Annotated in this window: 48 protein-coding genes, 1 tRNA gene and 12 pseudogenes (1 of these 61 running past the window's edge); 30 read left to right on the forward strand and 31 right to left on the reverse strand. The window is 34.1% G+C overall.

The window, feature by feature from the left end:
* Positions 1-22 precede the first annotated feature (22 nt).
* A pseudogene (locus wVul_RS08590) lies at positions 23-1,003 on the reverse strand (IS4-like element ISWpi18 family transposase); the annotation flags it as partial.
* A gap of 84 nt (positions 1,004-1,087) precedes the next feature.
* On the reverse strand, positions 1,088-1,300 hold the full coding sequence (locus wVul_RS03395) for an ATP-binding protein (RefSeq protein ID WP_047759184.1): 213 nt from the start codon (positions 1,298-1,300) through the stop codon (positions 1,088-1,090).
* 136 nt (positions 1,301-1,436) lie between these two features.
* Here wVul_RS03395 and wVul_RS09440 point away from each other — a divergent pair.
* The 3 pseudogenes from wVul_RS09440 to wVul_RS03405 all read left to right on the forward strand — a co-directional run.
* Positions 1,437-1,623: pseudogene (locus wVul_RS09440) on the forward strand (IS256 family transposase); the annotation flags it as partial.
* Between the two features lie 164 nt (positions 1,624-1,787).
* A pseudogene (locus tag wVul_RS03400) lies at positions 1,788-2,124 on the forward strand (IS630 family transposase).
* A 596-nt stretch (positions 2,125-2,720) separates the two neighbouring features.
* Positions 2,721-3,709, forward strand: a pseudogene (locus wVul_RS03405) (IS110 family RNA-guided transposase).
* Positions 3,710-3,983: 274 nt separating this feature from the next.
* On the opposite strand, the gene mutS reads toward wVul_RS03405, so the two are convergent.
* Positions 3,984-6,428, reverse strand: coding sequence for a DNA mismatch repair protein MutS (gene mutS, locus wVul_RS03410; RefSeq protein ID WP_410543408.1), 2,445 nt, complete (start codon positions 6,426-6,428; stop codon positions 3,984-3,986).
* A gap of 114 nt (positions 6,429-6,542) precedes the next feature.
* Here mutS and wVul_RS03415 point away from each other — a divergent pair, with 114 nt between their 5' ends.
* A complete protein-coding gene (locus tag wVul_RS03415; RefSeq protein WP_047759185.1) occupies positions 6,543-9,179 on the forward strand; it encodes an ankyrin repeat domain-containing protein in 2,637 nt (878 codons plus the stop codon).
* A gap of 58 nt (positions 9,180-9,237) precedes the next feature.
* Here wVul_RS03415 and wVul_RS08605 read toward each other — a convergent pair.
* Positions 9,238-9,819: pseudogene (locus tag wVul_RS08605) on the reverse strand (transposase family protein); the annotation flags it as partial.
* A 178-nt stretch (positions 9,820-9,997) separates the two neighbouring features.
* Between wVul_RS08605 and wVul_RS03420 the strand changes: the two are divergent.
* The 3 genes from wVul_RS03420 to wVul_RS03425 are packed head-to-tail and all read left to right on the forward strand — an operon-like array spanning position 9,998 to position 11,022.
* A complete protein-coding gene (locus wVul_RS03420; RefSeq protein WP_153295516.1) occupies positions 9,998-10,321 on the forward strand; it encodes a recombinase family protein in 324 nt (107 codons plus the stop codon).
* Positions 10,278-10,451: a hypothetical protein gene (locus wVul_RS10255; RefSeq protein WP_349967601.1), complete on the forward strand. Its 174-nt coding sequence runs from the start codon at positions 10,278-10,280 to the stop codon at positions 10,449-10,451. The genes wVul_RS03420 and wVul_RS10255 overlap by 44 nt, the downstream gene beginning before the upstream one ends.
* Positions 10,372-11,022, forward strand: coding sequence for a hypothetical protein (locus wVul_RS03425; protein ID WP_047759187.1), 651 nt, complete (start codon positions 10,372-10,374; stop codon positions 11,020-11,022). Before wVul_RS10255 ends, wVul_RS03425 begins: the two co-directional genes overlap by 80 nt.
* A 67-nt stretch (positions 11,023-11,089) precedes the next feature.
* On the opposite strand, the gene fabD is transcribed toward wVul_RS03425, so the two are convergent.
* Positions 11,090-12,055, reverse strand: a complete 966-nt coding sequence (gene fabD / locus wVul_RS03430) for an ACP S-malonyltransferase (RefSeq protein WP_047759188.1) — start codon at positions 12,053-12,055, stop codon at positions 11,090-11,092.
* 125 nt (positions 12,056-12,180) lie between these two features.
* Here fabD and rpmE point away from each other — a divergent pair, with 125 nt between their 5' ends.
* The 5 genes from rpmE to wVul_RS03455 all read left to right on the forward strand — a co-directional run bounded on the left by rpmE (position 12,181) and on the right by wVul_RS03455 (position 17,424).
* Positions 12,181-12,393 (forward strand): 50S ribosomal protein L31, encoded by a 213-nt coding sequence (rpmE, locus tag wVul_RS03435; RefSeq protein WP_047759189.1) that lies wholly within the window; start codon positions 12,181-12,183, stop codon positions 12,391-12,393.
* A gap of 21 nt (positions 12,394-12,414) precedes the next feature.
* The gene (locus tag wVul_RS03440; RefSeq protein WP_047759190.1) at positions 12,415-13,200 is read left to right on the forward strand and encodes an NAD kinase; all 786 of its coding nucleotides are present in this window, start codon (positions 12,415-12,417) and stop codon (positions 13,198-13,200) included.
* An 83-nt stretch (positions 13,201-13,283) separates the two neighbouring features.
* Complete coding sequence (locus wVul_RS09445) at positions 13,284-15,362, forward strand: hypothetical protein (protein ID WP_179943850.1); 2,079 nt, start codon at positions 13,284-13,286, stop codon at positions 15,360-15,362.
* Positions 15,363-15,443: 81 nt separating this feature from the next.
* On the forward strand, positions 15,444-16,460 hold the full coding sequence (locus tag wVul_RS03450; protein WP_047759191.1) for a Fe(3+) ABC transporter substrate-binding protein: 1,017 nt from the start codon (positions 15,444-15,446) through the stop codon (positions 16,458-16,460).
* A gap of 82 nt (positions 16,461-16,542) precedes the next feature.
* Entirely contained in the window at positions 16,543-17,424 is an 882-nt protein-coding gene (locus tag wVul_RS03455; RefSeq protein WP_047759192.1) for an aspartate carbamoyltransferase catalytic subunit, read from the forward strand.
* A 340-nt stretch (positions 17,425-17,764) separates the two neighbouring features.
* Here the strand turns inward: wVul_RS03455 and wVul_RS03460 are convergent, their stop codons facing one another.
* Positions 17,765-18,049 carry a hypothetical protein gene (locus wVul_RS03460; protein WP_047759193.1) on the reverse strand — a complete coding sequence of 95 codons (285 nt, stop codon included), beginning with the start codon at positions 18,047-18,049 and terminating at the stop codon, positions 17,765-17,767.
* Between the two features lie 232 nt (positions 18,050-18,281).
* Here wVul_RS03460 and wVul_RS03465 point away from each other — a divergent pair, with 232 nt between their 5' ends.
* The 4 genes from wVul_RS03465 (at position 18,282) to wVul_RS03480 (ending at position 24,043) form a co-directional block, all read left to right on the forward strand.
* A complete protein-coding gene (locus wVul_RS03465; RefSeq protein WP_047759194.1) occupies positions 18,282-19,259 on the forward strand; it encodes an ankyrin repeat domain-containing protein in 978 nt (325 codons plus the stop codon).
* Entirely contained in the window at positions 19,243-21,027 is a 1,785-nt protein-coding gene (locus wVul_RS03470) for a pentapeptide repeat-containing protein (protein ID WP_047759195.1), read from the forward strand. Before wVul_RS03465 ends, wVul_RS03470 begins: the two co-directional genes overlap by 17 nt.
* A gap of 41 nt (positions 21,028-21,068) precedes the next feature.
* On the forward strand, positions 21,069-21,674 hold the full coding sequence (gene gmk / locus wVul_RS03475) for a guanylate kinase (RefSeq protein WP_047759196.1): 606 nt from the start codon (positions 21,069-21,071) through the stop codon (positions 21,672-21,674).
* Between the two features lie 284 nt (positions 21,675-21,958).
* Positions 21,959-24,043 (forward strand): ankyrin repeat domain-containing protein, encoded by a 2,085-nt coding sequence (locus tag wVul_RS03480; RefSeq protein WP_047759197.1) that lies wholly within the window; start codon positions 21,959-21,961, stop codon positions 24,041-24,043.
* On the opposite strand, the gene sdhA is transcribed toward wVul_RS03480, so the two are convergent.
* The 3 genes and pseudogenes from sdhA to wVul_RS10040 form a co-directional block, all read right to left on the reverse strand.
* Positions 24,015-25,820 carry a succinate dehydrogenase flavoprotein subunit gene (gene sdhA / locus wVul_RS03485; protein ID WP_047759198.1) on the reverse strand — a complete coding sequence of 602 codons (1,806 nt, stop codon included), beginning with the start codon at positions 25,818-25,820 and terminating at the stop codon, positions 24,015-24,017. The genes wVul_RS03480 and sdhA overlap by 29 nt on opposite strands.
* 200 nt (positions 25,821-26,020) lie before the next feature.
* Positions 26,021-26,332, reverse strand: coding sequence for a hypothetical protein (locus tag wVul_RS03490; RefSeq protein ID WP_238580401.1), 312 nt, complete (start codon positions 26,330-26,332; stop codon positions 26,021-26,023).
* Positions 26,333-26,335: 3 nt separating this feature from the next.
* Positions 26,336-26,431, reverse strand: a pseudogene (locus wVul_RS10040) (zinc-ribbon domain-containing protein); the annotation flags it as partial.
* Between the two features lie 38 nt (positions 26,432-26,469).
* On the opposite strand from wVul_RS10040, the gene dapD reads away from it, so the two are divergent.
* Positions 26,470-27,372 (forward strand): 2,3,4,5-tetrahydropyridine-2,6-dicarboxylate N-succinyltransferase, encoded by a 903-nt coding sequence (dapD, locus tag wVul_RS03495; RefSeq protein ID WP_238580391.1) that lies wholly within the window; start codon positions 26,470-26,472, stop codon positions 27,370-27,372.
* On the opposite strand, the gene wVul_RS03500 is transcribed toward dapD, so the two are convergent.
* Both wVul_RS03500 and wVul_RS03505 read right to left on the reverse strand, forming a co-directional pair.
* Positions 27,313-27,594: a DUF2610 domain-containing protein gene (locus tag wVul_RS03500; RefSeq protein WP_047759200.1), complete on the reverse strand. Its 282-nt coding sequence runs from the start codon at positions 27,592-27,594 to the stop codon at positions 27,313-27,315. The two genes, dapD and wVul_RS03500, sit on opposite strands and share 60 nt — an antisense overlap.
* Positions 27,595-27,966 (reverse strand): hypothetical protein, encoded by a 372-nt coding sequence (locus wVul_RS03505; protein WP_047759201.1) that lies wholly within the window; start codon positions 27,964-27,966, stop codon positions 27,595-27,597.
* A gap of 101 nt (positions 27,967-28,067) precedes the next feature.
* On the opposite strand from wVul_RS03505, the gene wVul_RS03510 reads away from it, so the two are divergent.
* Entirely contained in the window at positions 28,068-29,081 is a 1,014-nt protein-coding gene (locus wVul_RS03510; protein ID WP_047759202.1) for a class I SAM-dependent methyltransferase, read from the forward strand.
* A 96-nt stretch (positions 29,082-29,177) separates the two neighbouring features.
* On the opposite strand, the pseudogene wVul_RS10470 reads toward wVul_RS03510, so the two are convergent.
* Positions 29,178-30,060, reverse strand: a pseudogene (locus tag wVul_RS10470) (transposase family protein).
* A 60-nt stretch (positions 30,061-30,120) separates the two neighbouring features.
* Between wVul_RS10470 and wVul_RS03515 the strand changes: the two are divergent.
* The gene (locus wVul_RS03515) at positions 30,121-30,366 is read left to right on the forward strand and encodes a hypothetical protein (protein WP_047759203.1); all 246 of its coding nucleotides are present in this window, start codon (positions 30,121-30,123) and stop codon (positions 30,364-30,366) included.
* 591 nt (positions 30,367-30,957) lie between these two features.
* Positions 30,958-31,802: pseudogene (locus wVul_RS10475) on the forward strand (transposase).
* 181 nt (positions 31,803-31,983) lie between these two features.
* On the opposite strand, the gene wVul_RS03525 reads toward wVul_RS10475, so the two are convergent.
* Positions 31,984-32,670: a TerC family protein gene (locus tag wVul_RS03525; protein ID WP_047759324.1), complete on the reverse strand. Its 687-nt coding sequence runs from the start codon at positions 32,668-32,670 to the stop codon at positions 31,984-31,986.
* A 129-nt stretch (positions 32,671-32,799) separates the two neighbouring features.
* Here wVul_RS03525 and wVul_RS03530 point away from each other — a divergent pair, with 129 nt between their 5' ends.
* Positions 32,800-34,176, forward strand: a complete 1,377-nt coding sequence (locus wVul_RS03530; RefSeq protein WP_047759205.1) for a malonyl-CoA decarboxylase — start codon at positions 32,800-32,802, stop codon at positions 34,174-34,176.
* A gap of 500 nt (positions 34,177-34,676) precedes the next feature.
* Here the strand turns inward: wVul_RS03530 and wVul_RS03535 are convergent.
* Together wVul_RS03535 and wVul_RS10480 are read right to left on the reverse strand one after the other, a co-directional pair.
* Positions 34,677-35,879, reverse strand: a pseudogene (locus tag wVul_RS03535) (IS256 family transposase).
* A gap of 34 nt (positions 35,880-35,913) precedes the next feature.
* Positions 35,914-36,787: pseudogene (locus tag wVul_RS10480) on the reverse strand (transposase family protein).
* A gap of 60 nt (positions 36,788-36,847) precedes the next feature.
* On the opposite strand from wVul_RS10480, the gene wVul_RS03540 reads away from it, so the two are divergent.
* Both wVul_RS03540 and wVul_RS10485 read left to right on the forward strand, forming a co-directional pair.
* Complete coding sequence (locus tag wVul_RS03540; RefSeq protein WP_047759203.1) at positions 36,848-37,093, forward strand: hypothetical protein; 246 nt, start codon at positions 36,848-36,850, stop codon at positions 37,091-37,093.
* A gap of 591 nt (positions 37,094-37,684) precedes the next feature.
* Positions 37,685-38,529 (forward strand): annotated as a pseudogene (locus wVul_RS10485) (transposase).
* Between the two features lie 95 nt (positions 38,530-38,624).
* On the opposite strand, the gene pnp reads toward wVul_RS10485, so the two are convergent.
* From pnp to truB, 3 genes are read right to left on the reverse strand one after another with little or no spacing between them, the layout of a single operon-like run.
* The gene (pnp, locus tag wVul_RS03550; protein ID WP_047759206.1) at positions 38,625-40,901 is read right to left on the reverse strand and encodes a polyribonucleotide nucleotidyltransferase; all 2,277 of its coding nucleotides are present in this window, start codon (positions 40,899-40,901) and stop codon (positions 38,625-38,627) included.
* Positions 40,902-40,915: 14 nt separating this feature from the next.
* Complete coding sequence (rpsO, locus tag wVul_RS03555; protein WP_047759207.1) at positions 40,916-41,188, reverse strand: 30S ribosomal protein S15; 273 nt, start codon at positions 41,186-41,188, stop codon at positions 40,916-40,918.
* Between the two features lie 7 nt (positions 41,189-41,195).
* Positions 41,196-42,191 (reverse strand): tRNA pseudouridine(55) synthase TruB, encoded by a 996-nt coding sequence (gene truB, locus wVul_RS03560; RefSeq protein ID WP_047759208.1) that lies wholly within the window; start codon positions 42,189-42,191, stop codon positions 41,196-41,198.
* Between the two features lie 132 nt (positions 42,192-42,323).
* Here truB and wVul_RS03565 point away from each other — a divergent pair, with 132 nt between their 5' ends.
* Positions 42,324-42,716: a collagen-like protein gene (locus tag wVul_RS03565; RefSeq protein ID WP_047759209.1), complete on the forward strand. Its 393-nt coding sequence runs from the start codon at positions 42,324-42,326 to the stop codon at positions 42,714-42,716.
* A 67-nt stretch (positions 42,717-42,783) separates the two neighbouring features.
* Here the strand turns inward: wVul_RS03565 and ribD are convergent, their stop codons facing one another.
* Positions 42,784-44,022: a bifunctional diaminohydroxyphosphoribosylaminopyrimidine deaminase/5-amino-6-(5-phosphoribosylamino)uracil reductase RibD gene (ribD, locus tag wVul_RS03570; RefSeq protein WP_047759210.1), complete on the reverse strand. Its 1,239-nt coding sequence runs from the start codon at positions 44,020-44,022 to the stop codon at positions 42,784-42,786.
* Positions 44,022-45,206 (reverse strand): deoxyguanosinetriphosphate triphosphohydrolase, encoded by a 1,185-nt coding sequence (locus tag wVul_RS03575; RefSeq protein ID WP_047759211.1) that lies wholly within the window; start codon positions 45,204-45,206, stop codon positions 44,022-44,024. The genes ribD and wVul_RS03575 overlap by 1 nt, the downstream gene beginning before the upstream one ends.
* 47 nt (positions 45,207-45,253) lie before the next feature.
* Here wVul_RS03575 and wVul_RS03580 point away from each other — a divergent pair, with 47 nt between their 5' ends.
* Together wVul_RS03580 and wVul_RS03585 are read left to right on the forward strand one after the other, a co-directional pair.
* Positions 45,254-45,700 (forward strand): HesB/IscA family protein, encoded by a 447-nt coding sequence (locus tag wVul_RS03580; RefSeq protein WP_047759212.1) that lies wholly within the window; start codon positions 45,254-45,256, stop codon positions 45,698-45,700.
* Positions 45,701-45,726: 26 nt separating this feature from the next.
* On the forward strand, positions 45,727-46,401 hold the full coding sequence (locus wVul_RS03585) for an ABC transporter ATP-binding protein (RefSeq protein WP_047759213.1): 675 nt from the start codon (positions 45,727-45,729) through the stop codon (positions 46,399-46,401).
* Between the two features lie 28 nt (positions 46,402-46,429).
* Here the strand turns inward: wVul_RS03585 and wVul_RS03590 are convergent, their stop codons facing one another.
* Together wVul_RS03590 and wVul_RS03595 are read right to left on the reverse strand one after the other, a co-directional pair.
* On the reverse strand, positions 46,430-46,654 hold the full coding sequence (locus wVul_RS03590; protein ID WP_047759214.1) for a Type IV secretion system protein VirB7: 225 nt from the start codon (positions 46,652-46,654) through the stop codon (positions 46,430-46,432).
* Positions 46,647-47,345 (reverse strand): alpha/beta hydrolase, encoded by a 699-nt coding sequence (locus wVul_RS03595; RefSeq protein ID WP_047759215.1) that lies wholly within the window; start codon positions 47,343-47,345, stop codon positions 46,647-46,649. The genes wVul_RS03590 and wVul_RS03595 overlap by 8 nt, the downstream gene beginning before the upstream one ends.
* Positions 47,346-47,480: 135 nt before the next feature.
* Here wVul_RS03595 and wVul_RS03600 point away from each other — a divergent pair.
* From wVul_RS03600 to wVul_RS03610, 3 genes and pseudogenes are all read left to right on the forward strand, one after another.
* Positions 47,481-48,667, forward strand: a pseudogene (locus wVul_RS03600) (cysteine desulfurase family protein).
* A gap of 332 nt (positions 48,668-48,999) precedes the next feature.
* Positions 49,000-49,722 (forward strand): Bax inhibitor-1/YccA family protein, encoded by a 723-nt coding sequence (locus wVul_RS03605; RefSeq protein ID WP_047759216.1) that lies wholly within the window; start codon positions 49,000-49,002, stop codon positions 49,720-49,722.
* Positions 49,723-50,259: a cytochrome c oxidase assembly protein gene (locus wVul_RS03610; protein WP_047759217.1), complete on the forward strand. Its 537-nt coding sequence runs from the start codon at positions 49,723-49,725 to the stop codon at positions 50,257-50,259. It abuts the gene before it with no gap.
* Positions 50,260-50,304: 45 nt separating this feature from the next.
* Here wVul_RS03610 and wVul_RS03615 read toward each other — a convergent pair whose 3' ends face one another.
* The gene (locus tag wVul_RS03615; RefSeq protein ID WP_047759218.1) at positions 50,305-51,003 is read right to left on the reverse strand and encodes an ankyrin repeat domain-containing protein; all 699 of its coding nucleotides are present in this window, start codon (positions 51,001-51,003) and stop codon (positions 50,305-50,307) included.
* A gap of 118 nt (positions 51,004-51,121) precedes the next feature.
* On the opposite strand from wVul_RS03615, the gene wVul_RS03620 reads away from it, so the two are divergent.
* The gene (locus wVul_RS03620; RefSeq protein WP_047759219.1) at positions 51,122-52,099 is read left to right on the forward strand and encodes a quinone oxidoreductase family protein; all 978 of its coding nucleotides are present in this window, start codon (positions 51,122-51,124) and stop codon (positions 52,097-52,099) included.
* A 245-nt stretch (positions 52,100-52,344) separates the two neighbouring features.
* Here the strand turns inward: wVul_RS03620 and wVul_RS08620 are convergent, their stop codons facing one another.
* The 8 genes from wVul_RS08620 to ispH all read right to left on the reverse strand — a co-directional run.
* Positions 52,345-52,515, reverse strand: coding sequence for a hypothetical protein (locus wVul_RS08620; protein WP_153295520.1), 171 nt, complete (start codon positions 52,513-52,515; stop codon positions 52,345-52,347).
* Entirely contained in the window at positions 52,508-53,389 is an 882-nt protein-coding gene (gene dapA / locus wVul_RS03625) for a 4-hydroxy-tetrahydrodipicolinate synthase (protein ID WP_047759220.1), read from the reverse strand. The genes wVul_RS08620 and dapA overlap by 8 nt, the downstream gene beginning before the upstream one ends.
* Before the next feature lie 9 nt (positions 53,390-53,398).
* Complete coding sequence (gene ssb, locus wVul_RS03630) at positions 53,399-53,872, reverse strand: single-stranded DNA-binding protein (RefSeq protein ID WP_047759221.1); 474 nt, start codon at positions 53,870-53,872, stop codon at positions 53,399-53,401.
* 67 nt (positions 53,873-53,939) lie between these two features.
* Positions 53,940-54,013, reverse strand: a tRNA-Arg gene (locus wVul_RS03635).
* Between the two features lie 167 nt (positions 54,014-54,180).
* Positions 54,181-54,969: a hypothetical protein gene (locus wVul_RS03640; protein WP_047759222.1), complete on the reverse strand. Its 789-nt coding sequence runs from the start codon at positions 54,967-54,969 to the stop codon at positions 54,181-54,183.
* A 4-nt stretch (positions 54,970-54,973) separates the two neighbouring features.
* Positions 54,974-55,582 carry a hypothetical protein gene (locus wVul_RS03645; RefSeq protein WP_047759223.1) on the reverse strand — a complete coding sequence of 203 codons (609 nt, stop codon included), beginning with the start codon at positions 55,580-55,582 and terminating at the stop codon, positions 54,974-54,976.
* A 4-nt stretch (positions 55,583-55,586) separates the two neighbouring features.
* Positions 55,587-57,026, reverse strand: a complete 1,440-nt coding sequence (locus wVul_RS03650; RefSeq protein WP_179943852.1) for a hypothetical protein — start codon at positions 57,024-57,026, stop codon at positions 55,587-55,589.
* A gap of 335 nt (positions 57,027-57,361) precedes the next feature.
* On the reverse strand, positions 57,362-57,671 hold the 3' end of the coding sequence (ispH, locus tag wVul_RS03655; protein ID WP_047759225.1) for a 4-hydroxy-3-methylbut-2-enyl diphosphate reductase. 617 nt of this gene lie beyond the right edge of the window; the window shows 310 of its 927 coding nt (coding positions 618-927); its start codon lies beyond the right edge, outside the window; the stop codon is at positions 57,362-57,364.

Raw genomic sequence — 57,671 nt, forward strand, 5'->3', positions numbered from 1 at the left:
TGGAAAATCTTTCAGATTACTGGATGAAGATAGTTGACCAAAAATCCTGCTTGATAGTTTCAATACTTTTTCCTGTGAAATTCTCTAAATTTAATCTTCCCTTCAGCCTAGAAAAAAATGTTTCTACTCCCCAGCGCAAGTAATATAATCTCTCAAACTCTTCGACTGTAAAACTTTGCTCATCTAACAGAGATGTTACTAACACTTCAACTTCTCCAGAAGAAAGTATTATTTTGACTAACCTGAATTTCATCTCATCAGGTAATCCTAGCTTTCGTAGCTGTCTTGCTACTTTAATAGGTGCTACCACCATACTAGATGGGCTTTCCGGCTTAAACATAGCGTTTATTTCATTGAAAGACGAACTTGGACAGCGAATTATATAATTGATTTTCCTTCCTGTAAGCTCAGCAAGAAATCGATAAGATACGTATCCTCTATCACAGATTAACAAATCGTCTGATTTTATGGATTCAAGCATACCGATCGCTAAATCAACCTCATAGCTGTCACCTCTACTTAGCACAGATTTTATTGCAATATTATTTAGCACATCGTAGCAAACTTCAAAGGTTGCACTTGTATAGTCTTCAAATCTCTGGATTCCATTCCATACTGCTCTTGAGCCAAACTCGCCTATTATTTTGTCGCTCTTTGGCAGAATCAGTATTGAAGCATCAAATGCAAGTACTCTGAAGCCATGGTGGGTTTTAAATTCCTGATCTTGGTAGTATAGGGAAACTATATCATCATTTAACTCTGAAAACGCAGTATGCTTTAGCTTCTTTCTTGCTTGAGTAAATGCACTTGCCGTAATTGTGTAATCTTTTCTTGTATGCAGAACAAACTCATTAAGCATTACTTGTAATGACTTTACACTCTTTCTAAAAATCAGGAGAAATACATTAATGAAGGGCAGCTTTCTTTTTCGTGAGAAGTCTTTTGAGGATGCTCTGTGTGCGTTTATAAAGTTTAAACTCATCAATTTATTTTTTATAAACATGATTATTCTTTTTTTTACTCATGTCATTACTTCTTTTAATTTGTGGATCTTACCTGATTTTACAATACAGTCCATCACTTTCCCTTAACTTAATGGCAGTGACGTTGTAGTATACCTTTCTGGTGGCAAACCTATAAATGAGTAATATTGCTCGAAATACTTACTGAACTCTTGAATTAAACGACTTTTTCCTATACGACGCCTTCCTTTGACTACTACAAAAGATGCAGTATTTTTTTCTGTAAGCTCCAGTAATTGCTTTAACTCAGTTTTCCTACCAATAAATAATGGAGACATAAAACACAAAATATAAATCTTTGTCTCCATTGTACCAGATAAAATTGGAGACGTAAATAAATAAATGGGAGTGTTAAATAAACTGTGTCAAACCGAGAAATAAAATAATAAATTAAGATAAAAATGGAGGTTTGACATGAGTCAAAAAGTAGCAAACAGAACTACCTGGTTGGTAGATTACAAAGAATTAGAAACAAATATCTTGTCGTCTATACGAGAAGGTAGATCACTGACAGGAAGAGGTGACACCGTTTATAAAAAAGCTGCTGGAGGCAAGCTTGGAAGGTGAAATAGAAAATCACTTATCAAATGAAGATATTGAAGAATTTGGCAATATGTGCAAGGACACAGTATATAACTATCTTAAAAAAGTAAACTATAGATATAAAAAAAACTTTTCTTTATCAAGAAAGGGATAAAGTGAAACGCGAAGAGTTCATGAAAAAGATAGAAGAAATAAACGGAGAAAACTTGATATTCATAAGGGATAGAGGACAATAAATTTTATGCATACGGATGGGCTAAAAAAGGCAAAAGGTTATTTGCAGATAAACCAGGATACAAAAGAAGGAGAGTGAGCATAATTGGAGCACTGAATGAAGGAAAAACCATGGATGGGTATTGTAACAGCGAAATATTTGAAGCATACATCGAAAATAGGCTTGTCCCAATATAAAAACCTGATCATTCTCGACAATGCGAGCTTTCATAAATCTGAAAGAACGAAAAAATTAATAGAAAGTGTTGAATGTAAAGTTTTATTTTTGCCACCATACTCGCCGGATTTAAATCCAATTGAGAAATTTTGGTTTGCTATAACGTAAGAAAGTCACTGCCAAATTTTTGGCCTGATCTGCCATTGATTTTGTTTTTTAGCACTCGGGGAAACCTTACTTTGGTTAGCTATAGTTCTTGATAGTCTACTAATCCAACATATTTGTTTGCCATTTTTTCACTCATGTGTAAAACCTCCGTTTTATATTAATTCTAATATTTTACTTTTCGGTTTGACACAGTTTATTTTACCATAGGCGTCAAGTTAAGAGAATACGCCCAATATAGCAACCATTTAAGGTTTATTTATTATATTTATTTTTTAAGAAATCTTGATCTAAAATAAGATAATTTTTTTTAAAGAGTCTATAAATTACTAATTTTATTGTTTAATGTCTAAAATAATTTTTACCGCTTCCCTTCTTGTATCTTGTAAAAAGCATCTAATGTTTTAAGCTTAAGCATTAGGTGGAGGAGGGAAGAACTCTGTTTCTCCTCTTAGATATAAAATCTGTAAGAAAGATAAGAGTTCCCTCCTCAAAAGTATAGGCTGGACGGTATCGTAGAAAGACCTAAATGGCTCTAATTCTGTATCCACAAGGTTAGCCTTACTTTTCGTTTTAAATGGTAACGTATGGGGTTATATATGATCAACAACTTTCTTGGAATTGATGTATCAAAAGATCGCTTTGATGTTTTTCTTTCATTCATAAGTAAAAAAGAAAAGCGTGAAACTAGGAAAAGGAGCTTTAAGAACGATGATCTTGGGTTTCAAGGTCTGCTGAGTTTTCTACAAAAGCATAATGTGGAAGAAGTAAAGGCATGCATGTGGTTGTTATAGCGAAGCTTTGGCTGAATTTCTGCACAATGCTGGACATTTTGTTAGTGTTGTAAATCCTTATTGTATTAAATCTTATACAAGGAGTAAGCTCGTAAGACAAAAGAATGATCAGACTGATGCAGAAATTATTGCTGATTATTGCCAAAGACAGGAACCAACTCGTTGGACACCACCTTCTTCTGAAATGAAAAAATTAAAACATCTTTATCGTTGCTCAGTTGCGTTAAAAGAATTAGTAAATAACCACCTAGAAAAAAAAGAGAGACTGCCTAAAGAAGTTGCAAATGCTTGGGAGGATCTTGCAACGAATATAGTTAAAAAAATAGAAATAATAAAAAACTCCATACGCAAACTATTAAAGCAGCACAAAGAATTGTTGGAAAATTTTCAGCTTCTATTGACTATTCCAGGAATAGGAGAGGAATCAGCAATAGCTATTTTAGCTGAAATCCCTGACATAAAAGCTTTTAGAGATGCCAGGCAATTGGCAGCATATACAGGAGTTATACCGAAAAATATAACATCAGGTTCATCTGTACATTCTAAACCAAGATTAAGTAAATCAGGTTCACAAACATTACGTAAGGCCCTTTTCTTTCCTGCCATAGTAGCCAAGAATCACAATCCTATCATTGTGAGTTTTTGCCAAAGACTAAAGAAGAAGGGTAAGCATAATATGGCAATTGTGGGAGCGTAAGCTACTCCATATCATTTTCGGTATCCTGACATCCAAAAGTGCTTTTGATCCAAATCATATCAAGAATTACAGAACTAGGATGTTGACTGTAGTTTAAAATCAAAAAATGCTTCCAATCCATTCAACATATTCACTAACTGTAATCTGTGTACTGTTACACAATCAGAAGTATTTTTTGATTTTATGATACAGCTTGAGTAATTTTTTTGTTGACTAGCAAGACGGTATCTTTCTTATGCCACTTTTCCTTAACTTGACGCCTATGCTGGCCGTAACTGTGTGTACTTAAATAATAGTTACCTTTCTCAAGCCTTCAACTCCTCAAATATTTCACTTGCTCTATTTAAAACAGAGTCAGGAAAACCGGCAAGTTATGCCACATGTATTCCATATGACTCATCTGCAATACCCTCAATTACTTCATGTAGAAAGATTACCTCTCCATTCCATTCTTTTATTTTCACACAAAAACATTTCACATTTTCTAAGTATTCACCTACTTTAGTCAATTCATGATAATGAGTTGCAAAAATGGCGCGGCACTTATTTATATTGTGAATATGCTCAATTACCGCCTGAGCAATAGATAAGCCATCATATACTCCTGTGCCCCTACCAATTTCATCAAGTATCACCAAGGAACGATCTGTTGCCTGATTGACTATCGTTGCTGTTTCAATCATCTCTACCATGAAGGTAGAATAACCAGCTGTTATATTATCTGTTGCACCAACTCTACTGAATATCTTGTCAATTACTCCAATGTGTGCACTATCTGCTGGCACAAATGATCCCATATGAGCTAAAATTGTGATAAGAGCGTTTTGCCTTAGGAAAGTGCTTTTTCCTGCCATGTTAGGACCAGTAATTAGATGTATACCAGCCAAACTTATGCTGTTTGCAATAAACTTATTGTTTACTTCAACCACTGGATGCCTTCCGCTACAGATATTAAATTCCTTACTATCGTCAATAATGGGTTTTACGTAATTGTTTTGTACCGCAAGCTCTGCAAACGCGGTTCTAATATCAAGTTTTGCCAAAGCATTTGCAGAAAGAGCAATTTTTTCAGATTCTTTAGCAATTTGACTACACAGTTCACTAAAAATTTTCATTTCTAAGCCGATTGCAGCATCACGTGCCGTAAGAATTTTATTTTCTAATTCTTTCAATTCATTAGTAGTATAGCGAACACTGTTTACTAAGCTTTGCCTATGAATAAATACATCTGAAGTTATTTTGTGATTTGCTGACACTTCAACATAATAACCGAGTATATTGTTGTGTAATATTTTTAGTGCAGCAATGCCAGTTAGGTCGCGATAAGATTCACGGAGTTTAGTAATCAGTTTGCTACTATTGTTCAGCACATAGGATAGCTCAGATAGTTCTTGATTATATCTTGGATTGATAAATCCTCCTTCTTTTACGGAACTGAGGTTATTATCAAGTACAGCACTCTCTAGAAGCTCGAATAGGTTTTTATGATTTCCAAGACTTTTATGTATTGTGCTGAATTCACTCTTGTCACTACTTATCACTTGAGTAGTAGACACTGACTCCTTTTCTCTAGTCAAGCACTGAAATGACATCTGAGAGTTAGCTGCCGGTTTTTCACTTAAGTGATAACTATGTAAGGTAGACAAAAGCTCAGATAACTCTAACGTTTTTCCAAGGCCAATTTTTAATAAATTAATGTCCTTTGGTGAACCACGCCCTAGCATCAAGCGCGATAATGATCTCTCAATATCTGGAATATTAGATAATATTTCCCGTATCTTTTTGCATGACTCATGGTGATTTACAAAAAATTCAACGGTGCTGAGCCTTAAATTAATTGCCTTAGAACAAGCAAGTGGTGAAGCAAGCATTTGTTTGAGCAGGCGTCCACCAGAGGCTGTAACTGTATGATCGATAACTGAAATTAATGAACCTTTTTTTTCACCAAATTGAGTTGAAAATAACTCAAGATTTCTCCTTGCTGAAGCATCAATAAGCATGAAATTTTGTTGTTTATAGGGCTTTGGCAACTCAAGTCTTGGAATGGAGCCCCTTTGCGTTACTCTAACATATTCAAGCAGCGCACCGCATGCCATAATCTCTATTTTACTGAATTTTCCTATAACTCCAAGCTCTCTGATTTTATAAAATTCGCACAGCGTTCTATGGGATTTATTATACTCAAAAAAACTCTGTGCATGTTGCGTAATCGATATCTTATAATTTTTCAAAATTGATCTAATTCTTTCATCTTCAGTGAGCTTTTCAGAGATCAATAATTCCCTTGGTGATATACGCAGTAAATCACTATCTAGAGCTTTCAAATTCGTTGTAGTGTGAAAAAATTTTCCCGTTGATAATTCGAGCCAGCCAATAGCATACTCTCCATTTTGTTCAACTATGGATGCGAGATAATTATTGCTTTTATCCTCCAGTAGTGAATCTTCCATAATTGTACCTGGAGTTACAATTCGCACTACATCACGTTTTACTATAGATTTATAGCCCCTCCTTTTTGCTTCATCGGCAGTTTCTAATTGATCACAAATTGCTACTTTAAATCCTAAATCTATTAGCTTATGCAGGTAAGATTCGCTACTGTGTGCTGGCACTCCACACATTGGTATGTCCTGTCCACACGCATTACCTCTTTTAGTAAGCACTATATTCAGCAACTTCGCAGCTTTAATGGCATCATCGAAAAATAATTCATAGAAATCTCCCAGTCTATAAAACAATAGATGATCCTTGTATTGAGCTTTCAAGTTCAAATACTGCTCCATCACAGGAGTGTTTTGTTCTCTTATTAAGTTCATAATACTTTTAAATATGTTAGCAATAAACTAGCTTTCTCTGGCATTGGTTATTTTATTATGGATCAATAATTTTTTTTAGCTATAGTACAAAAGCAAATAGTTTAAGGTAGGATTATGGCACATGAACGATTGTCAGAAATATTAAGTACAATAAGTGATTTAAATGAGAATAATATAATAGAAAGAGTAAAAGAGAAGTTGGAAAAAGAAGATCCAGGCACGTATGAAGAGTGGCAAGATAATGGATTTGACATAAATTATACATTCGATGATCAGAATACGTTTTTACATATAGCTGCTAGAGATAATCTTGTAAAGATGGCAGAGCTTTTAATAAAAAAAGGGGCTAATGTTAATACAGCAGACCAAGAAGGGTGTACTCCTTTGCATTGTGCTGCTCTCAATGGACATAAAGAGATAGTAGAACTTCTGTTAGACAAAGGGGCTAATATTAATGTAGTGGGTCAAGGTGGAAGTACTGTATTACATCATGCTGTTTCTGCTAAAAATTGCCAAGTGGAAATAGTAAAAACCCTCATAGAAAAGGGAGGTGATGTTAATGTAGCAGATGAAGGTGGGTATACTCCTTTGCATTGTGCTGCTTTCAATGGACATAAAGAGATAGTAGAGTTCCTGTTAGAAAAAGGGGCTAATGTTAATGCAGTGGGTCAGGATAGAAGTACTGTATTACATCATGCTGTTTCTGCTGAAAATTGCCAAGTGGAAATAGTAAAAACCCTCATAGAAAAGGGAGTTAATGTTGATGTAGCGGATAGGTACGGGCGTACTCCATTATGCTGGGCTACTAGAAATGGCCATTTAAAAGTAGTAAAAATTCTATTTGAAAAAGGAGCAGATCCTTTATTGAAACATAAAAGTTTTGGCACATTAAAGCTCTTTATTAAATTAATAAAAAATGGATTTGAGCATCCTAAGAAAGCAGAAGAAATACAGCAACAAGAAGATGATGAATATGAATTGGTTAAATACTCATTGCTACTTCGCAATGACTGTTCTTTAACTGATGTTGTTGAAAGAAGTGCATTTGGTAAGTTGATATCTACGTGGCTTGCTGATATGTCCAACTTAACAGAAAGTCAGAAGGAGTTGAATAAAAAATTTTTAAGCATTTTTAAAGATTTTCCACATGTTACTTATAAGGATTATAAGAATGATGTTGAAAAAATTAAAAAATTTTTACTAGATCATAAAAGTAATCAAGATCTAAAAACCATCCTCAACCTTAAAAGAGGAGAATCTAAACTGACAATACTGCATGTGCTATCAACTATGGAATGTGGCAATGCAGAAGAATTCATGAATTTACTTTTAGAGGCAGAGACTGATCCTAATGAAAAAGACGCTACAGGAAGAACGCCTTTGCATTATGCGGCGCGTCCTGGTAGTTGTAGTAAAATTGTGGGTTTGCTTCGAGAGAAAGGAGCTAATCGTGATATACAGGATAATAAAGGGAAAACCCCAATGGAAATCGCAATTAATAATCCCAATTATTACACTAAAAAGTACCTTTTAACTGATAAGGAAAAGAGTTTACTTAAAAAATCACGCTCTGCTTTTGGAAACCCTACCAAGCAACAAGAGCTTTTGAGTGAATACAAGAATACTCAAGATTTTGAAAGGATTTGCCACTTTTTTGGTTGGGAAGAAGGACCACAAATTGGCGCCAAGGATGTTCTTTATGGAATTTTTCGTAAAAAAACACAAGTTGACCATAATGGAAAAAAGCGTTCGTGCAAGAGTATAAATCTATGGGATAAGTCCTCTATAGATAAACAAAATCTACATGAATATTTTGGTGAATTAGATGAAGTTCAAGACATAAATCAGTTAGAACAGGTTGTAACCGAAGCTATAGAATTTGGGGTAAGGTTAAATTTTTCTTGCGATGGAAATATATATATGAATACTTATGAAAGTAGGTATAATTTTACAGATTATGTAATAAAAAAAATTAGTGAATTAAAGATTTTTCAAGTTGAAAGGGACATAGAAGTTGCTAGTCGCATAGTATGTCATTTGGTATCAAAAGGGGCAGTACTTGAAACTCTGAGTAGTATAATTGTAATTGATAAACTAGAGAAGTTTGAAGGACACAAAGCTAATCTGAAAGAAGCACGTAAAAGATATGTACGTTATTCTCTAAGGTTTTTGGAAGCTGCAAAAAGCGCAACTACTGGTACGGTAAAAGAGGCAAAAATGGACAACTTCACTTTCTACTTGAAATGCTCAAAGAATAGTACAGTCAAGGTTGCGAAAGTCATAAATGGAATAGGTGAAAGCACAGAATTGCGAAGAGACGTGATAGCGATCGGTGAAAGCGAGATAGAAATTTTAACGAAAAATGGAGTAAGAAATTATACTAACCTTAAGGGTAATATAGTACTAACTTTACATACTGATTTGGGAAAAGTAGATGTTAGATTGTATCCTGATGTGCAAGATAAAAATAAAATTATAGTAGAAGTAAGTAATAAAGAGGAAACATTGGAAAAGTTCAAAAATTATAAAGAAGAGTTAGGTGAGAATTGCTTGCTTGGCGATTATTCTGTCTACGATGCTATTGAGCAGGGGTATTTTGAGTATGAAGAATTGAAATCTTCTGAAGTAATTAGCTTACATGAGGAAGTTTTAGAAAAAGATTCCAAATATAGTGTGAGTTCTTCATTAGGAAATATATCTTTATCTCCTATTGTACAACAGGGCATAGAGAAAGTTCGTTCGCAAGGTTAGTGTTGCTCAGCTTAAGTTTAAATTGCCAAAGAGTGCAAATTTTATGATATTAAACGAACTAGCTGTATGGTCCCAGAGTGTAATGGTGAGGACTTAGTATAAATAAATCAGGAGCATTGAGAGCATATAAATTCAAAAGGAGTAAGACCTTTAAGAGTTTTGAGCCTTTTAGCGTAATTATAACAAAGGCATAAAGATGCTCTTTGAGTTGCTCGGTAGTTTAACTGTAGCATTCTTTAAGGTTTTATTCATACGTTCAACTTGTCCAAGACTTTTGTCAAACGGTGTTCAATATCATGTTCTTCACAAACTCTATCAAATATATGTTGAAAAGCATATTTATGACGCTTCTGATTAGTAAATTGTATACCGTTGTCTGTCAAAACGGTACGGATTTTATATGGTAAAATTCTAATCAAGTTACGAAAAACTTAGCAGCTATAGGCTTTATAGCGCTTTCGTGAAGCTCAACATAAGCAAATTTGGACGGTTCTGTCTATAGCAACAAACAAATGCCTTCCTCAGTTCTGATATCAATATGAAAGTAGCCGATAGGATATTGTTTGAACTTCTTTTTAGGCTGGATGTCTCCATCAATGTTTGGTAGTCTACTAATCTCATGCCTTTGTAAACAACGATAGACTTCTTTCAAAATTGTCACAGGGAGTGTAAAATCGAATATTTGAAAGTGTGAAATATAAGCGTCAGACAAACAAAATCTGTCAAATCAAGAAGAAACACCAAAATTTAAGTTTAGCAATTTTCGGGTATAGTTGTGCAGGGTAAGGTCAGTAGCAGAGTATGAACGTGCAAAAATTATGGAACGTAATCGCAGGGGAAAACTTCATGCAGCTAAAACTGGCCGTATAAGTGTAATGAGTAATGCACCTTATGGTTATCGCTACATAGCAAAACATGTAGGTGAAGGAAGTGCTCAGTTTGAGGTTGATGAAGAAGAGGTAAATGTAGTGCGTAAAATATTTAGTTGGGTTGGTCAAGAAAGAGCAAATATAGGAGAGGTTGTACATAAACTGAATAAGATACCGATAGTAACACGAACAGGGAAAAGCTATTGGAAAAGGAAGCACTATTTGGAACATGTTAAGAAATCCTGCTTATATAGGACAAGCAGCTTATGGTAAAACTAAGACATGCTCAAAACCACAAGTAAGGAAATCAAAAAAAGGAACTTGTGGCAAGCTTAAAAGTGGTCGCTTTAATAGTGATAAAGAGAACTGGACTTATTATTCCAGTGCCAAAAATAATCAATGAGAATTTATTTGATTCAGTGCAAGCACAACTAGCTGAAAATAGACAAAGAGCAAGAGTACGGCAAAGAAGAGAAACGTATTTATTACAAGGTTTAATGGTATGTCAACATAATCAAACACGTGAAAAGCAAGAAAGTAAATTAAGATTAAGTATCAAAAAATTTATCGATAGCTATGCCAAAGGGTTTATAAGCCAAGAAGAATTTGAGCCAAGAATTACAACAATGAAACAGCATTTAAAAGAAATTGAGGAGGAAAAAGAAAAAGTACTTGATCAAAAGAAATTACAACAAGAATTGAGCCTTGTTACAGATAGCTTAAAAAACTTTTCCTCAAGTGTTGAATCAAAACTTGATCTGGTAGATTGGCAGACTAAGCAAAATATTATTAGAATGTTAATTCATCAAATTGAAATCAATCACAACCACTTATACATAGTATTTCGCATAAAAAGTCTTGCAAATCTTGATCAAAATAGGCATAATAAAATTATGCAATGTTGTACTAGTCGTACAGACACTGGGATCCAGAGGACTGACCAGGCAATAAGAACTGTTCACGCGCTGGAATGACACCAAAAAGGTCTTACATTCTTGTTAGCGCAATAATACTGCTTGGGTAATACAAAATAGATACAATTTAACTCAAACTCACTTTTAAATTTTTCGCTGCCAATATTAATGATTCATTAAAGAAGCTATCAATATCGCCAACACTACCTATGCTTTTTGTACTGATAATTCTTTTAACTAGATTAGATAAAACTTTGTTAGGCCCAATTTCAACAAATTTATCAGTGCCACGGCTTGTCATATATAAAACCATCTCTCTCCACCTGACTCTGCTTACGACTTGCTTAGCGAGTAAAGCTCTTATGATTTCTGGATCATTTTCCTCTTTAGCTGTAACATTTGATACAAAAGGAATCGAAGGGCGAGTTATGTTGACGCTCTCTAAAAATTCTAGAAGTTTTTCATCAGCGGGTTTCATAAGAGATGAGTGAAAAGGTCCACTAACTTGTAATTTAATCATTTTCTTCACACTCGAGCTTTTAAACAAATCAGGTAACATTTCAAGGGCTTCTGCAGTACCACTTACCACTACCTGCCCACCACCATTATCGTTTGCAATCTCACCTTCAATTTTAGCTGATTTCAATATATCTTCTACTTCGCTTATTTCTGCTCCAAGTAGCGCAACCATTCCACCTTTACATTTTAGTGAAGCTTCATGCATTGCTTCGCTACGAACTTTTAACAATTTAACTGCAGACTCAAGCGTCAACGCCCCTGCAGCACATAGCGCTGTATACTCGCCAACTGAATGCCCACAAACATATTTAACATTGCAATCAGAAAAAAAGGGCCTACCAAGCACATGCTCCATAACACGTAGTGTCGCAATTGACACTGCCATGATAGCTGGTTGAGCATTTTCTGTAATGGTTAATTCTTCAATAAGACCGTTGAAGATCAAATGAGACAGCTTTCTACCTAATGTGTTATCTACTTCATCAAATACTTGTCTTGCAACTGAAAACTCATCATATAAGCTCTTTCCCATTCCTACAAATTGAGAGCCCTGACCAGGAAAAGCAAAAATCATAATAAATTCTTCATTCTTCACTAATAATACTACTTTATTTATTTTTTGTCAATATTTCACAATAATGATTGACTAAATCAATCCTATTCACTAGAATGTGACTTGATAAAAAGTTGTAAGCAGCAATGGCAGAAATCAGTTATCACAAAGTTATTATAGTCATGACAGACGGTCAAGAGTTTGAAACTTATTCCACTTATGGAAAGGAAGGTCAAAGAATAAAACTTGATAGAGATCCTCTTACTCACCCTGCATGGACTGGAAGCTTGACAAGCGGATCAGGAGACAAGGATAGTAAAATAGCTAAGTTTAATGATAAATATGGGAGTCTTTTCTAGTTTTCTCCTTCTTTATTAAACATGTATAAATATAAAAATGTAGGCTATATTGCTTCTGCATCACCAAAGTCCCAGGAAGTATCTCAGTTATTACAGAAGTTCAATTTTATCAATATAACAGAGAAAAGTAAGTTCGAAATTGATCTACTTATAGTCATTGGAGGCGACGGTTTTATGCTACGCACTCTGCACAACTACGTCATAGGAAATAAAGATGTACATGTGTATGGAATAAATACCGGCAACGTCGGGTTTTTAATGAATAAATGCTTTAAAGATCTAATTGATCATATAGAACATGCAGTCCCTACTCAGCTAACTTTACTAAAAATGGAAGCCACAGACATAAGTGGCAAAAAACACCATTACATAGCAGTAAATGAAGTGTATGTCTTCAGAAAAGCAAATCAAATAGTGGAGATGAATATTACCATTAATGATAAGCTAAAAGTAGAAAAATTCAGAGGAGATGGAATAATATTGTCTACTCCCACAGGCAGCACCGCATATAACTTCTCTGCCGGCGGGCCAATTCTGCCACTTAATTCAAATTTATTTGCACTGACTTCCATCAATAGTTATTACCCAAGGCATTGGAATGGAGCGCTCATATCAAATGACACGATAGTACAAATTGACATTAATAATATAAAAAATCGTCCAGCACTTGTAGTATCAGATTATAAAGAATTCCATGATATATCGCAGGTAAAAATACAAAAAGAACAGGAAAACACAATAACTTTGCTCTTTGACAAAGATTGCCCTCTGAATGAAAGGATCTTCGATCAGCAGTTCTTACACTAATATTTATCCTTAAATTAGTATTTACTATATCTTAGTAAGTGCAGAGTAATTAACATAACATTGTAATTAATTTTGGAGCGAATATGCCTGGAACAGTAGATGAACATCAAGCTAAGTCAATTTCTTGTACACCGGAAAGTGAAAATGATAGGATAAAACAAGCACCACCAAAACCAGCACGTAGAAAGATAAGCTCAACAGCTGGAAATAATGGACTATTAATACTTGATTTTAATCAAACAATTGTCGATGGATTCATGTGCAATTCCTTTGCATCAAAGGGATATAGTGATTATAATTCTGGCAAAGAAAATCCAGTAACTAAAGAAAAAATAGAAGAATTTTTACAAGACTCAGAAATCAAAAATAAAGAAAAGTTAAAGTCTGTATTAGAATCTGCACTTTCAAACGGAGTAGAGATTGCTATTGTATCACATAAATATCCCAAAGCAGTAGAATATATAGTGAAAAATCATTTAGATTTAGAAGAGCAGGCACAAGCTATCAAAGTATTTGAAGGAATAATTAAGGATCAAACCTCACAAGAAAAGCAGTACCAACGCTTAGAAGAGCAGTGCCAACGCTTAAAAGCACTTGAAGAAACAACTAAGGATCAAACCTCACAAACTGGAAATTCAGCAGCAATAACTGACCAAATGATTAAGCGTAAAGATCCACAAAGCGGAAAACATCTATGTTTTTTATATCTTTTAAAAGCATATAAGAAAGATAAAGATATGTTACCGCAGAAAGTAATGTTAGTTGATGGTAATATGCAGAGCACTAATCCTGCTGATAACTTTCGTAAAAACATAGAGGAATTATTAGAAAAAGATAAAGATATGAAGAGTTTCTTAGAAAATATAGATCAAGAAATAGCGAAGGTTGATATCAGTAAAGGAGAATTAGAAAATATCACATTTAAAGGAATCAACGTGTTTAATGAAGCGAAAGATTATTATTTAAACGAAGCAGAAAAATGGATTACATCGAAAAACCCTCATCATGCAGAGTTGACTTCAAATGGGACAGTTCGAGGTGAATCAGAATATGCAGTTGTAGATTTGAGTAACAAAACTTCCAAAAAGAGTCCGAATAATGAAATAGATAATCCAACTCTAAGCAGATTATCTTCTGAAAAGACGATATATAGCGAACATTTGTATAATGAACCAGAAGATTTAAAAGAATCATCAAGCAAAAGCTCTGATAATCAAGATACACCCCCAACTCCTCCACCTTCATATAAGACAGATGGCTCTGAAAAGTCTTTGTCTACAAATAGCGAATTTAAACTGCAAAAAAACAGATCCTGGCCAAGAGCAAAATATGCCATGCAGCAGAAGGGTTTTGTAATTTTTAGTGCAACTGCTATTGTACTTGGCACATCTGCAGCTTTAGTGCATTTACAAGATAAAGCAAAATTTATTGCGTTCTTTGCAAACAGTCCGCTCTATACTATTATACCAGTTATTGCAATTGCTTCATTGCTCGCAATTAGTCCAATGTTTCTTGGAATAAAACAGTTTGTAAATACCAAAGAATATCAAGCTCAAGGAAAAAATGCAGATGAAGTTTTAGATAACGTATTGAAGTGTCAACGAAAAGATAAAGCTATAAAGTCTGTAAGACTGAAATACAGCAATGGCACTCATTCAAATTTTGTACTTAATGCTTGGGAATCTAAGAATGACTTCATCAACATTGACGAAAAAGTAATTAGTAAAACTAATAAAATAGAGTCCTTAATTAATAATAGGCCTATATTTACTACATTATTAACTGGCGTAGTTGCTGCAAATGTAGCACTTCCTTTAGGGCTACTTGCAACAAATGGTGTTAATGGTGTACAAAAATTTTACCAGAACCCTTTGACTAATGACATAGGACTATCATTACTTATAGGCTCAGGTGTACTTGCATTATTAATTTTGTGTCTTGGTGTACATTACTATAGAAAAACAAATTGTACTAATCTTATATATTCTCAGGAAAAGATTGGCGCTGAAGGTGTTAATGAGAAATTCACTCAGGAAATAAAACAAGAAAGAACAAAAGTTCTTGAAGAAAATCATAGTAAAGATGCTAAACGCAGCAGTTTAACGCTTGAGCAAGTTATAGTTCAATCTCACAATTATCCAGATGTTATTTACGGTTGGTAGATGAATTTCAATGCCCCTTATTGGCACTTGCCAGAACCTTGCTATTTGAGTATCTTAAAATGAAGGGATTTGTTTTATGATATGAAAAAAGCTTTAGTATTTATACCTTTGGTAGCAATTGTATTGATAGTCGTTAATTTTTTATATAAAAATAGCGGAATTGATGATTCGCAAGTGGTGAACGTTTATTCATCACGTAAAGAAGAATTGGTACATAGTTTATTTGATGAATTTACAAAAAATACGGGTATCAAGGTACGTTATATCATCGACGACTATTCTCAGTTACTTTCACGCATGGAAAATGGTGGTGAAGCTGATTTATTTTTAACCGCAGATGTGGTGAATTTGATTTTAGCAAAAAAAAGAGGGCTTTTGTCTCAAGTGGATTCAGAGGTTCTAAAAAATGCCATATCTGCAAAATTTAGAGATAGTGAAGATTATTGGTTTGGCCTTACAAAAAGAGCCAGAATATTGGTTTACAATAAAGAATCAGTAGATCCTAAAGAATTAAGTACCTACGAAGATTTAGCAAATGAAAAATGGAAAGGGAAAATATTAGTGCGTTCTTCCACAAGTCCATATAACCGATCATTGATTGCTTTTATGATTGCAAAAAATGGATTTGAAAATACCAAGGAATGGGTTAGTGGAATTGTGAACAACATGGCAAGAAAGCCAAGTGGTGGTGATACAGATCAAATCTATGCTGTAGCCGCTGGTGAAGGGGATGTTGCAATAGTAAACAGCTACTACTTTGCAAGAATTCTTTCGTCAAAAAATAAGAAAAGTGTTACAGATAAACTAGGAGCTTTCTTTCCTAATGATGGTGTAATGGTGAATCTTAGTGGCGCAGCAGTAACAAAAAACGCAAAAAACAGAGAAAATGCTATAGCTTTATTGGAGTTTTTTGTAAGTAAACAGGCTCAAGAATTATATGCTGAAAAAAATCAAGAATATCCCATTGTTGAAAGTATTGAAACTTCTGATGTATTAAAATCTTGGGGAAGTTATCCACAAAGTGATCTACCTATAAGTGAGCTTGAGAAGCACCTCTTTGAGGCTATTATGATAGCAGACGAGTGTAAGTGGAAATAATAGTCTTTCTTCTATTCTATTTTATAACTGTAGAGTTGAAAAATAATAATTAAGAAAGTAGAATAAGCTCAAAAAGGGAGCTATGAACAAAAAAAGGAATTTGCTGAACATCTCAGATCTCACGGTTAGTGATGTAGAAAATATAACTAAGTTAGCCAACCAATATTTTGAAACAGAAACTAGCCATATTCTAAAAAACAAGATAGTAATAAACTTATTTTTTGAAGATTCAACACGCACACTTGCATCTTTTGAAATAGCGGCAAAAAGCCTTGGAGCAAATGTTGTAACTTTGCCAATAAAATCTTCTTCTGTTAACAAAGGAGAAGATCTAAAAGATATGATAAAAACATTAAATGCAATGAATCCTGACTATATGATAATCAGGCATAAAAGTAGTGGTATCATTAATACACTGGTAAAGCATGCTAACTGCTCGCTAATTAACGCGGGTGATGGAAGCAGTGAACATCCAACTCAAGCTCTTGCAGATTATCTTGTAATTATCAATTATAAAAAGCAAATAAAAAACCTCAAAATTGTGATATGTGGAGATATTTTGCACAGTAGAGTTGCAAGATCAAATATAAGATTGCTAAAAATGTTTGGAGCAAAAATAAGCTTGGTTGCACCACCAACTTTGATTTGTAAGCATTTTCCTGAAGTAGATTCAACTCATTACTCATTAACTGAAGGTATAAAGGATGCTGATGTAATTATGCTTTTGAGATTGCAAAAAGAGCGCATGAATAATAGTTCTTCGGAAAAAGAATATTTTTATTTGTATGGACTTGATGCACAAAAACTATCGCACGCAAAACCCGATGCAATTGTTATGCACCCAGGACCAATAAATAGAGGTATCGAAATTAGCAATGATATAGCAGATTGTGTTATTTTACAGCAAGTAAAGTTTGGATTAGCAACGCGTAAGGCAGTACTGCACTATTTAATTAATGTTTAACTTTAATTAATTTTAAGGAATTTTAGACATAATGATCCTCCTATAAAAAACGATTTAGAAAAATATAACACACCTCATGACAGAAATTAAGTATGCACTGAAGTAGACTGTGCTATATTTTCTTATTGAGAAATTAATTGAAAAGTCTGCAGACTTGAATAAGGTGAATTTCGAGCTCTAAAATACCCTCATTTTCACTGAGAATAATCAAATTACAAAATGTGTCAAGTAATTTTTTGCATTTATTTGCAAAAAATTACTATAAACACAAAGCCAGCGTGTGACATACAGTTATTGTCTGCCATACGTTAATTTCTACTAATAGATAGCAATAGATAATCTAGAAAACCCCACAATCAGCTTTACAGTGATCATCAGCTGAGAATTGCATATACTCTGCGTAGCAGGAATGATTTTCTTCTAAACAGTACTCAGGGTTATAATAAACATCTACTAGACTACCTACTGGGCAAGTACTAGGTAATTCACCTTCGTTTTCGTCTTCTTCCATCTCAGTAAAAAAACTAAATCTTTCATCACCGTCACATGCTTTGGCATTATAAACTACGAACTGCTTATTTCCACTTTCCTCACATGAAATCAGTTTAGCACACTTTGTAAGCATAAATTACTCCTAAAATACAAATTATGCTGTTTTATACATGAGAATTATGAAAAAAGTTATACCTATAGTGCATACCAAAGGAAGCATTCTTATTTGAGCTGTATTTATGTACTAAAAATTTTCCTATTCTTCGCAGATATCCTTTTTGTATAGTATAACTAAGGCACTTTTTACTGTAGATTAATCATTTGATTATAGTATCATTTTAATTAAGCCTATATTTGCAATGTTTATGAAATATAAAGTATTCTTCATACTATTAATCGTTATATCTAACCTGCTTGCTGCAGAGCAGCCTGAAGAAAATAAAAATGAAAGCAGCATAAATCAAGAAGACAAATCGAAAAGCAATACTGATGCTGAAAGCGCTGATAAAGAGGATAAAATTCCTTCGCTTATGAGCGAACTAAAGGAAAGCACAGACCAAGACTCAATAAATGTAGTCGAAGTACCTTCTATAAGCAAGCTAAAAGAAAGCACAATCCAAAACGTAGTCAATGAAGAAGTACCTTCAAGTAATGAAAATATACAAACAAACCTACAATCTGACCAGGAGACTAATATAAAAGATACTGAGCTTTCAACAGGTCAATTATTAGAGGAAGAACAGCCTGAAGAGAAAAGAGTAACTAAGGACAGCAGCAAAGAAAGTCAGACAATACCTGTCAATAAAGAAGATGAAGAAAGCGAAAAATGGACAAAGCTAAACAAAGAAATAACAAAAAAATGGGATCATAAAAGTAAGTCAATATATAAACGACAATACGATAGCCTTAATGAACATCTTCCTACAACTATATTTACTGATGATTACAGTAAGCAATTTTTTTATTGCATTAAGAAGGGTAACTTAACTTGTTTAAGAGGAGTAATAAATAAGTTAGAAAAAATTGGGTTAACAATTCAAGAAATACTAAGATTTAAAAATAAACTGGGTGATACTCCTCTAATTTATGCAGTGAAGCAAGGTCAAATAGACACAGTTCGTTTTCTCTTATTACAAGGTGCTGACCCTAGAGCGGTTAATAATAGTTTTAAGTCCCCTATCGACATAGCAATCGAGAAAAAGCAGATCGATATAATAAACGCAATTGCCGAAATGATGCCATATCTTTTGGAGGATAAAGAAATAAACAATGAAGAAAACTCAGATATGTATAACTTTGCTATAAAAACAAAAGAAAATACCTGCAATGCAAAAGATAATTAGACTTTTGATATTAATTTTAGCTGGTCATTTATGCTATGGAAATGAAATAGATGATGAAAAAAATCCAATCAATGATTTTTTAAGCGCTCTGCACGATATAAAATACGTATCTTACAATACAAAAGATTTTGCTAAGTTTTTAGTAAAGTGCAGCAAAGCAGGGGTTCCACAAGATTTTAAGAAAGGTTTTGGCCCTAATTTAAATGGGGCTAATTTTAGTCAATTATATTTAAATAAATCTATTTTTGACGGAGTGAGTTTGATTGGTGCCGATTTTTCTAACACCGATTTATCAGATGTGTCTTTTATCGATGTTGATTTACGTGGTGCTAATTTTTCCAATGCTAATTTACATGGCGTTAAAATAAAAGGCACAAATTTGAGTTTTTCAAAATTTGCTTCTGCAAATTTAACAGATATCATATTCGATCAGTCTAATATCAGTTATGCTGATTTTATTAGTTCTAACCTCAACAAAGTAAGTATGCGTAATATAATTGGTTTGCATACTAAATTTTTGAATGTAAAAATGAATTTCTCCGATTTATCAAACTCAAATGCTAGCTACATAAATTTTAGTGATAGTGAAATAAACGACACTGTTATGCAGAGGAATAATTTCGACAATGCAAGTTTCTTTGGAGTGGATGCACACAAGCTCAAGATACAATTTTCTTCACTAAAAAATGCTAACATATATGGTGCAGAAATAAAAAAATCGGATTTTACAGGTAGCAATCTTTCGAACGCCTATTTTAATTCTTCCATTATAGTGGATAGTAATTTCGAAAAAGCCAATTTAAGCAATTCACAAATTTCCTATGTGAAAGGGGATAATTCAAACTTCGTTAAATCTATACTAAATGGTTCCAAGATAAAACATGCATATGTTTCTGAAGCAGATCTTCAGGATGCTGATTTATCTAATATTGATTTTAGTTTTAGTGAATTGTATAAAGTTAATGCCTATGATGCTAACATTTGTCACGGAAAGTTTCATAATACTAAAGTTGTGAATTCTGACATGAATGGTTCGTTCTTTGACCATTCATTGTTTACCTCTGCAAAAATAGAAGATTCAGATCTTTCTACAACCTCAATGTACAAGACGAAAATTCAAGACTCTCAAATTTACAATAGTACGCTTTCCCACCATAATATTGATTTCAGTGAGATAGAAAATTCAATATTCTTCAAATTATTAGCTGATAACTCAAAGTGGTCTAATTTAAAAGTAACTAATTCAAACTTCATTGAAAGTGATTTTAGATCTTCTGTGTTTTATGATAATGCCTTTAGGAAAGCTAGTTTTTTTTTTAGCAATTTGAGTAATTCAACAATGAGTGATATGTCTTTTCACTCTTCAAGCATATATAAAAGTTCAATTGCTGATATTCATTTAACAGATTGCAAATTTGATAATTCAATTGTGATTGACAATCAGGGACAGACAAAAATTACAAGTCTAGAGAATGCTATAACTTCAATTGAGGATCTGCAAGAGAAAATATCACAGGGTGAAAGATTTGATGTAAATTATTCTTACTTTGAGTTCAAGGATATGAATTTAGAAAATGCTGATTTTTCTAATTCAATATTAAGTAGGACAAAGTTTGTAAACGTTAATTTGAATAAGGCAAATCTTGAAAAAGCCGATTTACGTTATACTGTCTTTGATAATTCCTCTCTTATTGGTACCAATTTATCAAATTCTAATTTAGAGGGCTCTAGCCTTTTAAACTTTGATTCAAAAAATACAAAGTCTTAAAAAACTCTATAATGTACTTGTTAAACTATGTAGAAACAAAAATGACCGTAAAAAATGAGGGCATACTACTGATTCTATCCTCCCCTTCTGGAGCTGGAAAAACTACTATATCAGAAAAATTACTTGAGCAATCAACTAATTTAGTTATGTCTGTTTCTATGACTACACGCAAGCCTCGCTCCGGCGAAATAAATGGAAAAGACTATTTTTTCGTTACCGAAGAAAAATTTCACGAGTTATGCAAAGCTGGCCAAATGCTTGAATACGCCAAAGTTTTTGAGAATTTTTATGGTATACCAAGAGATTTTATAGAGCAAAACTTAAGCAGTGGAATAAACGTTTTACTGAATATAGATTGGCAAGGAGCATTCTATTTGTTTAAAACCTTAAGAGAAAAAGTTGTAAGTGTTTTTATACTTCCCCCTTCAATGGAAGAGCTTAGGCTGCGCCTACAAAGGCGTAATAGTGATGATGCAAGTGAAATAGAGCGCAGATTAGCCGAAGCTCAAAAAGAGATAAGCAAACGTGGTAAATATGATTATGTAATAATCAATAATGATATTAATAAAAGTGTAGAAGAGATAAGCTCCATACTAAATAAAGAAAGACTTAAAAAACTAAAAGAAAAACCAAGTCTGGAAGACTGATAAAAACATCAATTTGGATATTTGCAGCTATAGTTTCTTATCCTATTTTAGCCAATAGCACGTTTCACAGTTTAGCTATATTTATTATTTTTTAAGATTAAATGGTTAAAATAGTAGCAACTGTTCAAGTGAGGTTCAACTATGACGGCAAATTTTCTCACAGAAATTAATTTTCTGCCTTTCCACCTATATTTCGATCACATCTAGCTCAATTTAAAAGTCCAATTCAATAGGTTGTTAGTTGAAGCGCTAACGCCAAATAGCTTTAATATTGAGGTTTTAATATGAGTATAGATCTAAGTGTATTAGTTACTAATGCAAACAAACTAGATAAATATATAAACAAAAATAAAAAACAAGATAAAAAAGACAAGCAATTGTATGATACTATAGAGAGAAAGGTAAAAAAAGCACAACATAAGCGTGAAAGACCGAGAAGTCGAGATAGAACGCTCAAGGAGTGCAAAAGATTATTTGAGGAAGGTGCTAGTCCTGAAGTATTAATAAAATTAAAAGAATCATTTAGAGAACAGGAAAAATATTATAAGTACTATACGAAATGCTTCCTTCCAGTGCTAGATAAAGTAATAAAACAATCAAAAAAAATATCAAATGAAACAAAAGAACAAGTAATTTCTGAAGTCACTAAAAGTCATTCTAATAAAAATCGCAAGGACAGTGAGTCAGAAAGTGGCTACGGTAGCGATTTTGAAGATGAAGTAAATGAAATAACGGACAATGATGCTCAATTACTAAAAGCAATCAAAAATGGAAATAACAGAAAATTTAGAAAATATCTAAAAAATTGCATAAATGTCAGTGGCATAAAAGATGAAAAAGGAAATAATATTTTACACCTTATTGTATCGCTCGAAAAGAAACAAAAATACAAATTTCTAAGCACCCTAAAAAAAACGATCCCCGAGGAAGATCTAGCACAACTTGTTGATAGTAAAAAACAGAACGCTCTTCAAGTTGCACTAATTAACAAGATAACCAAAGAAGAACATAAGTCTAATACAATTCGAAGTAGTGATAATACACTTAAGTTTCTTATGAAATTTCCAGAGCATGTGGCCAAGATAAGCTTGTCTACAGACACTTTAAAAAAATTATCTAAAAAGCAAAATGAATACCATCTTAAGTTTTTAAAGAAATTGGCTGAGCGAAAACCAGAAATAAAAACAAAAGTTGAAGAAGTTATAGCCCATGCCATAAATACTCCAGATAGCAATGATAATTATCAATTACATTTAGCAATTAAAAATAATGATAAAGAACTTTTTGAAGAGTTATTGCAAAAAGGAGCAGATATTAACCTTAAAGATATAGATGGTAATAATGCTTTACATCTAATAGTTACAGAATTAAAGCAAAAACGAAAGCTTGAATTTTTAAATATAACATTAAGTGTAAGTGAGGAGGAAGAAAAAGCACAACTTAAAGCGCAGTTTAAAGAAGCTATAAATGCTGAAAATATAGCAAAACAAACACCTCTTCATCAGTTACTTCAACATATAAGAAAAAAAAGTGAAAGCCACTCGCTTACAAATAAGGAGTTTAAAGGAACTACTAGATATAAAACCCTAGAACTATTTCTACAAAATGGCGCTGATATTACCGCACAAGATGAAGAGGGTAATAATATTCTGCACCACATTGCTTTACTAAAAGGAGAACAAAAAATTGCATGCTTAGATTTAGTGGCAAAAGGAGCAATATCTTCAGAAAAATTGCATAAGGCTATAAACGCTAAAAATGAAGATGATGAGTATCCAGCGCAAGTTGCTTTAATTAGACAAGCAAATAAAATACCTAGCAAGTTAAAAGACTTTTCTAGATGGAGTAGACTAAGGTCTACAAAACATTATTATACTGCTGAATTTTGTGCAATTTTATTACAAAATGGCGCTGAGAATAAAAGTGACCATATAACAATACCTAAAAAGTACTATAAGGAAAAATATTATCAGACTACAAAAAGAATCAAAGATCTAACAGGTATTAGCCTTCCCCTGGAAACACAAGAAGAACTTGAAGAGCGTTTTTCTAAGAAAAATGCTCATAAGAATATAAATCTCCCAGTAGGGTGGATACTTGGAGGTTTAATTTTTGCAACAGTATTTTGTGCTTTAGCAGGAAATATGATAGCTGCAGCTGCTTTATCGGTGACCATAGCGGTTTGTGCAATGTGTTACCCTATTTACTTAAAGTTGGAAAATGCTTTTAATGCTAAAGCACAAGAGCCGTCAGATCAGCCAGAACATACAGAAAGTCCAGCTACTCAAATGAGCGATGTATCAATACTACGTCAATTTATAAATAAACCAGATGGGTTGACTAATAAATTCTCTTTTCCGGGGCGATGAAATCAATCTCATCGCTCAGAGTTTTTTCAGCAACTTTTTTATAGTCAATTTCTACACTAACTTGGCTTTTCTCTTCTTTAAGCCACGCTATAGTATGCCTCATCCAATTTTTGTCATCGCGCTCGGGAAAATCTTCGCGAGCATGAGCACCTCTGCTTTCCTTACGATTAGCTGCACATTCCATGGTAATAACCGCTTGTGGAATCATATTGGCAAGCTCCAGCGCTTCAACCAAATCACTATTCCATATCATACTACGATCCTCAAGTGAAATATCAGACATCATTTTTGCTACCTTTTTTATAGCTTTTTTGCCTTCTTCTAAAACTTCAGCAACACGGAATACTGATGCATATTTTTGCATAGTGTGCTGCATTTCACTGCGTATTTTTGCTACTTTGAGCCCTCCAGAAGCAAATCGCATTTTATTAAATCTATCTACTATCCAGTCTGTGCAGTCTGAATGCAATTTTTTATGCGGTGTATCAGGTTTCAATTTTTCTCTTGCTCTGAGCGCTGCAGCCCTACCAAAAACCACAAGATCAAGAAGCGAGTTAGAACCAAGTCGATTTGCACCATGTACAGAAACACATGCCGCTTCTCCAATTGCAAACAGTCCATTCACTACTTCTTCTTTACCTTTCTTCAGTGTAATCACTTCTCCATGATAGTTGGTTGGAATACCACCCATATTGTAGTGAACAGTTGGAACAACAGGTATCGGATCTTTAGTAACATCAACTCCTGCAAAGGTTTTTGCTGTTTCACTAATGCCTGGCAATCTGAGTTTGATCACTTCTGGATCAAGATGCGATATATTCAAGTGCATGTAATCCTTCTTCGGTCCAACTCCCCTTCCCTCTCTAATTTCAATTGTTATTGCGCGACTTACCACATCACGAGAAGCCAAATCTTTTGCCTTTGGTGCATAACGTTCCATAAACCTTTCACCCTGAGAATTAATGAGGTATCCACCTTCACCGCGGCATCCTTCTGTCATCAAGCACCCTGAACCATATATTCCTGTTGGATGAAATTGCACAAATTCCATATCTTCAAGTGGCAATCCAGCTCTCACTACCATGCCATTACCATCACCTGTGCAGGTGTGTGCACTTGTTGCAGAAAAATAAACACGTCCATAACCACCTGTCGCTATTACCACCGAATGTGCACGAAATCTATGTAATGTGCCATCACACAGCGACCAGGCAAGAACTCCGCAGCATGCTCCTGTTTCACTATCCATAATTAAATCAATCACAAAGTATTCAACAAAAAACTCAGCGTTGAATTTGAGACATTGCTGATATAGAGTATGAAGAATCGCATGCCCAGTCTTGTCTGCTGCTGCACAAGTACGCTGAGCTGATTTTCCTTTACCAAAGCGAGTTGTCATTCCACCAAAAGCACGCTGGTATATTTTGCCATCCTCCGTACGAGAAAAAGGTACGCCAAAACTTTCAAGTTCGATAACAGCTTTGGCAGCATTTTTACACATATACTCTATTGCATCTTGATCGCCAAGCCAGTCTGAACCTTTTATTGTGTCATACGCATGCCAGCGCCAATCATCTTCAGCAATATTGCTCAAAGCTGCACTAATTCCGCCTTGTGCTGCAACTGTATGACTTCGTGTAGGGAAAATCTTAGAAATGCAGGCAACCGAAAAACTAGTTGCAGCCATTCCAAGTGTTGCTCTAAGCCCTGCTCCACCTGCACCTACTATCACCACATCATACTCATGCTCTATGATTTCATACGCTAACTTATCCATATTCACTTATTTTATCATCACAGGCTTATAATATCACAGAAGTAGGAAAAATCTATAGAAGTTTTCTAAATGTAAGCCTTCTGGGACAAATCTAATGTTACATAGTAAATGATGTCATAACAACCATAGAGCGTCATTCCAGTGCGTGACAATGAGAAATAAGTGTAGCTACTTGCATGACATTGATGACTTATGCCCATTCAACTAGATCTAAAATTAGACAGGAAAAGGTAATCTTGATAAAACTCATTGACAACAAGTTCTCTCGCATTTGAGCTTTCCGTTTGCACCTTTTTGTACCCTAATTTATGGCCTATTGAATCTTTATATGCACTAACTGTTTTATATATCTTACTTACCTCTCCTGGAAAGATACCACCAACAATTATAACGCATAATCCTGCAACCACTGCAAAAGTTAGAGTTAAACTTTGTCTCCAGCTAGCTTTTTTTTCTTGTGCGTTAGCAGAGCACAATTCGCTTGACATTTCTTTTAGATACTCATGCCACATGTGATTGCAGTTCGTACATTTCACCTTCCTTCCAGAAAAACCTATTTGCTCACGAGATACTAAGTAGGTTTTAGTACAATTATGACATTGTATTTTCATAGTGCTTACGTATAAAATAATATAAATTTGATATCAATATGTATATAATAAATGAAAAATTTGCAACTAAAAAATTACAAGATGAGATAGAAAATATTTGGAAAGATAAAGATAAACTTAACGATTGTAATCTAAAAAAAGCAGCAAGAGTAATAATCAAAAAGGTAATTGAGTTACTTGATAGTGGTAAAATTAGAGTAGCAGAAAAGTCATCAAGTGGAAAATGGATAGTACATAAGTGGATAAAGCAGGCAATATTATTACACTTTCTCACTGAAAAAAGCAAAATAATAGACAACACCAATTGCTGGTTTGACAAGATCGGTAGCAAGTTTAGTGAATGGAATGAGGAGAAATTTTACCAGTCAAAAATTAGAGCAGTACCTGGGTGTTTTGTCCGCCAATCTGCTTATATAGGTAAAAATGTTGTTCTAATGCCAAGCTTTATCAACGTTGGTGCATACATTGATTCTGGTACAATGATAGACACTTGGTCAACAATTGGTAGTTGTGCACAAATAGGAAAAAATTGCCATATTTCCGGTGGAGTGGGAATAGGTGGAGTTCTTGAGCCTGTTCAAGCTTCTCCAGTTATTATAGAGGATAATTGCTTCATTGGAGCGCGCAGTGAGGTAGCAGAAGGTGTGATAATAAGAGAAGGATCAGTCCTTGGCATGGGGGTGTTTATTGGAGCATCAACAAAGATCATTGATAGAGAAACAAACAAGATATTTTATGGTGAAGTGCCACCTTATTCCGTAATTGTACCAGGATCTACTCCATCTAAAAATAATATCTCAACCTATTGCGCAATTATAGTAAAAAAAGTGGACAAGAAGACGAGATCAAAAACCTCCATAAATGAAATATTGAGAATCTCACTACTTGCCGTCATTTTTTTTATCATTATTACTAACTACAGTAATGGCATATACACATAACTCTGAAAAAGAGACTCCATTTTCTTGAGATAACTTATATAATTTTTGCAGACTTTCTTTGACTTTATTAGGTATGTTTCCTCCACGCTCCTTTGCAAGCCAGGAATCTTGATGGTGAATTGGATGAGTATCACCCTTTGGATTTCCTATGTATATTGCAAAAGGCGAACTTTGCCCTTTGAAATCACACTGCACAGTAAACTTTTTTATAGACTCAGCCATTTAAAGACCTCTACTTTTCTTTTTGACCGATCTCATCGCAGGTAAAAGAGGTGGTTTTTTGATAAAATCTTGCCCATTGAAAACACCTTCTTTGCCTTCTAAAGCTCGATGAACATCAGCTCTGCTCAATTGTGACTCTTTTGCTACCCTCATTCCATGCTTTACCATAATATTAGCACATGCTAGCACTTTTTTTACTAATTCTAGATCACCATTTAACATTCGAACTAGCACTTGAAATATTTCTGCTAAAGTTAGTCCATCAGCATTTATAACCTTGTTTTCTATAAAATTGACAGCTTTTTCAAATTTGTATTCAATACTATCATCTTGAGGTATAAGGGCAACATAATCGGTGTTTTTGTCGTCCATAACTGAAGCACTATTACTCACAAACTTAAGTTTATACTATATATATAAATACTCTACTATTTTATATTATGGCACGCTATAGTTAAACATTTATTAATAACATGCTCACTTATATACACGAATTAATTGATAAAAGCCGAGGATCAATATCCATCAGTGATTTTATGAACGCTGCTCTATATCATAAAGAGTACGGCTATTACATGAATAAATTACCACTTGGCAAAGATGGTGATTTCATTACTGCATCTGAAATTAGTCAACTGTTTGGTGAAATAATTGCAGTTTGGACAATGCATACATGGGAAAAACTAGGAAAGCCATCAAAATTTTCTCTAGTTGAGCTTGGACCAGGTAAAGGAACACTCATTCACGATGTAATAAGAGTCACTAAAAAATATAGCTGTTTTTTTAGCTCAATGGACATTCACCTAGTTGAAATAAGTCCTATTTTACAGAAAACACAAAAGGAAAAATTAAAGGGATTAGATATTAACTGGCACACAGATGTCAACAACTTACCAAACCAGCCAACTATTTTTTTTGCAAATGAGTTATTTGACGCCCTTCCAATTGACCAGTTCGTTTATCGTGATGGACAGTGGTATGAAAACAGAGTGACAAAGCAGGATAATGGCAGTCTTTCGTTGTTACTTCAGTGCTCAATGCCAATTACTGGAATAGGAAAACTTTTCAATGGTGCAGTGGTAGAAATATGTCCAGCTGGAATTGCAATATTAAAGAAACTTGAGAATAAGATAGTCAATAATGGAGGAGCTGCCCTGATTATAGATTATGGTTATGTATATCCTGAATACAAGAGCACTCTACAATCGATAAGACAGCATAAGTATACTAATTCTCTTGAAAATGTCGGTAATAGTGACATCACTGCACTTGTGAACTTTCAATCATTAAAAGATTCATTAAGTCACGTAAATTGTGAGATTTTGACTCAAAGAGAATTTTTACACCTTTTTGGTATAAAAGAAAGAACACAAACTTTGATGAAAAATGCAAGTGATGAACAAAAAAATAAGATCTTCAGTGAATTTCTAAGGTTAACTGAAAATATGGGTACTCTCTTTAAGGCAATGCTGATTCACCATTTGTAACCTTGTGTGGTTCTTATGTTAAACGTTTTGACTATTGACCTTACCCAGAAAAAGTAGAGAGGAAGTAAAGAAGTTTTTGCTATGAAAATAAAAAGTTCAGGAATGCAATGTAGAATGTCTACGCTGTTTATTATAAAAAATTTCTATATATTCAAATATTGCGGTGTTGTGCAGAGTATTGTGAAGTATCAATGAGTATGAGTGAACTAAAAAAGCTCTCTGAAACAGCATTATCATAACAACAACCTTTGTCTAGAAATAATATTTTTTGTACTCAGTAAAAATTGATAATTTTTAGAGGTGTATTGTGATCCTTGATCGCTATAAGCAGATTTGCGCAATAGCCATAAATAAAGCATCTATAACTAATCGCTTAGCTACTCATTGACCATCAATTATTGCTGCCAAATATAACCATCCTTCATTGGTTTTTATGTACGTAAACCCATATCTTGTTTGGTTGATCAGTGGTGAAATTCTGATTCAATATGTTATTTGTAGTTTTAAACCTTCATCTAAGCTTAGCTTGAATGCCATTTTCTGCATAACATTGTTTTGATTTTACCTAAAGCCTTTAATTCAGTTTAGGAGCTCCGTACCTGCATTGTGATGCTTTTCTTTGTATGAGCTCTTCTCTTATTGTTTTTTTCTGAGTAATCCATCTATACAAGCAGATACGTTCAAAAACCTTCATAATTCCCGTGTTTTATAGCAGTTTTCATGTTCTTTTATAAAAACTCTTTTTGGTTTGCAAAATATCCCAGGGCTTTTTTTAAAATGTCTCTTTCTCTCGTTGCCAGCTCTTTCTTTAAATCAAACTTTTCTTTGTCACAAGTTCCTTTTCCTGGGATTGTATGTTTTTACCCACCTGCTTAGCCGCTAATACCCAAATCTCTTCCTATTTTTGCTGATGATTGACCTGTTTCTTTTTCCAGTCTTCATTTTTGCATTCTGCTGTATGTTCTCTTCTTTTTGTCATATCACACCTCTTTGAAAAAACTTCTTAACTTCCTCTCTACTTTTTCTGGGTAAGGTCAGTTTGTCACCAAAGATACCACTTATTACACACTTTGGTACTGTATCACTAAAATGGAATAAATGGGTCAGTGTAAATGATAACGTTATACCAATATGGAATAAGCGTAGTGAAGTAATACAAAGACTACTAGCGCAAACTTGTGAATTATGTAAATCACAAGAGCAAATTGAGGTACGTAAACTTACTGATCTGCGAAGTAAAAATAATACTAAACTACCTGAATGGAAGAAAAGAATGATTGAATGACAGAGGAAAACTCTTGTTGTTTGTCATGAATGCCATAAGAAAATCCAATATGGTAAATATGATGGTGATTCCTTAAAATGTAAAGATTATCGGAGAGCCACGTGATACGGATGCGTGGTTCGGAGAGGGGTTGTTGGAAAAGTGCTTAGTAGTAACTCGCTGGCTACCTACTCTACGCAAGCACGGTTCTTGTGGGGGAGTCATAAAAATAAAACTCAAACAAGGTGGATAGGACTATGACTTCTACCAAACAAAAAACAAAAAAAAGCAAATTATAGGTAATGAATCCTAACTCAGCGGGAATAGACATCATAAGTGTTGAAAGTATAACAAGTGGTATCATATAGCTAACTTAAAAGAGGTTTCCCCAAAGGGATAATAAAGGCATAGTAAGGCTTTAAGGTAATATAAATGATTGTATATTAAATCAAAGCCGCAAGGCTATAATGAGCAAGCTGTCAATTGGATTGATTGATAGAAATCGTAGGCATCTCAGTACACTCCTAGCTTTAAAAAATGGAGTACGAACGGTAGAAAAACAATCCTGTACAGCATTTACATTATTATTTGATTATATTTATAGGTACAAAAATGGCTATTTTTGATGTTTCAAAAGAAACACTTGATATCTCAATCGATAATAAACATCAGCGTATAGAAAATGTAGAAAGAGCTATATCTGAGTTTATAAAGTCAAAAATAGTTAACGTACTTATTAGGTTATGTGTAAACAGGTGGTTATGAAAAATTTGTCATAAAGTTGTTACGGGAACATAACATAGCTGTTCACAGAGCTCACCCAAATCGGGTTTGCAAAGGTCTGCAACCACTTTGCAAAAACAGATAAATTAGATGCAAAATTACTAGAAAAATATGCTGAATTTATCACAAAAAATGACGAGGTAATAGAATACATAGTTTCACAAAAGCAAGAAGAACTAAAAGAGCAGTTGAGCGCAATCTAAACGATATGCAAATAAGTGCCGTTTTCAACAGGAAAAGCCAGAAAATATATAGAAAGACAGATAGAATTTGCAAAAGAGCAAGTTAGGAAAGATATAGAAGAACTCTGATCCTGATTTGAAGGAAAAAAGCAAACTGCTAACTAGCTATAAAGGTGTTGACCGCAAGTATCCTACTCATAGAGGTACCTGAACTTGGTAGGTTAGATAATAAGGAAATAGCTTGTTTAGTTGCCAAAAACCAACGAAATCGGAAGGAAAATAAGCAAAGCTCAAATCATAGGTGGCAGATTTTATGCTCGAAAAGCATTATACATGTCTGCTGTGGTTGCAATGCATCATAATAAAAAAATGAAAGTATTTTACCAGCGTTTAGTTGACTCTGGCAAAGCCGCTAAAGTTGCTGTAATGAGAAAAATCATCATTTGTTTAAATGCTATGATAAAAAATAATAATTTTTATCTTGATGTTTAAGACGGTAGATGCCAGACTGGAATGACACCGTCTGCTACGTCAATTGCCCACAAACCACAATGTTTGAGTTGTTTGTCTGGGCACTGGGATGACACCTTCCTGCTAGACAATGTTCATACAGATGTGCGTCACGCGCTGATTAGATTTTTGCTTCGTGTAAAATAGTTTTGAAAGAGGTCTGCTACGTTTTCTTTACGCTACCTATAACTTCCACAAGCAATGCAAACATAAATGAAGAATACAAATATGCTTTTGGTAGTTCTATGTGAAGCCCTTCAAGTGTTAGATATACACCGACGAGTAAAATAAATAGAATGGCAATTACTTTTAAGCTTGGGTTTGATTTTATTAACTGAGCGGTATAACTTGATGAAAATAGCATTGCTAATATGGAAAATGTAAATGCTATAGCAATAATTATCATATTGTGAGTTAATGCTATGGCAGTTAATATTGAATCAACCGAAAAAACTAAATCTATTAATATAATTTGTAGCACAACTAAAAAAAATTGTGATTTAACGTTCGCCTTTGTTTTGTTCTCCTTATGTACAAAAATGTCGCTCCATAACTCCATAGAGCTTTTAACAATAAGGAATAACCCTCCTGCAATCATAAGTAAATCCTTTACTGAGATATCCAGTGATACGGCGTGAAATATAGGTTTTTGCATTGATAATATATATGATGTAAAAAATAGTATTACAAAACGCATCAATAGCGCTAGGCTAAAACCTATAAGGCGCGCTCTTTCTCTCAGCAGATTTGGCACCTTATCTATTGCTAGAGAAATAAAGATTAAATTGTCTATACCAAGTATAGTTTCAAGTAGCGTAAGTATCAATAAAGTCCAAGTATCGGCTAGCATTTTCATTCCAAAGTCAGCTTACGAAAATTTTAAGCAGATTCTAAGATAATTGTACCATGAAAGTATATGCTTGCTATGTAGACTAATATTTTTTTTAATTTAAGATAGATACACAGTTAAGAGGAACCTATGGCAAAAGAATCATTAGCAAAAACTGATATAGTGAAAGTTGAAGATAAGAAAACAGTAAAAGGCTTTTTTAAAATATTAGGTGAAGTAGCAGATGCTGTAAGGTCATGGGTTGGCAATATTAGCCCTGATTTAAGTAGTAGTCGCGATATCGATAGTTTAGTCTTGAAGATGAACGAATGCTTAAACCCAAAGGGAGGAGAAGTCTCAGCACGTAAGAACACTGTATCTCTTGGTAATCTTTACTTGAGTTTATCAGAGAAAGGTAAAATAAAATTTTTACAAACCCTGGCAGAAAAATTTAGTCTACATAAAGAAGAAATAGATGAGAAAATAAAAGAATACAAAGAAAATCAAAATCCCGAGTTAAACTATAAATTTGAACAGGATTTAATAAAAATTCTTGAATCATCACGTTCTAAAATATTAAAGCAATTTATTTCTTTACCAGAAGGCCTCAAGTTTATTGTTGATATGCGTTCTGATGTGCTTAAGCTAAAGAACCAATATAGAAGTTTGGATCCACTAGAGAACGAATTAAAAAATATACTCTATACTTGGGTTGATGTTGATCTACTTGATCTTCGTCAAATCACCTGGGATTCACCTGCATCATTGCTAGAAAAACTTATAAAATATGAAGCTGTGCATGAAATTTCTTCTTGGGGTGACTTAAAAAATAGGCTGGATTCTGATCATCTCTGTTTTGCTTTTTTTCATTACAAGATACCAAACGAACCTCTAATTTTTGTAGAGGTTGCATTGGTGAATAAGATTGCAGATAGCATTCAACACCTTTTAGATGAATCAGTACCTTCAAGCGATCCAAGTAGTGCAAGCACTGCTATATTCTATTCAATATCAAATACTCAAGCAGGGTTATCTGGAATTAGTCTTGGTAATTTCTTAATCAAAAGGGTTGTAGAAAAGCTATCGCAGGAATTTAAAAGCATAAGAGCGTACGCAACTCTTTCTCCAATACCTGGCTTTACGAAATGGCTGAAACATCAAGATGTAGCTTTATTAGGTAAGCTTAATATAAAACAATCAGGTGAAGAAATTTTAGAAAGCATAAAAACTAACGTTGAATGCGAAAAACAGTGTCTACTGAAACTTTGTGCACACTATTTGCTAAAGGTTAAAAGCAGTAGTGGCGGTGCTTATGATCCGGTGGCACACTTTCATTTAAGCAATGGTGCATCAATCAAACAACTCAACTGGATGGCAGATACTTCTGAAAAAGGCATTAGTCAGTCAGTCGGGATGATGGTGAATTATCTGTATGAATTGCCTAAAATAAATAATAATCATGAGAATTATATGATTAATAAAGCGATCTCTTGCTCAAAGCAGGTTTCTTCTCTATTGAAGGGATAATTTATAATAATGCTTAAAAGTATATGAGAATGTTCAAAAAAGCATACGCGTCAAGTTAAGGAAAAATGGCATAAGAAAGAAGAGAAGCGGTAAAAATTATTTTAGACATTAAACGATAAAATTAGTAATTTATAGACTCTTAAAAAATAAATATAACAAATAAGATATCTACCTTAAATGGTGTATCCGTTCAGCAAAGTGGCAAAATAAGATAGACAAAAAAACATAGAAACAAATGGTCAGTGCGTGACGCTGTAATGGCTTTGTTGCATAGCACTTCGGATAGTAGGTAACGTACAATAAATTCATGAAGCTATTTCAAACTTAGCCATCCCAGTGTCAGCTACTCGGATGACAAGAAAGGGAGCACTGGTTTCAGCATTAACCATGTATCTGAACAGATACTAAATGGTTGCTATATTGGACGTATTCTCTTAACTTGACTCGTATGCTTTTTTGAACGTTCGGGAGTGTTAAATAAACTGTGTCAAACCACATTTTTAGCTCAACTGAATTTTCAATCTGTTAGGAAAGAAAATATCAAGCTGAGAAATAGTTAATGCCCAATTAGGCAAAGCCATGACCCATTTTTGCTCTACTTTTTTTATAGCACAATATACCTGTTTGTACAAGGCGTTTGTGTTGGTAAATGAGCCTTTGGTCTTAGTAAATTTTCTGATCTGCCTATGCAGCCCCTCAATAGGATTAGTAGTATAAATTAACTTTCTAACTGGACCTGAATACTTGAAATAACTGGACAAATTTTCCCAATTATTCTGCCAAGATTTTACAACTAACGGATACTTTTCGCCCCATTTTTCTTCCAGCTCAAGCAAATAATTTTCAGCAATTTCTTTACTTGTAGCACGATATATTTTTTTCAAATCATTCATAAAAACTTTCACATCTTTGCTAGATACATATTTCAATGAATTTCTTATCTGATGCACTATACATAGCTGTACTTCTGCATTAGGAAACACATTATTTATTGCTGTAGGAAAGCTTTTTAGTCCATCTACACAAGCTATCAGAATGTCCTCTATACCTCTCTCTTTTAGGTCATTTAATACACCCAACCAGAAGTTAGCTCCTTCGCTTTCAGCTAAATAAAAGCCCAGTACTTCTTTTTTACCATTTTGGTCTATGCCCAATATATTGTACATACATTTACTTACACAATGCCCATCCTCCTTGACCTTAAAAAACATGCCATCCATGAACACTATCGGGTATACAGATTGCAGTGGGCGACTGCGCCATTCATTGATTATCGGTAGCAATTTGTCGGTAATACTTGATATTTCTGCTGCAGATATTTTGTGATCATAAATTTCCTCAACATGTGACGCTATATCTCCATACCACTGGCAAATGTGCTTAAGACCTTTGCTTCAAGTTCGGGATGTAGGCTTGTTTGTCTTTTTCTAACTACTTGAGGTTCAAAGCTTCCCTCCCTATCTCTTGGTGTTAACAATTCAAATGAGCCTGCACTTGTACGTAAAGTTTTTCCCATTTCTTCGATTATTTTCTTCGCTTTCACCAGACAAGTGGTGTTCTATTTCACCTTCCAGACTTGCCTCAAGCAGCTTTTTTATAAACGGTGTCATCTCTTCCTGTTAGCGGTCTTCCTTCTCGTATAGACGACAGGTTTCTAATTCTTTATAATCTACCAATCCGGTAGTTTTATTTACTTGACTCATGTCAAACCTCCGTTTTTTTATATCAATTATATTTTTATTTCTTGGTTTGACACAGTTTATTTAACACTCCCTCTATATATTCAAATATTGCGGTGTTGTGCAGAGTATTGTGAAGTATCAATGAGTATGAGTGAACTAAAAAAGCTCTCTGAAACAGCATTATCATAACAACAACCTTTGTCTAGAAATAATATTTTTTGTACTCAGTAAAAATTGATAATTTTTAGAGGTGTATTGTGATCCTTGATCGCTATAAGCAGATTTGCGCAATAGCCATAAATAAAGCATCTATAACTAATCGCTTAGCTACTCATTGACCATCAATTATTGCTGCCAAATATAACCATCCTTCATTGGTTTTTATGTACGTAAACCCATATCTTGTTTGGTTGATCAGTGGTGAAATTCTGATTCAATATGTTATTTGTAGTTTTAAACCTTCATCTAAGCTTAGCTTGAATGCCATTTTCTGCATAACATTGTTTTGATTTTACCTAAAGCCTTTAATTCAGTTTAGGAGCTCCGTACCTGCATTGTGATGCTTTTCTTTGTATGAGCTCTTCTCTTATTGTTTTTTTCTGAGTAATCCATCTATACAAGCAGATACGTTCAAAAACCTTCATAATTCCCGTGTTTTATAGCAGTTTTCATGTTCTTTTATAAAAACTCTTTTTGGTTTGCAAAATATCCCAGGGCTTTTTTTAAAATGTCTCTTTCTCTCGTTGCCAGCTCTTTCTTTAAATCAAACTTTTCTTTGTCACAAGTTCCTTTTCCTGGGATTGTATGTTTTTACCCACCTGCTTAGCCGCTAATACCCAAATCTCTTCCTATTTTTGCTGATGATTGACCTGTTTCTTTTTCCAGTCTTCATTTTTGCATTCTGCTGTATGTTCTCTTCTTTTTGTCATATCACACCTCTTTGAAAAAACTTCTTAACTTCCTCTCTACTTTTTCTGGGTAAGGTCAGTTTGTCACCAAAGATACCACTTATTACACACTTTGGTACTGTATCACTAAAATGGAATAAATGGGTCAGTGTAAATGATAACGTTATACCAATATGGAATAAGCGTAGTGAAGTAATACAAAGACTACTAGCGCAAACTTGTGAATTATGTAAATCACAAGAGCAAATTGAGGTACGTAAACTTACTGATCTGCGAAGTAAAAATAATACTAAACTACCTGAATGGAAGAAAAGAATGATTGAATGACAGAGGAAAACTCTTGTTGTTTGTCATGAATGCCATAAGAAAATCCAATATGGTAAATATGATGGTGATTCCTTAAAATGTAAAGATTATCGGAGAGCCACGTGATACGGATGCGTGGTTCGGAGAGGGGTTGTTGGAAAAGTGCTTAGTAGTAACTCGCTGGCTACCTACTCTACGCAAGCACGGTTCTTGTGGGGGAGTCATAAAAATAAAACTCAAACAAGGTGGATAGGACTATGACTTCTACCAAACAAAAAACAAAAAAAAGCAAATTATAGGTAATGAATCCTAACTCAGCGGGAATAGACATCATAAGTGTTGAAAGTATAACAAGTGGTATCATATAGCTAACTTAAAAGAGGTTTCCCCAAAGGGATAATAAAGGCATAGTAAGGCTTTAAGGTAATATAAATGATTGTATATTAAATCAAAGCCGCAAGGCTATAATGAGCAAGCTGTCAATTGGATTGATTGATAGAAATCGTAGGCATCTCAGTACACTCCTAGCTTTAAAAAATGGAGTACGAACGGTAGAAAAACAATCCTGTACAGCATTTACATTATTATTTGATTATATTTATAGGTACAAAAATGGCTATTTTTGATGTTTCAAAAGAAACACTTGATATCTCAATCGATAATAAACATCAGCGTATAGAAAATGTAGAAAGAGCTATATCTGAGTTTATAAAGTCAAAAATAGTTAACGTACTTATTAGGTTATGTGTAAACAGGTGGTTATGAAAAATTTGTCATAAAGTTGTTACGGGAACATAACATAGCTGTTCACAGAGCTCACCCAAATCGGGTTTGCAAAGGTCTGCAACCACTTTGCAAAAACAGATAAATTAGATGCAAAATTACTAGAAAAATATGCTGAATTTATCACAAAAAATGACGAGGTAATAGAATACATAGTTTCACAAAAGCAAGAAGAACTAAAAGAGCAGTTGAGCGCAATCTAAACGATATGCAAATAAGTGCCGTTTTCAACAGGAAAAGCCAGAAAATATATAGAAAGACAGATAGAATTTGCAAAAGAGCAAGTTAGGAAAGATATAGAAGAACTCTGATCCTGATTTGAAGGAAAAAAGCAAACTGCTAACTAGCTATAAAGGTGTTGACCGCAAGTATCCTACTCATAGAGGTACCTGAACTTGGTAGGTTAGATAATAAGGAAATAGCTTGTTTAGTTGCCAAAAACCAACGAAATCGGAAGGAAAATAAGCAAAGCTCAAATCATAGGTGGCAGATTTTATGCTCGAAAAGCATTATACATGTCTGCTGTGGTTGCAATGCATCATAATAAAAAAATGAAAGTATTTTACCAGCGTTTAGTTGACTCTGGCAAAGCCGCTAAAGTTGCTGTAATGAGAAAAATCATCATTTGTTTAAATGCTATGATAAAAAATAATAATTTTTATCTTGATGTTTAAGACGGTAGATGCCAGTGTCACACACTGGCATCCTACAGATAATGTTTGTACGATTGTGTGTCTAGACACTGGGATGATAGAAAGTAATTCCACTTTCAATAGAAACCTGATGATGAATCATTATTACCAAATTTTGGCCTATTTCTATTATTAAAACCAGAGCGAGGACGAGTAGGTCTATTATTCTGATAATTAGCTCCAGGTTTTTTATTAAACGAACTATTATAATAATTATCCCTATTATTTAAACCATCTTTCCTTCCTTCATTGTAAAGCTTACCTTCAAAAAATTCACCTGTTTCTTGATCGACACGACGTCTTGACAATTTTGGGCACCCACCCTTTTCAAAATCAATTATCAAAGCTTTGAAGGTATCACCCTGTTTAAGTATGTCCTCAATAGACTCTACATGTTGATTAGCTACTTCGCTTATATGCATTTTTCCTTTCCTTCCATTAGGAAGCTCAAGCTCTACAATAGACTTCTCTATATTTATAACCTTAGCATCAACTATAGTACCTGGCTCTGGTTCTGTTATTGAATCAATCATCATATTCTTTGCAATTTCAGCTTCAGTATTACTCATGGCAAAAACAGAAACTTTACCGTCATCTCCTATTTCAATTTTTGCATTACTTCTTTCACATACACTGCGTATATTTTTTCCTTTAGCACCAATAGCTGCAGGAATTTCATCTCTACCTATATAAAATGATACCACTCTTGGTGCATGATCTTTTATATCCTTACAATGTTCTGAAATTACTGCATTCATTTTTTCTAAGATATGTAACCTTCCAGCTTTTGCTTGTTCTAAAGATTTTTCAACAATTTCAAAGCTTATACCAGAAATTTTCATATCCATCTGCAGCGCCGTAACCCCTTCACTAGTTCCTGCTACTTTAAAATCCATGTCGCCAAGATAATCTTCATCACCTAGTATATCAGAAAGTATTACACATTCGTTTTCGTCTTTGATGAGGCCCATAGCAATTCCAGCAACAGGAGCCTTTATTGGTACACCTGTATCCATTAATGCAAGGGAGGTTCCACAAACTGTTGCCATGGAAGAAGAACCATCAGATTCCATAATTTCAGATACTACTCTTATTGTATAAGGGAATTCAGATTTATCAGGTAAAACAGGATGAATTGCTTTCCAAGCAAGTTTACCATGACCGATTTCTCTCCTTCCTGGTGCACGTATAGCAGAAGCCTCTCCAACAGCAAATGGAGGGAAATTATAATGCAGCATGAAATGCTCACGTCTATCTCCTTCAATATCATCCACAATTTGCTCATCTTGTGTAGTACCAAGAGCAGTAACAACTAGCGCCTGAGTATTACCCCTTGTAAACAGCGCAGAACCGTGAGTCTTGGATAGAATGTCAACCTCAACTTCTATCTGGCGTATTTCATCGTGCTTACGACCGTCTATCCTTACACTTTTCTTTCTAATCATTTCACGCACTAAAGATCTTTCAAAGTTTTTTACTGCATAAGTAATTAACTTTTCGTCTTTTCCAGCCTCTTTAAGAGTATTTAATATATTATTTCTGACCGCTTCTAGAGCTTGAACTCGCTCTTGTTTTACCGTTTTTGAATATGCTTCTTCAAAATCTTTGCCATATTTTTCAAGTTCTTGAGTTACATCTGATATATCAACAGGAATAAAGCTTTCAGGTTTATTACCGACTGTATCAGCAAATTCTTTTATAAGCTTAATGATAGGTTGAAGATGTTCATGACCAAATTTTATTGCACTCAGAACATTTTCTTCAGAGAGCTCTTTGACTTCCGACTCGACCATTAAAATCGAATTTTCATCACCAGACAAAAACAGATCCAAACTGCTTGCTTTCATCTCTTGAACGGAAGGATTGAGTATATAATTGTTATTTTCATCGCAACCGACCATAACTCCAGCTATAGTAAAGTGAAAAGGAACACCGGAAATTGCAAGAGCTGCGACAGTACCTATCAATGCTGGTACTTCAGGAGAATTGACTGTATCGTAAGTTAATAAATTACATACTACACTAATTTCATCGTGAAAACCTTCTGGGAATAGTGGTCTTACACTTCTGTCTATTACTCTTGAAATTAAGGTTTCTCTATCAGACGGTTTTCCTTCTCTTTTAAAAAAACCACCAGGAATCTTACCCATGGCATAACTTTTTGCAATAAACTGCACATTTAAAGGAAGAAAATCAACACTTTCTTCCTTTTTTTTATGCACAACAGTTACTAAAATAGAAGTATCACCGTAATTTACAACTACTGAACCATCAGCTTGACGTGCTATTTTTCCAGTTTCTAAAGATAAGGTACGTCCACCCCAATCTGTAGATTTTTTTATAATTTCAAACATACAAAATTCCTCGATTATTTTCTAATGCCTAACTTCTCTATTAATTCTTGATAGGCTTCATTACCAAATTTACGCTTTATATAATTTAAGTGCTTGCGCCTTTTACCTATCAATATAAGTAAACCGCGCTTAGAGTGATGGTCATGCTTATGCACTTTAAAGTGCTCAGTTAAATTACTGATCCTCTCGGTTAAAATTGCACATTGTACAAAAGATGAACCTGTATCATCTTCTTTAATTGCATATATACTGATCAAATTTTTTTTCTTTTGGGATGTTATTGACATCTAAACCTCATTTCAAAATATTAAAAACACGAATAGGCTTCACATAACCATGAGTAAAACTGCAAATTGCAATAGGTACATTACCCACTATCGTACAAAAAATATCATAATTCTTTAAATTACGCAAGTTATTTAATATAACTTCTTGACCTTTTCTGATTTTCTCCGCTTCCTCTAAGGAAATTTCAACTTTGAACATCGATTTTAAAGCCGATTCAATGGGGATGATGAAACTTTTTGTATTACTTCCTGTATCTTCTGTCATCCCAGTGCTTGACACTGGGATCCACTCTTCTTCTTTTTTTCTAGATTCCAGCGTCACGCGCTGGAATGACACAAAAAGATGGACTGTTGTATTTTTTTCAATAAGCTGTTCAATCGTCACTGACTTATTTTCTCTAAAATCACCTACCATAGTTCTTCTTAATTTCGTAATGTGTCCAAAACAATTTAATGCAATGCCAAGATCCCGAGCAATTGATCTCACATATACACCACTACCGCACATCATAGAAAAATTTGCACTATTATTTATGGTGTCCACAGATATCAATTTCAGCTCATGTATTTTGACTTGTCGGGGTTTTATATTTACCTTTTGCCCACTTCTTGCCAATTTATATGCCCTTGTTCCTTTGATTTTTATTGCTGAAAATTGAGGAGGAGTTTGTGTTATCTCACCAATAAAATCCTTAATCGCACAATTTATTTGATTGTACTGAGGTCTTATAGTGCTAGTTCTAATAATATCACCATCTAAATCGTCCGTAGTTGTTTGCCTTCCCCATTTGATTGTGAAATTGTATGCCTTTAAGTCGCAGGATAAATACGGTATAGTTTTTGTTGCTTCATCAAGAGCAATCGGTAACACACCTGAGGCCAAAGGATCAAGTGTTCCCAGATGACCAGCTTTTTTTATTCCAAAAATCCTTTTAATTTGGGTTACAGCTTGCGCAGAACTAATTCCTATTGGTTTGTCAAGATTCAGCCAGCCATTTACCATATATCAATCTTACATAATTAGTAACAATTTAGAAAGTAGATAAAATACTAAGTTGTTAATAGAATGCTTGACTAGCGTGCATTATTGATATATGATTAATTTTTTACTAACCTTAATAAGGAGGAAGTGATTATGACTACAAGTATATGGAAACTAAAAAACATAGCACCTATAACAAAAATGGGTATTGAAGGTACAGTTGCACTTGCATCTTTAGCGGGAGCAATAACAGCAATATTAATTGCTACTAAAGTAATTGCTGGCCCTGCATCTTTAGCACTTATTGCTGATCCTGCTGGAATTGTAGCTCTATTTATTGTGGCTGCATATTTTGCCTTAGCAGCTTATGCTTCATATCAGCAAATGCATGCTAAAGGTGAGAAGGGTGAACAAGGACCTAAAGGTGAGAAGGGTGAACAAGGATCTAAAGGTGAGAAGGGTGAAGCACTCGATCTTGTATCTGAACTACAAAAACCTGAAGTTATGAAAATATTTGAAGATAAGTTTCAAGAAAAAACAGCATAATAGATTACATAGGAGGTAGATTTTCTACCTCTTCCTTTATTTCTACCATTCAAATGGATAAAGGCTACTATAGTTTATCCCACACTTCAACCACATCCTCATCAAAGTCTATGAGCTCTGCTTTTTTGAACTGGTAACATTTATTAATAGATTGAATTCCTAAATTTCCTATAAAAGGAGTGGCATCATTGCCTAAAATTTTACCACTGCGGCAGATTATTAACCTGTCGATTAAATTACACTTTAATAGTTCTGTGATTAACACTCCCCCACCTTCAACTAATAACCTTGTTATACCAATTTCTGAAACAAGTTTTGATGCCATGTCTTTTAGGCAGACTTTATCGATAATATCAGGCTCTGATGTCATTCCAGCGCGTGACCAGTCTTCACTACTCAATTGCTTAAAGTTTTCTGGATCCCAGTGTCTGGGCACTGGGATGACAGGAGAAGGCGTTGGAATGGTGGGAGAGTGTGTTGGAGTGACACCTGGAATAACAAGAGGTTTGTGATTTGAGTTGACTATCAAATAATTAATGTTTTTTATTTTTTCCTCTATTTCTTTATTTGTAATCACCCAAGTTGTTACTTTGTCTGCAGTCTTTGCAATATTATGCTCTTCCTTCAATCTCCCTTGGCTATCGATAATTAGCCTTATTGGCGATCTATTTTTAAGTTCTGGTAATCTGCAAGTTAAGAGCGGATCGTCATTAATAAGAGTATTACTGCCAATCATAATTGCATCGTATTTTGCTCTGAGCTCATGCACCCAATTTCTCGTATCTTCACTTGTTATCCATTTGCTATCGCCTGTAAATGTTGCGATTTTTCCGTCAAGAGTTGTTGCGATTTTGCAAGCTATAAATGGTCTATGAAATTTTTTAGTGGTGAAAAAACCGACATTCAGTTCTTCTGCCTCTTTTTGCATAATACCTTGCTCAACTTCAATTCCTGCTTCTTTTAGAGCTTTAATGCCTCCACCTAAAACTCTACTATCTGGGTCAATTGCTGCAATCACTACCTTTCTTATTCCTGATTTTATGATTTCTGCAGTGCAAGGTTCTGTAACTCCAAAGTGGCAGCATGGTTCAAGAGTGACGTACATAATTGCACCATGAGTAAAATCTTTAGCATTTTGCAAAGCAACTACTTCTGCATGTGGACGCCCACCAATCCCTGTATATCCCTCACTAATAATTGTACCATCCTTTACAATAACACATCCGACAGCAGGGTTTGGTGCAACATTTCCAAGACTTTTTTCTGCAAGTCTTAATGCGATCGACATGAAATAATCGTCGGTCATTAGAAAGAAGTCATTTCGTATGAGGTATCAAAGATTCTTCTGTGCTCATGTATGGCAAATCTATCTGTCATGCCCGAAATATAGTCACATATCACTATTGAACGCTGCTGAGATTTGCAAGCAAGCTCATTCCACTCTGTGGGCAATAATTTCGGATTTTCATAAAAACATTGAAAAAGTTCACGTATTATACGTTTTGCTTTGTTCATCGTTCTGCTCAGTTTATAGCTTCTATATATTTTTTCCATGTTGAATTTTTTCATTTCTTCTGTGGCTTGTGCAATACTTGATGAGAATGTAACTAACATTTTGTTTAAGCTTCTCACGTCTTTCACACTTTTTATTTTGTGAGCTTCAATGTTTCTTTCAGTTTGAGATACAACATCATTTATCATAATTCCTATGGCTCTACTTAGTGATTCATGTATGAGCTTGCTCTGAGCCAATTCTGAATATTCACTCCTTACGTCTTTAAACATTGTGCCAATTAAAGGAACATCAAGCAAATCTTCGATGGTTACTAAATTTGCTCTGAGTGCATCATCAAGGTCGTGAACACTGTAAGCAATATCATCGGCAATTGAAGCAACTTGTGCTTCAATGCTTGAAAATTCTTCAAGCTTTAGATCATATTTTTCATTGTATTCTAATAACAGCTGATTATTTGTGTGGGATACCGTATTTTGACCGAGTAAAGGACCGTTATGCTTTGCAACACCTTCAATCACTTCCCAACTTAGATTCATGCCATTAAAGTCAGCATGTTTTTGCTCGAGATAAGTTAAAATCCTTATAGCTTGAACGTTATGATCAAACTTATACTTCTCGTTATCAACTTGAACTAGAGCATCCTCACCTGCGTGACCAAATGGAGGATGACCAAGGTCATGTGCAAGCGCTATGCATTCAGTAATGTCCTCATCTAGGCTGAGCCTGCGTGCGATGGATCTTGCAATCTGCGCAACTTCAAGGCTATGAGTTAGCCGAGTGCGATAGTAGTCATGCTCATAATTGATAAAAACTTGTGTTTTGTATCCTAATTTCCTAAATGCATTAGAATGAATAATGCGGTCCCTATCACGCTGAAAACAGCTGCGATTTTCGTCTTCTGGCTCTTTGAAATTTCTTCCTTTTGTTTTATTTGGAAAGCACGCGTAACTTAATAGAAAATTATTGTTTGACATGTAAAATTTCTAGTATAATAAGTTATCAATAATGAACGGTGATTGTTATGTCAACAGATTACAATATTAACTTAACTGACAATGCGTTAAGGAAAATCCACTCCCTTGTAGAACAGGAAGGAGATGAGAGTTCTGTTTTGCGGGTTGCAGTGTCAGGTGGTGGATGTTCTGGCTTCAAGTATAATTTTCTTATGGATAAAGTAAATAAGAAGATGTCTTTGGATGACGAAGATGATGATGAATTTGATGACGAAGACGACGATTATGAAGACAGTGAGGACTATAGAATTCACTCCAGCTTTAGCACAAGTGGTAAAGATATAATAGTTAATGATGAAAATGGGAACCCTGTGTTAATGGTTGATAATTGTTCAGCAAAATTTTTAAATAACTCAACTATAGATTATACTGAGGATCTAAGTGGTTCTGGTTTTCAAATCAAGAACGCTCTCGCTAAGTCTCGATGTGGGTGTGGTAACAGTTTCTCGGTTTAATTGCCTTTACTGGGTCTTTTTATAATATGGGTAGTGATGTAGCACTAGAGCTAACTTCTGTGAGTAAGAGCTTCAAAAAAACTCCTGCTATTGTAAAAGATATCAACCTAAAGATTACAAGAGGGCAAGTAGTTGCATTGATTGGTAATTCAGGATCAGGAAAAACAACTATATTGCAAATTGCAGGCCTATTGGATGAGCCAACTTTAGGTGTAGTGACAATAGATGGAGTAAATTGCACGCAAGCCAGCAATAAATATAAAACTCATATAAGAAGAAATTTTCTTAGCTTTGTTTATCAATTTCACTATTTATTACAAGAGTTATCAGTATTGGAAAACGTTATGCTTCCTCAGCTTATAGCAAAAAGGAGCAAAGCTGAAGCAAAAAAAAAATCGCAAGCAATATTGGAAAAATTTGGTCTGGAAAATAAAGCAAGTAGTATGGTATCTGAAATTTCTGGTGGAGAAAGGCAGAGGGTCGCAATTGCAAGAAGCATTGTAAACTCTCCAAAGCTTTTACTTGCAGATGAGCCAACAGGAAATTTAGACCCAACAAATTCTTTGAATATATTTTTGCTGTTGCATTCGTATGTAAAGGAAAATAATAGTTCTATGCTTATAGTGACACACAATTATCTTCTTGCAGAAAAAGCAGATCACATTTTCCAGTTAAGTAATGGATCATTAATGAAGCTGTGAATGGAAGAAGCAATACAATACAAACTACCTATACCTTATACTTATTTAACCAATGATCATTAACAGAATATAACTCGCACGAAATACTTTCATTGCTTTTTATACACGGACTCATTAACTTACGCTGTTTGCTTAGAAAACATCCTGACAACATAAACATTGCTAAAACGAGAAATAATAATTGCTTAAGCATAACAAGACCTTTTTTATTTATATTAATACATTCATTTCTCTTATTTGTAAAGTTAGGCATATTCTTTTACTCTTACCTCTTTTTTAGCTTTCTTGGAAGAAGTAGCTGCACTGTTTAAGCGTAGTTTTATATAGTTATCTATAATTTGAACTACTTCCTCTTCTTTATCCCTCAAAAAGTGATTAGTATTGTCTACTATGTAGTATTCCATATGGTCACTTTTTATCGAGTTTATTAACCTTTGTGCTAATTCTGTTACATCGCCTTCTTCTGAAATTGTATCATTATTGCTTTGTATTATAAGTCCAGGGACTGGACAAGGAGAGAGAAAAGAGAAATCGTATTTAGTTGCTGGAAGAGAAAGGGCAACAAAACTTACTATCTCTGGACGGCGCATTGTCAACTGCATAGCTACCCATGCTCCAAAAGAAAAACCGACTACCCAAATTGGAACGTTGTTAGAGTTATGCTCCTGAAGCCAATCAATAGCTACTGCAGCATCAGTTAATTCTCCTATACCCTTATCAAAAGTTCCGGTAGATTTTCCGACGCCACGAAAATTAATTGTCAATGCAGAAAAGTTATTATCGATAAAGGATTCATATATACTATGTATAATCTTACTATCCATACTACCACCATATTGGGGATGGTGGTGTAAAATTAGTACAACCGGTGCATTAGTATCTTTGCTTTGATGGTATCTACCTTCTATCTTTTTTGTTGAATTATTTAAAAAGACTTCTACCATTATGACTCCTCATAAGAACCTGTTTTGACAGGCATTGATAATCTAAATTACTTATTAATTATGTATTAATTTCGCTGTCTTTGCAATAAATTTTTTATCGTGTTAAAGTTAATGTACATAATTGGTTAATGGTAAGTGACAAGTAAGCCTGTGAGTTTATTCTCTCTGGAAAATAGTAGTTGCGTGTATGCTGATTATAATGCAACTGCTCCAATGAGTAAAAATGTAAAAAAAAGTATATTTGAGGTTTTGTCAAAACAAACACTAAATCCATCATCGCTGCATAAAAGAGGACAAGAAGCGAGGAAGATTCTTAAAGATGCAAGAGATAACGTACGTGATGCTCTTGGCGTTCCAGATGATAAAGAAATAGTTTTTACATCTGGTGCAACTGAAGCGAATAACCTCGTCATGAGAGGAATAGCAGGTTATCTGCATGTAATTTCAGCTATAGAGCATCCTTCAATTCTTATTCTACATGTAATCCACATATAATACCCGTTAATCAAGAGAGTATTATTGACTTTTTAGAGCTAGAGAAAATTCTAAGCGAACTTAAAGGAAATAAAGCAATAGTTTCAGTTATAATGGCAAATAACGAAACCGGAGTTATTCAACCTATTGAGGAGATAGCTGAAATAGCACACAAATTTGGAGCAATTTGCCACACTGACGCTGCTCAAAGTGTTGGGAAAATTGAAGTGAATATGGAAGATTTAGGAGTGGATTTACTTACTTTATCTGCCCACAAATTTGGTGGTATAGCAGGTAGTGGAGTTTTAATATTTGACAAAAAGCTTGTAATAGAACCTATTATAATAGGTGGTGGGCAAGAAAAAGGATTGCGTGGTGGTACAGAAAATATTGTCGCAATCGCAGGTCTTTCTGCTGCATTGCAAAACATTCCAGATCTTCTATCAAAAATGGATGAAGTAGAGAAGCTGCGTGATCAATTGGAGTGTGAGTTATTAAGTCTTGTCAGTGATATCAAGATCTTTGGCAAAAATTCTAAAAGGTTGCCAAACACAAGTTTTATTTATATGCCGGGAGTGAAGAATGATTTGCAGCTCATGCATTTTGACTTAAATAATATTGCAGTCAGCAATGGTTCTGCATGTTCTTCTGGAAAAGTTGGGCCTTCTCATGTTTTGCTTGCAATGGGAGCAACAAAAGAGCAAGCAGAGTGTTCAATTAGAATCAGTATAGGTCCAAAGGTTACCCCGCGAGACATAGAAAAAATAGTGGATTGTTGGTGTAGTATCTATAAGAAGAATGCCTTAGTAAATGCAAAAACTACTTTCACCATTCCTCTTAAATCATAATTAAAGGGGATGGTAAAAATAATTTCTATTGGCTGGGGTTATTATAATAGTTACACGCTACCAGAAACTGGCTTGCTTATAGTTATGCAAGAAATTCTCTAATTGCGTACCAGTCAACTTGATTCTCACAGATACCACTGCTGTTATATGTCTTATAAATTACTAACAGTCCAAAACCTTTAACTATTTACACATCAGTATTGATAATTGTCCATTTTTTCTCCTGGGAACTCCGCTATTTAATTGCAATTGCAGTATATCATTTTATACTTGATAAAAACGCTGTATTGTATTATAATGTATCATCAAGAGATAATAAAGGAGTTACATTTATGCCTTATATGAGAAATGAACAAGATATTCGCTCTCAAGGCGTTTATTATAGCGCTGGGCTCAGAAGTTACCTAACTAAAGTATATAATTATATGGCTTTAGCTTTGGGCATTACAGGACTTGTTGCGTTCTTAACGGTATTTTCTGGTTTTTTTTCGGTGATCTATTCTAATCCCGTTCTATCGCTTGTAATAGCGTTCTCTCCAGTTGCATTGGTGTTTTATATGTCTTTTAGGATTCAACACTTAAGTGCTCAGTCCACAGTTACTATATTTTTCTTATTTTCAGTCTTAATGGGGCTTTCCCTATCTTATGTTTTTGTAGTTTATACTTCAGAAAATATAGCAAGGGCGTTTTTCATTACATCGATCATGTTTGGCTCTATGGCTTTATATGGTAATACTACCAAAAGAGATCTTACAAGTATGGGCTCTTTTTTGGTTATGGGAGTCTGGGGGTTAATCATTGCATCTATAGTTAATCTGTTTCTTGGAAGCAGTCCTCTCTACTTTGCAATATCGTTTGTATCAGTGGTAGTGTTTACTTTAATGACCGCATACGATGCTCAAAGAATCAAAGATGTTTATTATAGGTATAATGATGGCTCAGAAGTTGCAACCACTAAGCTGGCAATACTTGGTGCAACTAATCTTTACTTTGACTTCATCAATATATTCCTCAATTTACTCAGGTTACTTAACTTGTTCAACAATAAGGATTAGATGTTTTCCTTTTTAAGGGGAAGCAATAAGAGTTCTATAGTTTTCCTCCTAATATCTTTAGTGGTATTGATGCTGTGTCTTGCATATGCTTCGGTACCATTATATAGTATTTTTTGCAAAGCTACTGGATATGGTGGCACAACGAGAAAAGCAACTAATGCAACAATAAGCGCAACTGACCAAAAAATCAGGGTTCACCTTAATGCTGATATAATGTCCGGTCTGCCTTGGGAATTTAAATCAGAAACTAACTACATCGATACAAATATAGGGCAACAAAGTTTAGTGTTTTATTATGCAGAAAATTTATCTGACCAGCCTTCATTTGGAATGGCAGTATATAATGTCACACCTTTTAAAGCAGGTAAATATTTCAATAAAGTTGCATGCTTTTGTTTTGAAGAGCAAATGCTGCTACCAAAACAAAAAGCGGCTATGCCTGTATCCTTTTACGTAGACCCTGAAATAATGCGTGACAATAGCACGAAAGATTTAAGTGAAATAACACTATCGTATACGTTTTTTAAGCTTAAATAACAAACCTTTTCCTATTGTGATTCAAACAACAGTTATACAATAGATCTATTGAATTGAGCAGGAGCTCTTATTTGCTTTTTGCGCACTGACTACTTGTGTCTCAGTGCTTGGTGTAATCAATTCCCATCCTTCATTATTTGCTTCACAAGCATTCCAACATTGAGCCAATTCCTTATTATTTTTTACAGAATTTGGCACTTCTATGTTGGGATTTTTTTCTAATGTATGCTTAATTAAAATCTTACAGCAATCTTCGCAGTTAATTGACTTATCTGTACCATATAATTTAGTAACGCAATCTAAAGCGGTATTTCCACCGTAGTGTTCATGTGGGCTATCATTTACCCCCGCTTCTATGAGAGCCTTTAACACGTCTGGAGAACGAATCAAAGCGCAGGCATGTAAATATCCTTTTTCGCTTTGCACGTTAGCCCCTGCTTTTATTAAAACTTGCGCTAGATTTGGTAAAACGCAAGGTTTGCAATTAATAGCAATAGAAAAGAGACTATCTACTGGAAAGCCATCATAGTCTTTCAAATCAAATTTGTGATTAATATCAAAACCTTTTTTTTTCCAAGAAGTGTATAAATATTTATAATAGTTTTCTTTGCTTGAAGTTCGCATTCCACTTTCTAGCCTTTCTTTTATTTTTTTTATTACATTACTAATATCTAAATCGTTATCTTCATCCACTTTGTACAACGCATTATGCAAAACACTATAAAGCCAAATTTTTCTATTCATTATAATTTATACCTTAAAACTATTAATATACGCTTATATAGTATATAAACTGTAAGTAACATTTTGCAAAATATTAATTGTTAGATAACATAATCAAAGTTTTTATCTTACATTCATCATGGTTAGAGCTATACAAATTAAAAAAACTGGAGGACCAGAAGTATTAGAATTTGTAGATAAGAACATAGGCGAGCCAAAAGGCGAGGAAGTTTTAGTACGTCACACAACTATCGGCTTAAATCGTTATGATTTAGAACACAGAAAAGGTATGCGCAAAATTAAAGATTTGCCATCAGCGCTTGGAGTGGAAGCAGTGGGAGTGATTGAAAAGCTTGGTAAAAAAATCAGTGATGGATTTAAGGTTGGAGACAGAGTTGGATATTCCACAGCTCCTCCAGGGGCATATTGTGAAAAGCGCATTATACATCAGAAATATCTGATAAAAATTCCAGATGATATATCTGATGAAGTTGCCGCTGCAGTGCTGTTTAAAGGTATGACAGCTCACTATTTAGTTAATCAATCTTATAAAATCAGGCCTGGTGCTTTTGTATTAGTTCATGGAGCTAATGGTGGTTTAGGACAAATAATATGCCAATGGGCAAAGGATAAAAAAGGTGTAGTGATAGGTTCTGTGAGCTCTAACGAAAAAATGAAGATAGCTTTACAAAGTGGCTGCGCATACGCAATAAACTATAATGATAAAGGCTTCGTTTCTAAAGTTATGGAGATTACGCAAAACAGAGGAGTAGGTGCAGTGTATGACCCTATAGGTTACGCTACAAGCAAGCTTTCTTTTGAATCTTTAGGCAGGTTCGGCATATACGTTTCCTATGGGCAGATATCAGGTAACGCTCCTATTAGTTTTTCTTTACTTAGTTCACGTTCGTTATTTGCAACTGGAACCTCAATATATCACTATAAGCATGATAGATTCACATTAGTGCTTACCACAATGGAAATCTTCGAGATGCTAAGAAAAAAAATTTTAACTGTACGGATCAATAAAAAATATAAATTTGATGAAATAATTCAAGCCCATCGCGATATGGAAAATAGAAAAGCAAGCGGGCTGAATATCATCAAAGTCTCTTAAATAAATTAATAGTTAAAATCAACCATTCATTAAATTATATCAACTAGAATTTCACATGGTTAATTCTCTTTTGGGAGAGTTAAAAGTATACAGCTGTAGCTAAACTGACTGAGATTTACCGACAAGTTTGAAAAACTACAAACTTGTCATTCCGCTACTCGTTAGTGGTACAGTAGTACAATGTCTTAGCTATAGATATTATGCTTACAGTAGTTTCAAAAGAAGCTGAGTAGATAAGTTGTATTTTAAGCTAGATTTGATATCTCATCTAACATTATAAGTATTATCACTTCAATAACATATGGAGCTGTTATTTTCCTTTTAAATGAATGCTTTTCTCCACCATAACAAGTTAGTTCATTTGATGCGGGTGTGGAAGTTGATGGTGTGTAGGTCGTGTTCCTAGCACTAATCATTGGCCAATTCTTTCCATCTAAGAATCATTTCATTTGCTTGCCTCAATGTTTCAATAGAAGGCAAGTCTTCTGTGCTGAGTGGTAGTCGGACAGTTTTGTGTTCTATAAGACCAATATCATGCAAAAGTGCTTTAGTGGGTATTGGGTTGCTGGCAATAAATAGTGCTTTGCAGGCTTGTTGCCAAACATCTGACTGAGGATTCTCACCACTCAGACATTGCTTAACGTATTCATGCACTACGTGTGGCCAAACATTAGAAGCAACAGAAACCAGGCCAGCCGCACCATAAGCTGCCATATCAGATATCATATTATCATCTCCACAAAATACCTCGATATTTGGTGCAACTTTCTTATACTGAGCTAAAGTATCAACAGTTCCACTTGAATCTTTGATAGCCCAAAATTTTTTATGGTCAGATAATTTATGTACAGTTTCAGGATGAAGATTTATTCCCGCTCTTGATGGAATATTATAAAGCATAGCCGGTACATGTGCTTTCTCAAGCAGCTTTTCAAACCATAAAGTCTGCCCCATAATTCCGGGCTTTGCATAAATGGGAGTTGTCATTAGATAGCCGTGAATAGGCATACCCTTGCAAAAATCAAGCCATTCAAGAGTTTGATATAGATTCACTCCTGATACGCCAATTATGATTTTCGTATTTAATTTTAGCTTACATACAAATTCAACTAATGTACGCTTTTCAGAATCAGTAAGCGATAGGCTTTCACCTGTGCTACCTAGCAACACTACACCATTTTTAGCTTCAGCTTGTGTTGTAAGTAAACGCTGCAAACTGCTATAATCTATGCTATCCCCATTGTAATTAAATGGAGTAACACAAGCAGTCCATAAAAATGTAGATTTCAATTTAAATTGTTAAAATGGTATTTCATCGTCGATTAGTTCATCTTTTATATCGTTGTCAAAACTTTCGTGCTTATTTTTTTGTTCTGTTTCATTTTGTTTATATTCACTCGGCTTGTAATCGGAATTTGGCCGTGAATCGAGGAGAGTAAGAGCGCTATTAAAATTATATAGAACCACCTCTGTTGTGTATCTTTCACTGCCATTTTGGTCAGTCCATTTTCTAGTTTTCAAAGAACCTTCAACGTAAACTTTACTGCCTTTACGTGCAAAATCTTTGACAATTTTTACTAATCCTTCACTAAAAATTACAATATTATGCCATTCTGTCTTTTCAGAGCGCATACCGGAAAGTTTGTCAGTCCAACTTTCAGATGTGGCTATTGAAAAACTTGCCATCTCTTTTCCATTTTGTGTAGTCCTAATTTCAGGATCTTTTCCTAAATTACCAACTAGTATGACTTTGTTTATGGTACCACCAGACATAATTATGCTCTAAATAAATCTCTTTATTATCTTATGTGAAAGTATTATTGTCAAACTTAATTAAAAATGCGCTTGGAGGGATTCGAACCCACGGCCTTTGCCTCCGGAGGGCAACGCTCTATCCAACTGAGCTACAAGCGCATATATAGCTACCCACCCGCGGTATCTCTAGATCCCGCTAACACGTAGCGGACCGTCATACCGCGATTCATTCGCGGTATCTCTTAGCATAGATCCCGCTAACAAGTAGCGGGATGACGGTTTTTCAAATTGTCGGTAAACCTAAATCACTTTGGCTATATACTAAATTATTTAATAGATAAGCTACCCAAGTCAAATTTTTGTTTTGGATAAAGCGTAAACATAACACTCCCATGTCCAAGATATACATTTTGAGAATCATTCGCATGCTTTTTTATTGCTTTTTGATCTACGGCCCATACAAAAGTCACACAATTTTCAGTGACTGAGTGCACCTTTAAGTCCTTAGTATTCATAAACAGCTTTCCATTTACCCATATTTTCCATGTATCGGAAGAAAGATATAAAATTGAGTCTAAACTTACTACCTTACAGTTGAAATTCTCCTCTTTTGTAGCTCTTGAAGGCCGTAAATTGAACTTTTCCATTTCATTGACCATTCTATTAACTGGCTCTTCATCAAAAGAAATGCTTTTTATGTTACCATATTGCGACAAAGTACTCTCTGTTGCCTCTTTTATTATGCTGTCTCGATCTGTATAATAATTGTTGATAAAAAAACACTCATTTGCACGCAAATTTGCTATATCAATAAAATCATCGATTTCTTGATTGCCAACTTTAAGAATACTTTCAAAATATCTTTTTTCTATCATCATTCCATACTGAGAATGATGACAAACCATTTCATCATCACCTTGTTTTTCTATATATACGCATAAATTTCCACTATTTAATCCTAATATTTTATGCTCAATAAAATCTTCATTGCCAATATGCTGTCGGCAAGAATACTCCTTACAAATTTCTATGCTTTCTATGATATCTTCACAACTGCAATATGCATTAACATTGGAAATGAGTAGCGTAAAAATAAAAAACAGCTTTATGTTCATCACCTTATCTACTTAATATCGTATACCAATCAAAAACTATATTAGCTCTCACTATCTCTATCATATTACCATTCAAAATCTGATTCATGGTTGCAGCATCAATATTTCTCTGCTTGTTTAAAATAAAAGATTTGATCATAACATAACCGGGCAGATTTGGAATAGACTGTAGAAATAAAAAAATATGCTTATCGCTGATTGAACTTAAATTTAGGACCACTTCACTTTTTATTACTTTTGTGCGTTCACTTTTGTTGTGGAGCTCAACTTCTTCGGGTATAGAAATTGATATTTCAGGTTCTAATATATAGTACTTTTTATATAATCTGCTAAGCTCGAAATTTAAATTTGCAATGTATCTGCTACTGTGTAAATTTGAAGAAGAAATTTTTTTCCATAAATCTAGGTTTTTATTTAGAACAACTTCCTTTTTTTGAATTCCAGTAATCTGTAAATTAATAGAACGTATTTTATCAATCGCAATTTGGTTTTTATTATAAACCTTTTCGTTATAGATAATAACATATGTTAATAACCCTATTAATCCAACAGATAATAACAAATACGATATAAACTGAATTGTAGCTTTTCTTTTTAATTGAGAGATAGTCATTAATCTACATTGCCTCTCCTATTTCAACATCAATAGATAGATTTTGCCCTTTAGCAGTAGGTAAGCTAGAAATACTAATGTCATAGGTACGAAAATTATCATTTAAACTTTTTCGTAGTTTCTCGTATTGATAAGAAATATTTTTACCAGATTGAAAATTAAACCTTAAAGTTGTAGTAATATAACTTTTTGCCTCATTATAATTCCATTCAAATGATCGAAGTTCTATACCTGGTACTTTTAACTTTTCTACATACTTAACTTGTGTAAGAGGAGAGTATTCTATTTTTAATAAAATATTATTGATATTAATAAAATCATAAATTTCATCTATTTTTTTTACATTATAGCTTTTGCTAAGTTTTATTAATTGGTTATTTAAGATGCTCTGCTTTGCGGATAAATTATCGGCAACATTGAAATTTGAATACAAATTTAGCAAACAAAGGGCGTTAATTACAACTAAAACCAGGGCGAAGTGTAGAAAAATTCGAGAAGAGTTTAAATAAAGGTAATTGAATAGATAAAATTCTTTAGTTTCCTTTGTATTAAAAATAGCTGCTAATTTATTCTTAAAGCTATGAAACAAAATTATGGTATCGCAAAAGTTATCTTTTTCACTTATAGCTAGTTCTGCTCCTAATAATTTGCCTAACTCATATGGAGTTAATATGTTCACACTGTTCTCTGAAAAATTTATGACTGATAAACTAGCTTTAATATCTTCTGACACTATGATGCAAAGGTCGATAGGGTTATTTTTTTCAAACCCAAACTTAGTTAGGGATCGAATAGTATCTTGCACTTCCTGATATATTCCACCAGCAATAATTCCTGGTAAATTATCATTAGTAAATGGTACTAAACGCGTAAATACCATTTTATTCTCTTTAAGAACCACTTGTCTATAGCCTCCCGTTTTAGTTGCAGCAACTATAATTTTCCAATTACTGGGATCTTTATGTAGAATCTTTTTTGTTATATTACTTATTTCTATAGGAAACATTAATATTCCCTTAAAGTTGGAGCCTATCTCAATAAACACATTCAACCAATATTCTACTAAATGCTTTGCTTTTGATGAAACAAGAAGATAGCACCAGTTTTGATTGAATTTGTTTGGCTTCTCAACCAAAAAAACTGAACTTATGTCATTATTACGAGAAAAATGCTCCATCTTTGTTTTTGCTGATAGATAGGCGCTAATCTTGTTTGCCCTTGTAATAAACTGTAGCGAGTAATTTTGATCTGCACGATTAAGTACCAGGTATAAAGGTGCTTTTTTATCTGACGAAAGACATGAAATTAAATCAGAAACTGCTTTATCGTTTTTGCCCTTAACAAAATACCTTTTATTTAAAGTGTTATTTTTAAAATATAGTAACATTATGCCTTCTTCTCCGATAGAAAGCATAAACTTACTTTTGGATTTTGACCCAAACATATTAACAAAGTGTATACTTATCTAGAATTAAAAAGGTAATGTATTGAAATTCATTAAACATTAGAGGGAAATATTATTATGAATTTTCACAGCAACATTATTTATATTATAAATTTTTGATAAAATTAGTAGTAATATTAACCCATTTATATGACGAAGGTTTTTTATATTTTAGTATTCCCCTGTAGGATTTTCTTACCTTAAGGCGAAGGTATACTAGACATAACTTAACCTGACAAACAAGAATTAACTATATATCAGCTTGATATTTTCTTTTCCAACAGACTGAAATTTGAGTTGAACTAAAGGCTTGGTTTGACGCACTTTGTTGCACATTACCATTTAGTACACTTAAACTGAACATTTTCAGTGAACCCATCTGGCATAACTGAAACTTTTGTATTCATATTTATTTTTAAGTAATTTACTAATTCATCAACTAATATGTCAGGAGCAGAAGCACCTGCAGTAATTCCTATCTTTTCTACGCCTTGAAACCAGCTTTTATTCACACAGCTATAATTATCAATCAAGTAGGCTTTTTTTCCTCTTGCAGTGCACAGATCTAATAAGCGGTTTGAATTTGAACTATTTTTACTTCCTACAACTAATACCATGTCTACAATTTCAGCTAGCTTTTTAACA

The organism is Wolbachia endosymbiont of Armadillidium vulgare str. wVulC (genome assembly GCF_001027565.1).
GTDB lineage: Bacteria > Pseudomonadota > Alphaproteobacteria > Rickettsiales > Anaplasmataceae > Wolbachia.

What these genes read in the sequence shown, in the direction of transcription:
- wVul_RS03395 (WP_047759184.1), bottom strand. Translation starts at nt 1,300, where the DNA reads ATGTCTCCATTATTTATTGGTAGGAAAACTGAGTTAAAGCAATTACTG.
- mutS (WP_410543408.1), bottom strand. Translation starts at nt 6,428, where the DNA reads ATGAACTTAATAAGAGAACAAAACACTCCTGTGATGGAGCAGTATTTG.
- wVul_RS03415 (WP_047759185.1), top strand. Translation starts at nt 6,543, where the DNA reads ATGGCACATGAACGATTGTCAGAAATATTAAGTACAATAAGTGATTTA.
- wVul_RS03420 (WP_153295516.1), top strand. Translation starts at nt 9,998, where the DNA reads ATGGAACGTAATCGCAGGGGAAAACTTCATGCAGCTAAAACTGGCCGT.
- wVul_RS10255 (WP_349967601.1), top strand. Translation starts at nt 10,278, where the DNA reads ATGTTAAGAAATCCTGCTTATATAGGACAAGCAGCTTATGGTAAAACT.
- fabD (WP_047759188.1), bottom strand. Translation starts at nt 12,055, where the DNA reads ATGATTTTTGCTTTTCCTGGTCAGGGCTCTCAATTTGTAGGAATGGGA.
- rpmE (WP_047759189.1), top strand. Translation starts at nt 12,181, where the DNA reads ATGGCAGAAATCAGTTATCACAAAGTTATTATAGTCATGACAGACGGT.
- wVul_RS03440 (WP_047759190.1), top strand. Translation starts at nt 12,415, where the DNA reads ATGTATAAATATAAAAATGTAGGCTATATTGCTTCTGCATCACCAAAG.
- wVul_RS09445 (WP_179943850.1), top strand. Translation starts at nt 13,284, where the DNA reads ATGCCTGGAACAGTAGATGAACATCAAGCTAAGTCAATTTCTTGTACA.
- wVul_RS03450 (WP_047759191.1), top strand. Translation starts at nt 15,444, where the DNA reads ATGAAAAAAGCTTTAGTATTTATACCTTTGGTAGCAATTGTATTGATA.
- wVul_RS03455 (WP_047759192.1), top strand. Translation starts at nt 16,543, where the DNA reads ATGAACAAAAAAAGGAATTTGCTGAACATCTCAGATCTCACGGTTAGT.
- wVul_RS03460 (WP_047759193.1), bottom strand. Translation starts at nt 18,049, where the DNA reads ATGCTTACAAAGTGTGCTAAACTGATTTCATGTGAGGAAAGTGGAAAT.
- wVul_RS03465 (WP_047759194.1), top strand. Translation starts at nt 18,282, where the DNA reads ATGAAATATAAAGTATTCTTCATACTATTAATCGTTATATCTAACCTG.
- wVul_RS03470 (WP_047759195.1), top strand. Translation starts at nt 19,243, where the DNA reads ATGCAAAAGATAATTAGACTTTTGATATTAATTTTAGCTGGTCATTTA.
- gmk (WP_047759196.1), top strand. Translation starts at nt 21,069, where the DNA reads ATGACCGTAAAAAATGAGGGCATACTACTGATTCTATCCTCCCCTTCT.
- wVul_RS03480 (WP_047759197.1), top strand. Translation starts at nt 21,959, where the DNA reads ATGAGTATAGATCTAAGTGTATTAGTTACTAATGCAAACAAACTAGAT.
- sdhA (WP_047759198.1), bottom strand. Translation starts at nt 25,820, where the DNA reads ATGGATAAGTTAGCGTATGAAATCATAGAGCATGAGTATGATGTGGTG.
- wVul_RS03490 (WP_238580401.1), bottom strand. Translation starts at nt 26,332, where the DNA reads ATGTGGCATGAGTATCTAAAAGAAATGTCAAGCGAATTGTGCTCTGCT.
- dapD (WP_238580391.1), top strand. Translation starts at nt 26,470, where the DNA reads ATGTATATAATAAATGAAAAATTTGCAACTAAAAAATTACAAGATGAG.
- wVul_RS03500 (WP_047759200.1), bottom strand. Translation starts at nt 27,594, where the DNA reads ATGGCTGAGTCTATAAAAAAGTTTACTGTGCAGTGTGATTTCAAAGGG.
- wVul_RS03505 (WP_047759201.1), bottom strand. Translation starts at nt 27,966, where the DNA reads ATGGACGACAAAAACACCGATTATGTTGCCCTTATACCTCAAGATGAT.
- wVul_RS03510 (WP_047759202.1), top strand. Translation starts at nt 28,068, where the DNA reads ATGCTCACTTATATACACGAATTAATTGATAAAAGCCGAGGATCAATA.
- wVul_RS03525 (WP_047759324.1), bottom strand. Translation starts at nt 32,670, where the DNA reads ATGCTAGCCGATACTTGGACTTTATTGATACTTACGCTACTTGAAACT.
- wVul_RS03530 (WP_047759205.1), top strand. Translation starts at nt 32,800, where the DNA reads ATGGCAAAAGAATCATTAGCAAAAACTGATATAGTGAAAGTTGAAGAT.
- pnp (WP_047759206.1), bottom strand. Translation starts at nt 40,901, where the DNA reads ATGTTTGAAATTATAAAAAAATCTACAGATTGGGGTGGACGTACCTTA.
- rpsO (WP_047759207.1), bottom strand. Translation starts at nt 41,188, where the DNA reads ATGTCAATAACATCCCAAAAGAAAAAAAATTTGATCAGTATATATGCA.
- truB (WP_047759208.1), bottom strand. Translation starts at nt 42,191, where the DNA reads ATGGTAAATGGCTGGCTGAATCTTGACAAACCAATAGGAATTAGTTCT.
- wVul_RS03565 (WP_047759209.1), top strand. Translation starts at nt 42,324, where the DNA reads ATGACTACAAGTATATGGAAACTAAAAAACATAGCACCTATAACAAAA.
- ribD (WP_047759210.1), bottom strand. Translation starts at nt 44,022, where the DNA reads ATGACCGACGATTATTTCATGTCGATCGCATTAAGACTTGCAGAAAAA.
- wVul_RS03575 (WP_047759211.1), bottom strand. Translation starts at nt 45,206, where the DNA reads ATGTCAAACAATAATTTTCTATTAAGTTACGCGTGCTTTCCAAATAAA.
- wVul_RS03580 (WP_047759212.1), top strand. Translation starts at nt 45,254, where the DNA reads ATGTCAACAGATTACAATATTAACTTAACTGACAATGCGTTAAGGAAA.
- wVul_RS03585 (WP_047759213.1), top strand. Translation starts at nt 45,727, where the DNA reads ATGGGTAGTGATGTAGCACTAGAGCTAACTTCTGTGAGTAAGAGCTTC.
- wVul_RS03590 (WP_047759214.1), bottom strand. Translation starts at nt 46,654, where the DNA reads ATGCCTAACTTTACAAATAAGAGAAATGAATGTATTAATATAAATAAA.
- wVul_RS03595 (WP_047759215.1), bottom strand. Translation starts at nt 47,345, where the DNA reads ATGGTAGAAGTCTTTTTAAATAATTCAACAAAAAAGATAGAAGGTAGA.
- wVul_RS03605 (WP_047759216.1), top strand. Translation starts at nt 49,000, where the DNA reads ATGCCTTATATGAGAAATGAACAAGATATTCGCTCTCAAGGCGTTTAT.
- wVul_RS03610 (WP_047759217.1), top strand. Translation starts at nt 49,723, where the DNA reads ATGTTTTCCTTTTTAAGGGGAAGCAATAAGAGTTCTATAGTTTTCCTC.
- wVul_RS03615 (WP_047759218.1), bottom strand. Translation starts at nt 51,003, where the DNA reads ATGAATAGAAAAATTTGGCTTTATAGTGTTTTGCATAATGCGTTGTAC.
- wVul_RS03620 (WP_047759219.1), top strand. Translation starts at nt 51,122, where the DNA reads ATGGTTAGAGCTATACAAATTAAAAAAACTGGAGGACCAGAAGTATTA.
- wVul_RS08620 (WP_153295520.1), bottom strand. Translation starts at nt 52,515, where the DNA reads ATGATTAGTGCTAGGAACACGACCTACACACCATCAACTTCCACACCC.
- ssb (WP_047759221.1), bottom strand. Translation starts at nt 53,872, where the DNA reads ATGTCTGGTGGTACCATAAACAAAGTCATACTAGTTGGTAATTTAGGA.
- wVul_RS03640 (WP_047759222.1), bottom strand. Translation starts at nt 54,969, where the DNA reads ATGAACATAAAGCTGTTTTTTATTTTTACGCTACTCATTTCCAATGTT.
- wVul_RS03645 (WP_047759223.1), bottom strand. Translation starts at nt 55,582, where the DNA reads ATGACTATCTCTCAATTAAAAAGAAAAGCTACAATTCAGTTTATATCG.
- wVul_RS03650 (WP_179943852.1), bottom strand. Translation starts at nt 57,026, where the DNA reads ATGTTTGGGTCAAAATCCAAAAGTAAGTTTATGCTTTCTATCGGAGAA.